Here is a 41,396-nt window from a genome sequence, read left to right as displayed (position 1 = left end):
TGCTATATGTGCTTATATATACGAATAACCAAAGATACTTTAACATATAAAGGTAATTGATAAAAAATCCAATGCATAATCATTCAACCCGAAGAAAAATCTTATTTTTTATAGCCGTTTTTCAGCGGTTTCCCTGGCACCACAGTTTTGACCAATATATGGGAAATGCATCTCGGTTACTCTATTTTGTTTGGGTTGTTAAGAAGTTGCATAATGATATATGTAATCACACCGGAAACCATAATAATAACAATGTCGGCTGCGGAGAAGGGAATTGCCTCTATAGGTTCAAAGAAGAACCCATTGCCATATTTGAAAAGCACTCCACCCATCAGCACCAGCTCACCGATATACATGATGAGTGTTGTTAACGAGGCAGCTATCGCAGGTATGATCTTCGATAACAACTTGCTTTTTCCATAAAATATAGAGCCACTATAAATACCGACCGTAATGCCGAATACTATGAAAAATACAGACATAAGTATCGCTGATAATGTCGAAATATTGATTGTGCCGTTTCTATAAAAAGCGGAAAAACAAGCAAGTATGCAAAGGCCGATGAAAAGCACAACAGAAACAGCTTGAGCAATCAGCGGGCGCCTTTTTTCGAAGTCCTGCTCTCTGAGCATTTTTGAAAAACCATATATCATATTCAGTACAGCAAGTATGATGACAATAGCAATTATGTAAAAGTGAATTTTGAAAGCCGGATTATTCGCTGCATAGATGGGCTCGCCGATGGAGCGGAGAACCTCCGGAGTTGCCATGCACAAGCTTAATTGCCATGATTCAAGGGGCATTTCCACATATCCCTCAATCACCTTGATCTGTTCAAACCCGAATTCGGAAACAAAGAATATTACGGTTCCCAAAAATGAAACGACAGCTAGAGTGTACCGCTTGAATAGCTTAAAGATTAGCGGCATGAGTGCGGTCGAAATAATTAACGAAATACATATAGGTGTGTATGGTATGATGTATTTTTTATAATCAGCCACATCAATAGATCCATTTTGCAAATAACTGCCCAACGTTACAACGCCCATGTATATGGGATAAACAGATACTAAAATAATCGCAAGCAGCGACAGTAAATAAAAATTTTTATATTTCATGAATCTCTATCCTTTCATAATAGCCAAGATCAGCTAAATAAATTTTGAATAAGAGTTATCTAGCAATAAATATCATTCTGTTGGATTATAGAAATAACCACAAATGCTGTTTTCACTGGGATGTTCTACTGTCATTATATATTGCTTTTAAATGCTGATAATCAAATGAGCCGGAAGAAACCTTATAGCATTGCGTTTCACCGTCAAGCCAAAACACGCCGTTCTTATCAACCCAGAAGCTTTTAACACCGTTCCCATTATAGGAAAAATTCACATGAAAGGCACTTGTTAAATCCATTTCCTCTGTGGTTTTTTCAAAGCTGAGAGAGTTGAACTGGTTAAGCAAGTCATCAATGACCGATTGATCTGCACTAAACATAGCATAACTTGAAACGCCATAAAAAATTGTAATATTGTCTGCCTTTATCAGGTTGTTACTTTCCGGCTTTGCACATCCTGTCAGTAACAAGGCAACAGCCAGCATTATAAAAAATACTCTTTTCAAAAAAGCACCTCCTAAACAGTCGCATTCGTGATAATGATTACAGCAATTACCGCTACCAATGCAGCAAAGCAGAGTAACGATAAAAGCGTAAGCTTTTTATATGACAATATATTTTCAATTCGCACCTTTGTTTTTGCTCCGCCAAAAGCCGATGCAAAGAAAGTTTTGCCGGAGGCGCAGGTAAGAATGGTGCGAGCATACTCCTTGGTTTGTCTTTCGTTCAGGCACTTCAAAACCTTTGCATCACACGCAAGCTCCATGTCGGCAAAAAAGCATTTTAAGAATATCCACAAAAGAGGATTGAACCAATGAACGCACGCAGTTATCACGGCAACAACACGAAACAGATTGTCCCTGCGCTCTATATGCACTTGTTCGTGCAGGATGATATAATCTATATCCTTATCAGCTATAGCAGCAGGAATAATGATTTTGGGACTAATAACACCATATACAGCGGTCTCAGTGACTCTGTCAGATTTGTAGATGTTGCCTTTTATAGGCTCCGCCGACTTCAACTCCGATTTTGTAAAGATGTATAACAACAATGAGGTCAGAATGGCAGCACAGCAAACTATAATCCAAACTACCGATGCGACATTAAACACATTTTCAAGCAGGTCAGTTTTGTATTCAATAGGGAAATAGCTGTTTGCCACCATTATACTGTTGGTGGTTGTGAGCTGCGGCAGCTCTTCCCAGATAACCACTGTTTTTGTGGTGAATCTTGAAATCAGGCTTAGCAGGCTGTATTCATTGGCAATTCCAAAAGGCAGCCACAACCTGATGAGAGGAAGAGCCCATAAGACATATACCGCAAAACGCGGCAGAGCTTTGATTTTGCGCAGTGACAAAACAACCAATCCGGCAACACTGCCGATGATACCCATATTAAGTACCCAGTAGAATATTTCGCATAGCATAGACTACCTCTTTTCTATCAGCTTTTTCAACACCTCAAGTTCATCATCAGAAATATCATCTTCAATGAATGCGGCAAAAAAAACTTTCTTAGAGCCGTTATAAAGCTTGTTGATAAGGCTTTGGGTTTCAGCCTTCTGTACATCTTCTTTTTTGACAAGCGAAGTGCAGATAAAGTTCGGTTCAGTCCGTTCAATTGCTTTTTTTTCGATAAGTTTTTTGATAATGGTATAAGTTGTATTCTTATTCCAGCCGATTGTTTCGGCGGCTATAAGGGTAATTTCCTTTGCCGATACAGGCTCTTTATCCCACACAATGTCCATAATTTTAAGTTCGCTGTCAAATAATTTTACTGTTTCCAAAATAAAACCTCCAGACTACTGCGGTAGTATATTTATATACTACCGCAGTAGTCTACATTTGTAAAGACTATTTCGATAGTCTTTACAAATATTTATGTAAGTTAAATCCGCAACTAATCGGATTAAATTCGGAGAGTATAGAGAAAAACGTCAATCAAAAGATCAAGATCTTCCTATAAAAGATACCTCCCAAATGGATTATTTCCATTTGGGAGGTATCCCATAGACAAAATATTAAATACTACCTGCAATACTAATATAAAATTTCGTAATTCGCTACTAGTGTTTTTCTCACATTTCGAACATGTTTACGCATTGCAGCTTCTGCGGCGTCCGAATCACGGAGCATTAAAGCTTCATAAATCATTTCATGTTCTTTACAGGAAGTATCACCTCGGCCAGTAATGAGGATGGTTCTTTTCTTGTATCTTCTCAGCTGCAAATTGATACTTTTCAGTAGCCTAACGGCTTCTTTATTAGTGCAACCTTCGTACAGAACTTTGTGAAATTTATCATTTGTATTAGAGTATTCAACTAATTGACTCTGGCTCAGATACTGTTTCATCTCAGTAATGTAATTTTTAAGTGCGTTAAGATCCTCATCTGTCAAATCTACCGCATCAAAATATGTGATCAAGCCCTCAAGGCGCTCCCTTATCTCAAAGAGGTGGATGACTTCTTTCTTGGTAGGATATTTTACAATGGCACTTCTATTTTCTTGCATTTCAATAAGCTTATCTCCTTCGAGATGCAATAATGCTTGCCTGATTGTATTGCGGCCAACACCTAACTCTTCAGCTAGTGTTGATTCCACTAAGGGTTCATTTGGTGCATAAGTTTCATCAAGAATTCTTTCTTTAATTATCTCATATGCTTTCTTGCCTGTTCGAGACAATGAGTTCACCTCGCAATCTATTCTAATATATTGTGTTATAATATTCCAATTGTACCAAAATTCAAGCAGACATTCAATATGTCGAATATAATATAACCATAAAGAACCATCTCAAGATGCCCTGATATAGTTACATCTATGACGGTTTCAAATGGGAATGGGGGAAATCTAAATGACACCTTTTTCTTTTAAGGTTTTATCAATATCAGGTTTTGTAATGACCCCATTCAAAATCTCCTTCATTCTGTTTTGATCGCCGGCCAGCTTCTTTTCAGCAGCTGTCAACACTTCTTCCGCTTCATCTTGGTGGATAACCACGACACCGTTAGCATCTCCCAGTATTATATCGCCTGGTTGAACAGCAACATTACCACAGCAGATAAGACCATTAATGATACCGGGTCCGTCTTTATCACCGACTGCCGGTGTGACACATCTAGCAAATACAGGATAGTGGTGTTCCTTTAGCTCTCTAATATCTCGGATGGCTCCATCAACTATTATTGCTTCAACACCGCTTTTGAAAGCTGACATAGCCATCAGCTCACCCATGACACTGTTGGTCTCTGACCCGCAAGTGTCTACAACTATAACATCACCTGGTTGAGCCAGTCCGATGGCTTTATGGAGCATGAGGTTATCACCCGGTCTCATTTTTACTGTAAGTGCATTGCCGCAGATGACAGCGTCATCAATGATTGGCTTAATTGAATGATGCATGGTATTGAATTTATTCAAGCCGTCGCTGACTGCACAAGTTCCGATCTTCTTAAATCTATCTAGAACCTGCTTGTCGGATCTTTGAAAGTCCTTTTTAATTCTAAATCCTATTTTTCCTTCCATATTCACAATTCTCCTTATGATTCCATTGTTGCTCTCATACGCTTTTTTTTGGTATAGAACGCAACCCCGACAACCAAAGCTCCGGTCAAAAGGCCGATTGATGATTCCACAGGCGTTGCAAGCATTACCAGAGTACCTGCTACCAGTAATAAAATTCTGGATATTATATTGATATTGGTACCAAACCAACCAATAATACCGCCTGCTAGTATAATACAGCCGATGATACCCATTATAATTGTTATTGCAATTGACACAACTGTACCGCTCAATAAGTAATTGCCATTAAGAACGAACATAAACGGTAGGATAATTCCGCCTAATGCGTAGAACATTGACAGCCATCCTGATTTCATGTTATCGGAATTGGCAATACCTGAAGCTGTAAATACAGTTATGGCAACTGGAGGTGATATGGAGGATAATGCCGCAAAGTATATCAAGAACAAATGCGCTGACAATACTGAAGCACCCATATCAATCAAAGCTGGACCTACTAATACTGCAAGAATTAAATAGGATGCTGATGTCGGTAATCCAAGACCCAGAATCAGGCTGGCAAACATAGCCAGAATCAGTCCAAGAACCAGATTTCCATTTGCCAAGGTAACAATGATACCGCTGAGCTTAATACCCAAACCGGTTATATTCAGCACTCCAATAACTATTCCCGCCAGAAGACATGAAGCAGCAATGCTTCTGATTCCATTTGCAGAGTCAACACATATTCTTTTAAAAGACTCCAGACTCAAGGATTTCCTGTTGAGGAAGAAGCCGATAATCAAAGTAACTATGATACCAACAAGAGCGGCGCGCTGTGGACTGTATCCATTTAACAAAAGATAAGCCAAGAGGAAAATTGGTATAAGATACAGCCAGCCTTTCTTGAAGACTTCCCATGGGCGCATAATTTCACTTTCTGGAATCAGCTCCATGTTGTTTTTTCTTGCACTGAAATATACGATGAAAGACAAGGCTATATAGTAAAGTGCACCTGGTACAAATGCTGCCAGAGCAATTGTACCGTATTCTATTCCTGTAATTTCACTCATCAGGAATGCGACCGCACCCATTACCGGTGGCATTACTTGTCCGCCAGAGGCCGCAACAGAAGCGATGGCTGCTGCATCATCAGGCTTATAGCCTACTCTCTTCATCAGAGGGATTGTAAATGGTCCGGTTGCTGCAACGTTGGCTGCACCTGAACCACTGATTGTTCCCATCAACATGCTGGCATAAACAGATGCCTGAGCAGGGCCGCCTCTGAATTTGCCTGTAAAGGACAGCGTGAGGTCAACGAAGAATTGACCGGCACCTGTAATCTCCAGAACAGAGCCAAAGATCAGGAAGATGAAGATAAATCTTGCTGAAACCAGCAAAGTCTCGCCATAAAGTCCATCTGTTGATGTGTATAAATAAGTTGCAATACGGCTTACAGAAAATTTAACAGTATGGAACATGCCGGCAATATAGTTTCCGAAAAGCGCGTATGCAATAAATGCAACACTTAGGATTGACAAGGATTTTTCAAGAACACGTCCTGAAATTGCCAGAGCGCTTATAATTGCAATGATTGACAAGAAGACTTCAAAGTCCGTGTATATACCAGATCTGAAAACCATTTCTTCTTGTAAATTTAGAAGATATATACTGATATAGATATTTACAGCCATCAGCAGCATATCAAGGATTTTACCATATTTAAATTTCAGGGGTTTTGTGAAAACGATATAAGTACCAACCAAAGCCCAATGGATTGCCGAAAGGGCATATCCGGGTAAAATTCCGATGGATGCTGTGTAGGTATGGAATGCACATAGTGAAATAGCTATAAACAGAGGAATTTTGTCCGTCAACTTGTTTGACTTGTTAAAAGTTGAAGTGGTATCTCCCATACTGAACCTCCCTAATTTGATGAACTATTCTGATTTATTTAATAGCGCCCTTCTCTTTGAAGTACTTTTCTGCTCCCGGATGAAGTGGTATAGCCATTTGGGCTGCAGTCTCAGGTGTTATTTCTGAAACAACTGCATGGGCATTTTTATAGGTGTCGATGTTTTCAAGAGAGTTCTTTACAAAATCGTATATAGCTTCTTCTGATGCCTTTGAATTTGTAAAAATTGTTGTCATGATTTTTAATGTATTTACATCATAATCTATACCTTTATAAGTGTTAGCAGGAATCACATATGGCTTATAGTAAGGCTGTTTTTCAGCTATAGAGTTTAGTAAGCTTTGATCAGCATTAACCAATGCCATAGGAGTTGTTGAAGCAGCATTCATAAGAGCTGCAGTTGGTGTTCCGGCTACATAGAATGTAGCGTCTAATTCTCCGTCTACAACTTTAGTAATACCTTCATCAAAAGATAAGTAGAAAGGAGTGATATCCTTCTCAGGATCTATGCCATATTCCCTAAGTATTGCTTTTGACATTTCTATAATAGTTGTGCTAGGTGGCCCTAAACAAACTTTTTTACCCTTGAGATCCGCATAAGTCTTTATGTTTGAGTCTGCTTTTGTAACCATTTGGCCGGCACTCTGATATAGGGACATGACACCCAAAATGTCTTGCTTTCCAGTTTTCTCATAAGGGCCTGTTGCGTTATAGGCAAAATAGATGCCGTCCTCATTGGAGAATCCCAGCTGCATTTCATTTGTATTAGTCAAATTAATATTTTCCATTGAACCGAGTGAAGATTGAACAACAATGTTGTTAATGCTTGAATGTTCTGAAACAGCCTGGCCCATAGCAACACCAACAATATAGTAAGTGCCTGCGGTGCCGCCTGTCCCCATAATAAGATCTTGTTTTTTACCTTGTGAAGCGTCAGGTGCGGGGGAACTTCCTGAATCGGTTGTGTTTCCACCTGCCGAGCATCCGCTCAGCACCAGGATGATAGCGGTTAAGATACTAATCAGTCTAATCATTTTTTTCATTTTTCTTTCTCTCCTTCATTATTCATTAATTTTGAATATTTACCAAACTGTTTAGAATTCGGGTGCGACACGTGGGAAAAAGTTTGAAAAACACTCTGCGTACTTATAATCCTTAACACCTGACAATCGTCTTGCATGATTGCCTCTTAAAAATGCCCTTTGCGTATAGTATTCAATCAGGTGATTTTGAGCTTTAAAGCAATTCATTGCCGCAATCTTTGCATCATAACTTTCAGTAATATCAATGAAAGTTCCTGGTTTAAAGTCGCTAAGCTCTGTCTGGTGTGGCTCAAAACCAAATATCATCATCTGCTTTGTGACTGGAAGCCCAGGGATTTGAACACCCGCTGAATTAGACATTATACTTGCCTGAAAAACAAGCTGTCTGACCGCATCATGATCCGGGTTAATAACATCTTTTGCATCATGTGTGAGTATGATATCCGGTTGGACAGCCCTGATCTTCTGTGTGATTCGGTCAAGTACATCTCTTCCGGTATTAATTGGATAATCCTCAAGATCCCAGAATTCAATATTCTTGACACCTAATTTCTGTGATGCGTTAAAGGACTCTTCATGGCGGATTGCTTTTACATTGTCAGCTGTCTGATTAGCTCCCTTCCATAAATCATTTGATTCACCCCTTACGCCATAACTCATAACAACAATGGTCACGTCAGCTCCATGATTAATGTACTTGGCTATTGTTCCACCAGCACGCCATACAAAATCTGCTGCATGTGCGCTGAAGACCAGCATTTTTTTACCTTCCATAATTGGCCTCCTGTCTTTTCTATTTAAGAAGAGTAAGGTTATTTCTAACGGTCATTTTAACAACTTCCTGCTCTGGAATACCTGCTTCAACCAGTCTGGTCGCGAATGCAAGAAGACCTTCGTCCGGATAGACAGCTGTTGGCTGTCCCAAATCTGTTGACAATACAATATGATCGCAACCAATAGCTTTTATTTGCTCCAGCGTTGTTTTGAATTCTACTTTGCCTGTTGCCCATGTTGTGTAACAATGCTCGATAAACGCTCCCATTGACACCAGTTCGCGCTGTTCTTCAATTGTGTAGAAGGTTGTTGGAAAATCCGCGTGTGTAATGATTACTTTCTCAAGATTGCGTGACTTCGCTTCTCTTACTAGGGCGAAAGTCTCTTCGTGTGAAAGATGCGATGTCGCTAAAATCATATTGTATTTTTTTATGATCTCAAGAACTTGAATTGTATTATCTGTGAGCCTTCCACTTTCATCAAATACTGAAATTGGAGAGGAAACGACTCCATCATTTTTCATTTGAATCACAATTTGTGCCCAATAAGGAAGTTTCTTACCGGGATTTGTTTCGTCAAAAACACATTCTTGCTCATATTTTCCGTCACATGTTGGAAACCAGACTAGTCTTGCACCGGATCTTGCGGCCATTTCTACCGCGGAGGGATTAATCCCCCCTACAGAGTTATTAAGGGTAATTGTTCCGATAAGGTCACACTCCGGATATAATTTGTTCACCAATGCAGCTCTTTCTGATGTCACAAAGTAATGTGATTTGATTGCGTAGCCTTTCATGCCTGCCTTGATAATCCTTTGCGCCATTTCTAAATCATCCATTCTCCTGGGTAATACATCTGGGGCAGAATGGATGTGTAGGTCATATGCACCATCAATTAATGATTTCATGCTTGCTCCTTTCTGTTTGACAATACTGTAAAACAATATTGTATTACAATTTTGTTTTACAACATTATTATACAATTGAGCAAAAATGAAAGTCAAGTTAAATATGGTACATATAAAAAACATTAATTTTAGGGACGCTGTATGGAATGGGAATATGGTGCTAGGTACAAAAATTGTTGTAAGATACAATAATCAACAGACTAGGAATTGGGATTCTCAGTCTGTTTTTGTTTGTTTAATATTCGATAATTTGTGAATGTAGGCAGCCAAAAAGTTGAGCGCATAGCGTCCTACGAATACCTGAAAAAGTAGAGATAAGGCTTGTAGTTGAACATTCTCCTAAGGCAGAAGTCAATTTGACGCATTATGAAGCTACTAACACTGTAAGCCTGTTAGTGGGAATGCCCCTACGAGCCAGCCGAAGGGGTTCGATTCCCCTCGCCTCCACCAAATACATAAATCAACAGACTTAGAATTTTGATTCTTAGTCTGTTTTTTTGTTTTAGAAGATTTTTTATTGCTAATGAAACCTATTTTGTTTAAAACTATTTTAATAACTAAATCGTCTATATAATATAAACTAAAAAAGATATATATCTAAAAAGGAGTTTATTGCGCAAAATGATGAAAAATAGAATGTACACAATACTAGAAAACTATATTCTGCAAAATAAAGAATCCCATTACAGACTGGCTTACAGTTATGTAAAAAATAAGGATGATGCATTGGATATTGTCCAGGAGAGCATATTGAAAGCTTTAAACTCTATAGACAGTTTGACAAATGCGGAGCATATAAAAACTTGGTTCTATAGGATCCTTGTTAATACTTCCTTGGATGTATTAAGAAAAAAAGGAAAGCTAAACTATGTTGAAGATATTGTCTTGGATTTGAATTCTGAAGCAAAAGATGACATATATGAAAACTTAGATTTACAAAATGCCATGGACAATTTGCCGCATAACTACAGACTGATTATTAGCTTAAGATATTTTGAGGATTTAAAGCTTGAAGAGATTGCAGCTATTCTTGGCGAAAACCTAAATACAGTAAAAACCCGATTATATGCAGGCTTGAAAAGGCTTCTCATTGAGATGGAAGTTTAAATTAAGGAGGCTAATTATGGAGAAGATGAAAGAATTGAAAAAAAATTATGAAGACGTACAAATACCTGAAGAATTAGATTTTGTGGTTAGAAAAGCAATTAATACACATAAGAGTAAGTTGAAAAAGAGGAGTAAAAAGGGATTGAAATGGACTTCTGGAGTGGCTGCTGCGGTGATTGTCCTATTTGCAGCAGTTAACATGAATAGCTCTATAGCATATGCTATGTCCGAGGTGCCTGTAGTCGGCAAGCTTGTAAAAGTTCTATTGATTAAAGAATATAAGATCAATGAAGATACGTATAATGCGGAAGTAAAAGTTCCAGCTGTGGAGGGATTGGAAAACCAGGAATTGCAAAACAAATTGAATGAGAAATATCTTGCAGAGAATGAAAAGCTATATGCAGAATTCAGTAAAGAAATAGAAGAATTAAAGGCGGCAGGCGGTGGGCATCTGGGTGTTAACAGTGGGTATGTGATAAAGACCGATACCGACAAAATACTATCTATAGGACGATATGTTGTAAATACTGTAGGATCTTCTTCCACAACATTTAAATATGATACTGTAGATAAGCAAAATCAAATTCTAATCACACTGCCAAGCTTGTTTAAGGACGACAGTTATGTTGAGATAATAAGCCAAAAGGTAAAAGAGCAAATGAGACAACAGATGAAAGATGATGAACAAAAATTCTACTGGGTTGAAGAGGGAGATATCTCACCCTTTGAAAAGATCAAAGCGGACCAGAGCTTTTATATAAGCAGCAACAATAAGCTGGTTATATCCTTCGATAAGTATGAAGTTGCGCCAGGGTATATGGGTGTAATTGAATTTGAGATTCCTACAGAAACGATATCAAATGTCCTGGTAAGTAGTGAATATATAAAATAGAAAGGATGATAAGTATGAAGAAGCCAATCAGTATAATATGTGTAGGGCTATTGATGATTACACTAGCCGGATGCAGCAATCAAATTGCAGAGGTGAAAGCAAACACAGCAAGCAATAATGATCAACAAAAAATAGAAACAAAGGACTCAAGTCAGGATTATGGCACAACTCGACAGCTATTAGAGGTATCCTCCAAAAACACGAAGATATATTACCCAAAGCTGCAAGGCTATAAAGGGGAACTTTCAATGGATTATATGAACCAGAGTATTAAGCAGCTTGCAGAATCTTTTGCCAAAGCGGCAGATTATACAGATGTCCAATTGGATTATGAAGTCAAAAGGATTGATGACAAAGTAGTTAGTATATTATTCAAAGGTACCGGTAAACTCAGTGGTTCGAGAGAAATAAACATTCAAAAAAGCGTTAATTTGGATGTGAAATCCACAAATCCCATTGCATATGAAAACTTTATTAAGAAGGATGAAAGAAGTCGTGCAGAGGTGATAAAGCTGCTTAATGTCAAAGCTAAAAATTCAGGGATTGCGAAGGGTTTCCAAGCAGAAGGGGTATTTTTATACTTCGAAGGAGATTATGTTGTATTTTTCTATATGCCTTTAGATGATGATGCTAAAGCTTGGGTAGAGCTAAGTGTACCTTTAAGTGAGCTTGATGGACTTATAAACACTGAATTTGGTGAACATCCTGCAAGTTAAGAGGTTGTATAAAACTATCGTACCAGGTACAGAACATAAGAACATATTGTTTCAATTGCGATAGATAAGTTCTTAAGTGCTGTACTTGACACTAGTTTTCATAGTGTCAGGGGAACCGTTGAAAGTCTAACTTTATAGTTGTGTATCGTAACATAAAAGCAGACGGCAATACCGAGGGGTATGAGGAGTAATCCACCAGCCCTGTATCGACTTATAGGCAGCCAACTTGGTTGTACTAAGATAGAAGCTTACCAACTATAATACAGCTTCTATAATACGCCAGAGGACTTCCGCATGGAAGTTCATGATATAGTCAGCACCATTGGAGACAATGGAATAAGGTGTCCCCTCGCCTCCACCAAATACATAAATAAAAACAGCCTGAGAATTCAATTCTCGGACTGTTTTTATTTTGTTTTATTATCAGATTATATCATATAATCTAATAATATCACTAAATAAAAAGTAAAAAAAAGAAAAAGAAAGTAAAAGCAAAATTTAAGATTGACAATCTATTGTAAAATTTATATAATATTAACAGAATAATCCGAAGGGAGAGAAAATTATGAAAAGGAAAATTTCATTCGCTCTTGTAATGTTGCTTAGCCTTATACTGGTGTTTAGTGGATGCAGCAGCCCGGCACCACAAACAACTACGGGGGATGCAGCAGCGGAACAAACTCCATCAAGTGATGGCAAAATAACAATTGCAAACGTACCAAAGATGATCGGAATTGCATGGTGGGACAGATTTAATGAGGGGAACAAAAAGTTTGTTGAAGACAATAAAGGGGTCGAAATCTTCCAGACTGGTGCAACACAGCCTGACGCATCCCAACAAGTTCGCGTACTTGAGGACGTCATAGCACAAAAAGTTACTGGAATTTCCGTTATCCCGGTTGATCCAAAATCTCTTGAGCCTGTGTTAAAAAAGGCAAGGGATCAAGGAATAATCGTAGTTAGTCATGAGGCCTCAAACCTAGAGAACGTTGACTTTGACCTTGAAGCTTTCAAGAATGCGGACTATGGTGCGCACCTTATGGATTCGCTAGCCGAACTTATGGGAGGCAAGGGTGAATACGCTATTATGGTTGGTGGTCTTACAATGCAGACACACCTTGAGTGGGCAGATGGAGCGGTAGCCAGGCAAAAAGAGAAATATCCAGAAATGAAGCTTGTAACATCTTATGTTGAGTCAGGTACAGCTGGTCAACAAGGTGCCTATGCTAAAGCAAAAGAACTTATTACAGCATATTCAAACCTTGGTGGAGTTATCGGAATGGATGCTGTTAATCCGCCAGGAATTGCACTTGCACTTGAAGAGACTGGAAACGCAGGCAAGATTAAATGTGTTGGTACTTCACTGGTATCAATGTCCAAACAATACCTTGAAAGCGGTTCAATCAGCAGAATTACTTTCTGGGATCCAGGTCTTGCAGCACAAGCAATGGCTAAAATAATAACTCTTGTTAAAGAAAACAAGCCAATTACAGATGGCATGGATCTCGGTGTACCAGGATACAACAAGGTACTTGTTGAAGGTAAGCTGATATTCGGAGCAGCTTGGGTCGACGTTACAAAAGACAATATGGGAGACTATAACTTCTAAACAGACTGACATACATGGAGATTATTTGCATTTGGATGAAATAAGAATGATGCTTATTTCATCCAAATGTCTTATATGTATGGAAAAAGATTTAATGCAAACATTTAGCAAAATGTCATGAAAGTAGGAATGGGAATGGGTATAAAACTACTTGAGCTAAAGGGTATTAACAAAGCGTTTTATGGTGTGAAAGCTCTAAATGATGTTGATTTTTCCATTGAAGCTGGTGAGTCTCGTTGTTTGATTGGTGAAAATGGGTGCGGTAAATCAACGCTTATAAAAATTATTTCAGGCTTTTATACACATGATAGCGGAGATATTTTCATTAATGGTAAGCATTGCAAAAAAATTAGTCCGATGGAATCAATCAAAGAAGGTATACAGATAATCTATCAAGATTTTTCTCTCTTTCCAAACATGACAGTCGCCGAGAATATTACTATGAATTCATTTCTTTCACAAAATCGGAAGATGGTCAATTGGAAGGAAATGAAGGACATGGCGCAAAAATCACTAGACAACCTGAGGATTACTATAGACTTAAATGCCCTGGTTGGCGATTTGAATGTAGCACAGAAGCAACTTGTAGCAATAGCTAGAGCCATACTTCAGGATGCAAAACTAATCATTATGGATGAGCCAACAACTGCACTTACCTATAAAGAGATCATATCTCTCTATAATATTGTTGAGGAGCTGCATAAAAAAGGAATTGCAGTGCTGTTTGTAAGCCATAAGTTGGATGAGGTGCTAACAATTTCGCAGAAGATTACAGTTTTACGAAATGGAATGAACGTTTTTGATGGAGATGCAAAGGACTTAAGCAAGAGAGAACTCATTTATTATATTACAGGTAAGGAAATTGAAGCGGAGCCATACATCTTTGAACTAAAAGATGAAAAGTCGCTTATGGAGGTTAAGAACTTAAGCTTAACCAATCATTTTTCTAATGTAAGCTTTAATCTGATGCCTGGGGAGATTCTTGGAATCACAGGTCTTCTCGGCTGTGGGAGAACCGAACTTGCGAAATCGCTTTTCGGACTTATGCCAGCTAGTAGTGGCGAGATTTTTGTGAATGGGGTACGAACAAGAATGGAGAGTGTCCAAGATGCTATAAAAAGCAATATTGGATATGTACCGGAGGACCGACTCACTGAAGGGCTTCATATGGAACAGACTATAGGTGAAAACTCAGTGATTTGCATTATTGACAAACTCTTAGGAAAAATAAAGAACCTCGACAAAAATAAGATGAAATTACAGATGGAGAAAGGCTTAAATAGCATAAAGATTGAGGGGATGGCATATGACAAGCAAGCAAAATCCCTATCTGGAGGCAACCAGCAAAAGGTAGTTCTTGTTAAATGGCTTGCAGCAAACCCCAAAATACTTATACTAAACTGCCCGACTGTTGGAGTGGATGTAGGCTCCAAAAGCGAAATACATGAAGTAATCAAAAATCTAGCTAAAACAGGTATAGGCATAATAGTGATATCGGATGATATTCCTGAGATATTGATGATTTGTAACCGAATAATGGTAATGAACCAGGGTAATGTGGTGTCGGAGGTATTAAGCACGGAGACAACCATAGAAGAGCTTGAGCGTAAGTTGATTGAAGAGTATATTTACGCATAGCAGCAGGTTGTGATTCACAACCCCGGTCATACCTTCGTAATGAAACTAACACGGGGGAAAGCAAATGTTTAAAAAACTTCTAAAATCAAACGAAATTTTACTTATGATTTTAATTATCGGACTATCAATTCTGTTTGGATTTATAAATCCAAGTTTTTTAACAATTGGCAACTGCTTTAATATATTAAGGGCGTGTCTTGTACTAAGCATATTTGGTATTGGCGTGCTATTTGTCACAATATCGGGGGGGATAGACGTTTCCTTTATGGCTATTGCTGCCTTTTCAATGTATGTGACAACAAAGGTATTTATTGCTCTGCAGTGGACCGGCTCAATTACGATTATGTTTATAGTATCTACATTGATAGGAATCCTTCTTGGTCTTGTCAATGCATTTTTCATAACAAGATTCAAGTTGCCTTCTTTTATTGTCACCTTAGGTACACAGAATCTTTTTCGTGGGGTGCTGCTTGCCTTGGTAGGAACAATGTTTTTAGTGAATGTTCCGAAGTCAATGATAACCTTCTCGCAGGCGCAGCTTTTCATCATTAAGAATAGTGATGGTTCAACAAGTGGCCTGCATATTGGCGTACTGATTGTCATTGTATTATACATACTTGCCACTATGCTATTAAAGTATACTATGCTTGGACGCTGCATGTACGCAATCGGCGGTGACATTGTCGCAGCCAAAAGGGTAGGCATAAACGTAAATCTTATCTTGGGCTTTGTATATGGTGCTACTGGTGCGCTTGCTGGCTTTGCAGGGCTTATGCATACGGCTCTTTTTCGAATGTCAGTACCATCAGATCTTGTGGGCAATGAACTTACAGTAATTGCAGCAGTTGTACTCGGTGGTGCAAACATGGCAGAGGGAAAGGGAACGACTTTCGGAGCTTTACTTGGGATACTGCTGATAACAATTATTAGTAACAGCTTGACGCTCCTAAAAATACCTTCATATTGGCAACAGGTAGTCATGGGCGTAATAATAATCGTAGGCACGTCCATCCAGTCATATAATCAGAAGAAAAAAATCAAGGGTATTGCATTATAGTGGTTAATTTCTTGATGAAAATGTTCTACGATACGCAAATTTTCATATGAGGTGATTACGTATGTACAAAAAAGTCCTAGACTATGTGGACAGGTGCAAATCTATAAGTCTATTAAAGGATAAGAATATAAATAAACTCTTTTTGATAACAATATTTGTCTTTATACTTATGTCCTCGCTTAGGCCAAATCTATTTTTGTCTAAAGCAAACTTTATGTCAATGGCATATCAATTCCCGGAACTGGGATTTTTAGCAATTGCAACGACCTTTGTTATTATATCTGGTGGCATAGACCTTTCCATTGTTAGTATTGCAAATCTTTCTGCCATAGTCTGTTCATTTATTCTAGTAAGTGCCAGGGAACAAACAGGAGCAGGGCTTATATTCACAATTTTACTTGTCTTCTTTATAAGTACAGCAATTGGATGTGTATGTGGATTGATAAATGGCTTTTTCATAGCTAAGTTCAACATTCCTCCTATTCTAGTCACTCTGGGCACGATGAACTTATTCACTGGTATAGGAATTGTGCTTACGAAGGGTCTGGCAATATCAAATTTCCCACCGGCATTCTTAGTGATAGGGAATGGACATATCTTAGGAATCCCAATCGTGCTAATAATGTTCATCATAGCACTGTCAATATCTGCTTTTATATTGAACAATACATCCTATGGGTTTAAATTACGATTCTATGGCTCTAATTCCATCGCATCGTGGTTTTCTGGAATTGAAAATTTGCCAGTGGTACTCAAAACCTATATATTTTCAGGTGTCCTATCCTCTTTTGTAGGGATAATATTTCTAGCTAGAATGAATTCAGCAAAAGCAGACTATGGAAATTCATATTTGTTGCATGCTATACTTTGTGCATTGCTTGGAGGGGTAGATCCTAAAGGAGGTTACGGGAAGATAAGTGGAATGCTGCTTGCGCTTGTATCGCTGCAATTTTTAACAAGTGGGTTTAATATGCTGCGATTTAACGCATTTTATAAGGACTTAGTTTGGGGTCTTCTATTACTTTTAGTAATGGCCATAAACTATACAACAAACCAGAAGGCACTTAAGGCAAAGAGCAGTGATAAGTAATTTCAATAAAGAATTAAAACTGAAATAGTAATCAAGGTAGGTGAAATTAAGTTGTTTCAAATTGAAAGAATTGAAAAAATCTTAGAGTATATAAATAGCCATAAAAAGGCAAAAATCGACGAACTTAGCGAGGTGTTTAACGCTTCAAAAGTTACTATACGAAGCGATATTAATGAGCTTGCTAAAGAGGGTCTTGTAATAAAAACCCATGGCGGTGCATTGTCTATTCAAAATCACATTACTATCGAAATACCATCAAAAAGTAAATTCGCCATTAATATAGAGGCAAAACGCAATATTGGTAATTGTGCAGCAAAGCTGATAAATAATGATGAGGTTATCATACTTGATGCAGGGTCAACTACCCTAGAGGTTGCTAGGCATATTAAGAGCAGCAACGTCACCATTATTACAAACGATTTAAAAATTGGAATGGAAGTAGCCCGTTATCCGAATAACAAGCTAATTATGACCGGAGGGATGTTGGAGCAATCAGTTTATACATTGCTCGGGGAGGAAACAGCAAATTTCTTTTCAAAGGTGCATGTAAATAAATTGTTTTTAGGTTGCGATGCTATGGATTTAGAGCTTGGAATAACTAACAGAACCTTTCGAGAGGTGAGTGTCAAGCAGGCTATGATGCGCGCTGCAGAAGAAGTCATTTTAGTCACAGACAGCACTAAGCTGCATAAAAAGGTATTTGCTCATGTCTGTGATTTATATGATGTACATAAGATTATCATTGATAAAATAGATGAGCCAACCCGACAGAAGCTTATTGAGGGTGGTCTTGAGGTGATTATTGCTTCTGCGAGTAAGGAATTGGAACAGAAAGAAAAAAGTAGATAGAATTACGTCATGTTTTCATTGGAAATAGAAATGGTTATCTTTACTGATTACCTAAAAAAAGAGAGGTGCGTTTATGAATAAAAAGTATCTTTTGGGGGTTGATGTCGGCACATATGAATCAAAGGGTGTGTTATGTGATGCCGATGGTAAAATACTCAACATGCAGACGTCTCCTCATCTTATTAAGATACCTAAGCCAGGTTGGGCAGAACATGACCCCATGGGTGATTGGTGGGCAGATTTTTGCAGTATTACCAAACGACTATTAGAAAATACAGGAATAAACCCACGGGATATAGCTGCTATTGGCTGTAGTGCCATATCGACAGCGTTGGTTCCTGTGGATGAAAACTGCAATCCACTGCGTAATGCCATTCTCTATGGCATTGACACAAGGTCAGTTCCTCAGATAAAAGAATTAAACAGCACTATAGGCGAAGAAAGGATTAAGGAGATCTGTGGCAATCCTCTTACTGTTGATTTCACAGGCCCAAAGATTCTATGGATAAAGCAAAATGAACCTGAAATTTATGAAAAGGCCGCGCATTTCACCATGACTCAGGGATTTTTGGTTGCTAGACTAACAGGGGAATATATTTTAGATAAGTATTCTGCCAGTGGAGCTGGACCCATGTATAACTGTAAGACGGGTACTTGGGATGACAGCTTAACATCCTATATCACAGAGAAGGAAAGATTGCCGCGAATAGTAGACTCAACTGAAATAGTTGGGTATGTTACTGGTAGAGCAGCAAAGGAAACAGGACTTGCTGAGGGTACACCCGTCGTTGGAGGGAGCACTGATGCGTCTGCTGAAGCAGTTAGCGTTGGCGTAGTAGAACCGGGAGACTTTATGATAATGTACGGCTCAACAGTATATATGATAAAAGTAATGAATGAACCACCACAAAACACAAATATGCGGAGTGCAACCTATGTGTTTCCAGAGTTTAGTTCTGTGGTTGGAGGTATGGCTACAACCGGCTCTCTTACACGGTGGGTTAGGGACAATTTTGCAAAGGAGTTAGTTGAAAGAGAACAGTTAGGCGGACCAAATGCTTATGATACATTGTTTGCTGAGATAGACAATATAGGCCCGGGGGCAGATGGAGTAATAGTTTTGCCATATTTTAGCGGTGAACGTCTTCCTATTAATGACCCAAGTGCAAAGGGAGTTATTTTCGGTTTGAACCTAACACATACGAGAAGCCATATATTTAAAGCTGTCCTAGAGGGTGTTGGATATGGCATTGACCAATGTTTGGAGTTAATCCGCAGCTCGGAATCTCCAATTAATCGCATTACAGCAGTTGGAGGAGGTACAAAAAGCCTTGGTTGGATGCAAATAATAAGCGATATTACTGGCTGCATTCAGTCAATCCCTGAAATAACAGTTGGTGCAGCCTATGGTGACGCAATATTCGCAGGGCTTGGTGTAGGGCTTATCAAGTCAAGACAAGAGGTTAAGGGATGGATCAGAGAAAAGTATGTAACGATTCCTGATGTACAAAAGATGGAAATCTATCGTGGTTACAAAGAGAAATATGCCCAAATTTACAATTGTACTAAAGAGATAATGCATAGTTATTAATATGAAAAATCAGTATTGGAGGTTATAGCATGAGAATGGAGACTCTACTGAGAGAAATGGCTCTTATCCCTGCGCTTGCGGGAGCAGAACAAAAAATGGCTGCGTATATGGAAAAAAGATTCAAAGAGATAGGTTATGAAACTACTATTGATACATTTGGCAACTGTATTGCCAAGGTGGGCGGAACGGATCCGAAAGCTCCGACTGTAATGGTGTTTGGGCATATGGATCAACTTGGCTTCATGGTACGTAGAATTGATCCTGATGGATTTTTGAGACTAGAACGGCTTGGTGGAATTCCTGAAAAGGTTCTACCTGCTACACCAGTACAGATTCAGACTGAAAATGGTGAAATGATTGATGGGATTATTGGCGTCAAGAGTCATCATGTAACTCCTGCAGAAGAGAAATACAAGGTGGACACTTATATGAACCTGTATATCGATATAGGAGCAACAAGCCGAGAACAAGTCGTAGCACTTGGAATTGAGATTGGCGCTCCGGTTGTTTACAAGCCGAATTTTGTAAAGCTTCAGGGAACACGTGCTTATGGCACATCATTTGATAATAGGGTGGCATGTGCAATTATCATGGATATGGCATATAGATTAAAGGAAAATCCTCCAGAAGCGAATGTTTATCTTGTGGGAAGTGTTCAAGAGGAATATAACTTACGTGGTGCAATGATGGCAGCAAGGACTATCAAGCCAGATATTGCAATTGCACTTGACGTAAATATCGATGGCCAAACACCGGATATGGTGGGTAAGAATGATGTCGTGATGGGAAATGGTCCGGTAATGAGCATGTATAACTTTCATGGAAGAGGGACTCTCAACGGAACGATTCCTCATCCGGGAATGGTAAAGCTTGTTAAGCGTGTTGCCGAGCGAGAAAAGATTAATCTGCAGCGCAGTGCGTCTATTGGTGGTCTTACCGACCTTGCATATGTACAGCTTGAGGGAACTGGTGTTGTAGGTATTGACATAGGAACACCGGCAAGATATACTCATTCACCAGTAGAGTTATGTGACATCAAGGATGTAGAATTAACTAGTGACTTGGTGATGGCGGTAGTATATGCTATCAAAGCAGGAGCTAAGTTCGAGAGATAGCATTGAAATATAATAATTACAGTAAATAAGCTATGGGCTAGGTTAATACCGTATGCCAAAAAAGGAGAAAGAATATGAGCTGGATTATAGATATACTAAAAACAAATAAACCTATTATTGCCATGTGTCATCTACAAGCAATGCCTGGAGACCCGGGTTATGATAAGGTTGGAGGAATGAAAAACGTAATGGAAAAAGCACGCCATGATTTGCACGCGCTTCAAAACGGTGGAGTAGATGCAGTTATGTTTTCAAATGAGTTCAGTATGCCATATATGACAACAGTACGTCCTGAGACCACAGCTTCGATGGCAAGAGTCATTGGAGAATTAATGAGTGAAATTTCAGTGCCTTTTGGTGTCAATGTTTTATGGGATCCTAAAGCATCTATTGATCTTGCTGCTGCGACGGGTGCAAGGTTTGTAAGAGAAATATTCACAGGGGTATATTCCAGTGACTTTGGACTCTGGAATACAAATTGTGGAGATGTTGTGCGCCATAGATCCCACATTGGGGCAGAAGACGTGAAGTTACTGTTTAACATCGTCCCAGAAGCTGCAAAATATATTGGCGATAGGTCAATTGCTGATATTGCTCGGGGCACAATCTTTAACTGCAAACCGGATGCATTGTGTGTTTCAGGCTTGACTGCAGGCACAGAAACCAATTCACAATCATTGGAAATCGTATCAAATGTAGCAGGAGACACGCCAGTTTTTGCCAATACAGGAATGCGATTAGATAACATTGAAAAGCAGCTTTCTATAGCATCAGGTGCAGTTGTTGGAACTACTTTCAAAATAGAGGGGAAGTTTGAAAACCTTGTGGATGAAAATAGGGTGAAGACATTTATGACTAAAGTAAAAGAGTTTAGACGTAATTTATCTTAGTCCTATCGGAATCTCTAAAGTAGTATCCATACTTGTGAAGATAGAGTAATGTTCTATATGAAGAAGTGTAAATTTTAATGATGTGAACGTTTTTGTCAAAGCTTTGAGGTAACTGACGCATTATGAAGCTGCTAACACTGTAAGCCTATCAGTGTGCGTATGGCAGAGGGAATTTTAAATCACTGACTGCGCTGGCCAAAGGGGCTCGATTCCCCTCGCCTCCACCAAAAAATATGTGAATTTACATAAAAAGCGCTGCATTTTTGATGCAGTGCTTTTGTATATATGCGGTTATTTCGCCAAATACTAGACAAGGATTAATGCTTTAGTGAGGAGAAGTGATACTATCAGTATAAAAAAGGAATTCAAAAGAGTTGGGACACATGATGGTCGGTTTCATGCCGATGAAGTAATGGCAACAGCTATACTTAAGGAGCTTTATGATTTAGAAGTTGTCAGAACAAGGGATATGGGCATACTAGGCAGCCTTGATATAGTTTATGATGTGGGAGACGGTGAATACGACCACCATAATATTGAGAAGAAATATCGTGAAAACGGAACACCTTATGCAGCCTGTGGTTTAATCTGGAGGCGGTTTGGAACAGAAGTCATACATTCAAAATGTCAGGAGTTGTCTTTGGAAGAGTCAGTAACAATTTTTCAACATATTGATCTAGGCATAATACAGGGCATTGATGCTATTGATAATGGGGTTAGGACGGTTATAAACATAATTCCTACAATGAATATTTCAACTATTATTTCTGGGTTTAATCCGCCATGGGATGTCAGTATATCAGAAAATAATCAGTACTTTAGTGAAGCAGTCAAAATTGGGTCCTCAGTGCTTGATAATGCATTAAATGAGCAAATTGCTGTAATGAAAGCGAAAGCGCAGATAATCGAAGCATATGGAAAACGCATAAGGCAAGAAGTTCTTGTATTGGATAAGCCTTACCCATGGACATCCATATTAAATGAGATTGACATTAGGAAAGAGATATTGTTTGTAATCTTCCCGAGGGATGGAGAATTTCTAATTCAGACAGTACGAGGCAGCGGTGGGTCTTACAGGAATAGGAAAAGCCTTCCCAAGTCCTGGGCAGGCAAGCGGGAGCATGAGCTTAACGAAGTGATTGGTATTCAGGATGCGATTTTTTGCCATCCGGCAAGGTTTATTGCTGGAGCTAAGTCTTTTGAGAGTATCTTAAAGATGGCTGATATAGCAATCAGAGAGCCTGTTGCAGCAGTTAAAAGAGGATTCCTGCACAACCTAAGAAGATTGACATTCCGTGAACGCCCATAAGGTAAGTAGTAATGAGCAATCTTAACATTAATATAGGACGGTGTAAGCCGTCCTAAAACTTTCATTTGCTATAAATTTTTATAGAAGTTCAGTGTCTCGATCATTTCTTCATCAAGAATGATCCCTTTTCGAGTATATCTTGCATATCTGTTTTCAAGATCTTTAGCTTGTTTAGCCCTCAGATTTCTAAATTGATTTGCTGCTGCAGCGAAGCTGGGGTGATTGAGCAGCTTTTCTCTTATCTCCTTGGGGAAGGGACAATATTTGAGAAAAATGTCTCTTGTGAGCTTATTAAGCCGTGTATTTCCATTAGACTCATAATTTAACCAGGTTATATAATCTGAAGCAAAAATATGCCTTGAAATATTCTTGTATTTCTTTATCTGCAGCTTTAACTTTTCTTTACTCTCTTCAGAAATATCCTTATTTTTCTTATAAAACTGGAGGTAATCCATATATTCTGATGTTAAAGATTTTATACTGATATCATTCCAAGACACACCCATCATAGTTTTACACAATTCCCAACGGAATTCTCCTATTAATCTTTGAATCATATCATCGATATTTCCATCAGTGAAAATCGGTATTATGAAGCGACCTGGAGTATTTCTTACTCTACCGCTTATTTCCTGCCACATTGTTGAATTGGTTCCGTAAGCAGGCATCAGAATTATATCGGGCCTAACGGATTGCATGATGAATTCTTTTTCAATTCCTTTTTTCATATTAAAATATGAAAGCTCACGATGAAAAGCCGAAAAGTCAATAGCAAGAACCTTCTGAATGGCATTATTTACTTTTTCGGGAGTCACCAAAGCCTTATCCATATCCCTTACAATAACTTCGTCATAAAGTATAGGAAAGTAAGTGCTTATATTCCTATTGCACAGCCTATGATTTTGCTTGAACATATTGCTTATTTCAAAGCTCAGACGGGCATCTGCATTATTTTCATATTCTGCTTTATCCTCATCTTTAACTTCGCCTTGCTTTTTTAACTCTCTGAACATGTCAAAATAGTCCATTGAAAAATCATTGACTGAAGGATTCTTCTTTTTATTATATATTAATTGAAGCCAGCTTTTCATACTGAATACCGCGGTTTGTTCTTTGGCGGTTTCTTCACTGATTTCATAAAGCGCCCATAAATTCTTAGGGCTTAGCAGCTTTTCATCCATATAGGAATATGTCAGAAACATATGGAACAGCTTATCCTGTTTTTTTTCGATAGTAACCCTCTTAAGAACTGCTTCGTATACTTCAAAAAAGACTGATGTCAAATCCCTTCTTAAGCTTTTTATCTGTTCATCATCTGACAGCTTTTCCTTGAGTCCACGAAATACACTTAAAGAGGACATAAACAGATCATAACGTTCTTTTGAAATGTTAGAATACTCTAGTATTTTCTCAGCACTGTTTTTAAGCTCCTCAGGTATATCTTCATTAATTGCATGGGATTCAGATAATAATGAAGTATTTGTAACCTTACGCTTTAAACCAGTTATTGAATGCTCTACCTTATGCTCTAATGATTTAGTATTGACTGCAAGCACGTGGTCATAGTCACTCTTAAACATTGCTGCTATATCCTTTATTATATATACTATATAATTCTGTACTTCAATCATATCTATCGGGTCATGTATACTCTTTTCCAGCTGAGCTCCTGCCTTAAGATATTCCCCCAAAATGCTTGTTTGATTTTCAGAATATAACAATTCTACATATTTTTCAGCAATGTTGAAGGCTTCTTTGATTTTATGCAAGATACTTTCTAAAAGGAGTGAACTATCAGTACAATTATATTGTGATATAATAAAGCTTTCATTTAAGAACTGCTTTTTCAAATCTACATTAAGGCCGCATATGTATTTATAGTAGTTCATTTTTAATGTGTCAATTTCCTCACATGGAAAATAATCATATTCAAAATGACTGCACCCTAGGAATTCAATATCAAAAGAACAGGGCAAAAGCATTTTTTCTTCTTTCATTTCTTGAAGCTTAAACGTACTGTCTCTAAAAGCTGAATGAACAGGTTCGTATGCAAAACCATGCTTGTCCTTTAGCATCCAAAAGAAAAGGCATAGATTATCAGCTGTTATACTAAGAAATTTGATAAGCTGCTCCAGCTTTTGCAGTGACGCATAGGAATATTCTATTAATTCGGAGATAGAATTCATAATATAGGTCGAGTAGTCATTCTTTTGCATGAATAATTCTTCTATTCCACTAACGTTGTCTACAAAATAGGAAAAAATTATTGAGTCCTCTGAAGCACGATAGCTGAAAGTATGCTTGTTTGACAAGAATAAGTCATTGGCTCCAATGAATATATTCTGGTCGATGCTGAAAAGCTTATAACTTTTAGCTATCAGTTGATTTTCATCTATGTTTTGCAGGTCCTCAAGTGGAGATATATATACATCTACCTTGCCCTTTGCAAGTATATTTACAGAATTAGCACTTTGACCCTGTAAGAAAATGGGCTTGCCTGCTTTAAATGTGCAGCTGCCATTTGAGCCGGATACTATGCTCACACCAAACCACCGCCTTAAACTGAAAATGTCAATCATTAATATAATACCATATTTACCAATTGGAACAAACATAATATAAACACTATTAAGGAGTAATCAAGAAAAACAGATTATTCAAGGAGAGGATACAAAAAAATAACTAATAGCTTTAGTATTATAGAGAAAGCAAAATAAAGCTAAACTATTCTTGACAAACAATCAAACAAAAGTGTAGAATGTTAGATGGTAAGAAGGTTTGAAGGAGGCAAAATGGAAACTCAAGATAAGAGGACGGATATAGTAAAGGCTGCAAGTTCATGCTTTGCCAGGTATGGGTACGAAAAAACCACACTTGATGATATAGGAAAATTGGTGGGTTTGAACAAAGCGTCTTTGTATTATTACTTTAAGAACAAGGAAAGCATCTATACAGAAGTCATTTATTCAGAAACGAATACATTTTTGAGCAGTGTTTTTGCTGAAGTGGATAAGGTTCAAGGGTGTAAGGAAAAAATACTCACCTATCTGACGGAGCGGCTCAAATTTATAAAAGATGCATTGAATCTGAATCAGCTGAGTATTGACAGTGCCCAGAAAATAGCACCCTTATTTAATGAAATGTACAGTAGAATCATCGAAAAAGAAATAGCACATTTATCTGGAATTTTGGGATGCTGCATCAAAGACGAAGAAATTATTTCTTGTGAGACTGACAGAATTGCAAAAAGTATTATTATTGTTGCTGAGGCTATCAGAAGCAGGATAGACTGCCATTTATCATCGGATGAGACATATAATGAGACTTTAAAGGAAATAAAATTTACAGTTTCATTAATACTCGATGGTTTAATGAAGAAATAGTGTAAGACAAGGCATATTAAATGGAAAGGTGGTTTCTCATAATGGCAAATATAATATTCTACTTTACTGGTACTGGAAACAGCTTGGCGGTAGCGAGAGATATCGCTGATAAAATCGGAGATACCAAAGTTGTGTCGATTGCGGAGGCAATGAAAGAAAACAGTGTAGACCTGTCATTTGAAAGGATCGGCTTTGTTTTTCCAGTATATTATTCCAGTGTTCCTGCTATTGTAAGGCGGTTCATTAAAAAGCTGAGCTTCAACAAGTCTCAGTATATCTTCGGTGTTGTAACTTTCGGAGGGACTCATGGGTTGGCCTTCTCGCAATTAAGCCAATTGATTGCAGAACGTGGTGGATTTTTAAATGCAAATTTTCGGGTGCCTATGCCGGGAAACTATATCGTTAAATATGGTGCATTTCCCCATGTAATCCAGAGGACACTTCTAAAAAAAGAAAAGAAAAGAGCCGGCAGTATTTCAATAACAGTGAAGGAAAGAAAATCTACTCGTATAATGAAAGGGGATTTATTATCCCGGCTTACTATTGGCCCTGTGAACAAAATATTGACTGGAATCGGCAGTATGGCAGAAAATTTCCACACTACTGAAAAATGTAACGGATGCGGAACATGTGAACGGGTATGTCCAGTCGGCAATATTAAAATGGAGGGTGTGCAGCCCAAATGGGGCAATGCCTGCGAGCAATGTGTCGCCTGTATACAGTGGTGCCCTATGCAAGCTATTGAATATGCTGATAGAACAGCAAAAAGGAAGCGTTATCAGAATCCGGAGGTTAGGCTGTCGGATTTGTTTTCAAACTCAAAGATATAAAAAGTAAAAGATAAGCTGTACTTGTCGTATTGACTAATACAGCTTATCTTTTTATTTCATGCTGCTGGGAAATGTAATTTTAAAGGTTGTACCCTATTGGAAGCAAATTCAGTACTCTGTTTGTTCGGACATAATAAATACATTTTTTGAATAGTTTCTCAAAAATGTATATTTCTTAGGAGGAATTTTTAAGTCAATATAGAATTTAACTTATATTCGTTTATGCTCGATTGTATACAAACTGTATACAATATGAGTACAATTGAGTAGACATAATGAAGTGCAAGATTCAACATGAAACAAATTATAAGGATTACGTTGCAAAATGACAATTTGAAAAGCACTTAAGATTCTAGAAATTGTTGCATTATAGGGAGGAGATATTTTATGAACTCAATTAGCAGAAACAGATTTCAAAACTTTTTTAGCCTGGTATTGGTTTTATGGACGCCTATTTTGATCTATTACATTATTCAAAGCATATTGCAAAGTGTTATTAACAATTCAGTTGTATTTCTTCTAATTACCCTGGCTGTGGTTATGCTCCTAGCTCCGGTAATTTATCATTTATGGTTCAAGTCTTTTATTGGCATTTCAAAACACTTGGCTGAAGCTGAAGATGGCGATATAGCTGCATATCTGAAAAAATCAAAAGGTATAAAAATCAAAGACAAAATCCTACTTCAAGTTGTTAAGTCAGTCGAACAGATTTTAGAAGGTTTTTTAAGAATGATTGGGAAGATGCAAAGAACATCGGATCAACTGAATTTTTATGTGGATAATCTTGCAAAGGAAACAGAAAATGCAAATACTGCAGCTCAGCAAATTGCAGTATCAATAGAGGAAATTGCTAAAGGGGCAAGTGAACAGGCTCTGGCAGCCCAGGAAACATCAGAAAATATAACCAGTCTGGTAGGCATGGCAGAGGAGATTGATCATGAAACGGGTAAAGGCGAGGCTATTATAAAGAACATAGTATTAAAGGTTGAGGATACAAAAAAAGTTTTGGAAGGTCTGTTGGAACACTTAAAATTATCAGCAGAAGATAGCAGCAACTCAGTGGAAAGCATGAAAAATCTGAAGGATAAGACATCAAAAATAACTGATTTTGTCAATATAGTTACAGAAATCGCTGAAAGGACTAACTTGTTAGCTCTAAATGCAGCAATAGAAGCTGCAAGGTCTGGAGAACATGGTAGAGGTTTTTCGGTGGTGGCAGAAGAGGTAAGGAAATTGGCCGAGCAATCTTCCAGGGAAGCGGAAAAGATCAGAATTATTGCCATGGAAATTCAGGCTGAAGCCAATAAAGCAGCAGAGGTAATCATAAGAGGTCAGGATAAGGCAAAGGAGAATATCAATAGAGGCGAAAGCTCAAGCGTATTTTTTGATGAGATGGTAAATGGGATTAATGAACTGGACGGCTCAATGGGAAGTATTAAACATTTGTCATTAAATCAGGTATCCAATGTTCGAATAGTATTGGATGCAGCTGAAAAAATGGCAGCTGTGTCGGAGGAGACGGCAGCAGGTGCCCAGGAGGTTGCGGCTTCAAGTGAGCAGCAGATGGAGTCCTTTGAAGGTATAAGAGATAATGCAGAAACGTTATATTCCATATCGAATGATTTACATAATATATCCACTGGGATAATTGCTAAATATCAAATTCCTGAGGAGGTCAAGGCGGATATAGAAAAGGCCAAGGTTGAATTGATAAAGCTTTCGAAGGAAGAGTTTGTGAGAAAAGGTAATATTGAAATGCAAAGAAAGGTTTTTAAGGAGCAAGCAAATAAATTCGGTTTTTTATTCATTGGATCAAGAGATATGAATGGAGAATGTATATATATAACAAGCGAGAAAAAAACTGAAACTGTCATATACCGCCCTTGGTTCCAAGAGGCTTCACAGGGTAGACCAAATGTATCCGTACCATTTGTATCCAGCCAATCCAATAGATTAGGTGTAAATGTAGCAGCACCCATAATGGATGAGATGAATCAGGTAATAGGGGTATTGTCAGCAGGTATGGAGATATAGTAGAGGATATCACAGGTATTAGCAATCGTCTAAGAAGAGACTGAAGCCTTCTTTGAAGGACAAAAGACAGCCGAGGACACGGTAAAGACTATCCAGGATAGAGTGAATACTTATATAAATGAATAAAGCAGAGATAATAACTGTTCAACACTGACTTCCAGCACTACATTCTATATAGAATGTAGTGCTTTAAATTTTTTGTATTCTGATTGAGCAAAATTAAAAATTCACTTAAGCATAAATTCGAGAAATGTATAGTAGTAATTATTGAGTTGGTACATCTTCTATGTAAAGGTTTTATTAAATTTTGAATATATAAATTGTGTTGATTATCTATACAATAATTGACTTTATTAGAGCAAATTCGACACTAAATAAATTATTAAAACTTAGAAAAATATGGAGGAATAGTAAATAATTTAAAGAACTTTAATTGTACACTCTCAAATTATAATGCATCTAAAAAATTGCTATAGTTTACCAACGATTATTACCATTATTCAATAAAATTTGGTAAAAAGTATCAACGAAGTTTCTAAATGCTATAAAATATTGAGAATAATAGTGCTTTTAAGTTCTGGCATGGATATTGCTATAATAAATTAAATTAGGGAGGTATTTTGATGTCAAATGAATTTTATACTATGATTTATAAAAACCCGATTATTGCTGCTATAAATGATCTCAACAATATTGACCTTGCAATTAAATCACCATGCAATGTAGTTTTTCTGTTGAAGGGTGACATTTCCAATATAAAAAGTATCGTTGAAAAGTTTAAAGATGCAGGAAAGTGTGTACTTGTACATATTGACTTGATAGAGGGATTTTCAAAGGATGCCGTAACGTTAAAATATTTCCACGACAATATAAAGCCTGATGGGATAATAACGACAAAAAGCAGTCTTATAAAGATAGCGAAGAATAACAGCATATTCATCATACAAAGGCTCTTTGCGCTGGACTCGTTATCTTTAGCAAGTGGGATAGAATCATTGCACTCAACGAAGCCGGATGCTGTTGAAATTTTACCCGGTATAATACCCAAGGTTATTAGAGAGGTTCATAGCAAAACCAGAATTCCAGTTATAGCGGGCGGCCTGATAAGGGATAAAGAGGATGTGATTGGGAGTCTGAATGCCGGTGCTATAGGCATATCCACCAGCATAAAGGAAATCTGGTATATGTAGAAATGCAATTTTCCCTTCATGTTACTGGTGGGAAAACTATAAAAGAGAAAGGGGGGGCGGGAAGCAAAAAAACTATAGGTTACGCTATTATATCGACATTGTAGAAACAGCTTAGAAAATCCAAAATTATAAGGAGGTAAACATTATGTCACCGTTTTTAAATGAACTCATAGGCGCAATGGTACTTATTATATTTGGTGGAGGCGTATGTGCGGCAGTTACGCTAAACAAGTCAAAATCACAGGCATCAGGCTGGATTGTGATAGCTGTAGGATGGGGTCTTGCAGTTGGTATGGGTGCTTTGGCAGCACCGGGAGCTTCATTTAACCCGGCTCTTACTATAGCAAGCGCAGTAGTTGGATCTTTAGCATGGGCTTTGGTACCTGGAATTATAGCCGGACAGATGATTGGAGCTATAATAGGTGCTACAATAGTATGGTTGGTTTATTTGCCCCACTGGGCGATAACCGAGGATAAATCTGCAAAGTTGGGTGTATTCTGTACAGCTCCTGCTGTCAGAGATTATGGAAAAAACTTCCTTACTGAAATGATTGTTACTGCTGTTCTGGCATTTATGGCCCTGGCCATCGGAGCCAACAAAATGGTTGACGGCCTTGGACCAATGATGAGTGTTGCAATGATAACAGCAATAGGTTGCTCACTCGGCGGACCGACAGGGTATGCAATCAATCCTTGTCGTGACCTTGGCCCGCGTATTGCCCATGCCATACTCCCTATAGCAGGGAAAGGCGGTGCGGATTGGGGTTATTCCTGGGTTCCAGTATTTGGTCCGATAGTCGGCGCAATATTAGGTTCATTCCTCTATTTGGGATTATTCTAGATCAAGACACAGAAAATAATTAAAAGGGGGAACACATATGGCTAAGTACATACTGGCATTAGACCAGGGTACCACAAGTTCAAGAGCTATTGTTTTTGGCCACGATGGCAAGATAGTCAGCGTAGCTCAGAAGGAATTTACACAGATCTATCCAAAAGCAGGCTGGGTAGAGCATGATCCAATTGAGATTTGGGCAACCCAAATTGGTGTGGCAAATGAAGCAATTGCAAAAGCGGGCATAACCGGTCAAGATATAGCTGCTATAGGTATCACTAACCAGAGGGAAACCACCGTAGTCTGGGATAAAAATACCGGAGAACCTGTATATAATGCTATAGTTTGGCAGTGCAGAAGAACAGCACCTATATGTGACGATTTGAAGGCAAAGGGACTTGCTGAAACAATCAGAAGCAAGACCGGTCTTGTAGTGGACGCCTATTTCTCAGGCACAAAGGTAAAATGGATACTTGACAATGTTCCTGGTGCAAGAGAAAGAGCTGAAAAGGGTGATCTGTATTTTGGAAATATTGATACATGGTTGATATGGAATCTGACTAAGGGTAAGGTTCATGTGACTGATTACTCCAACGCTTCAAGAACTATGCTGTTTAACATTCATGATCTTGCTTGGGATAAAGATATACTGAAAGAGCTTAATATACCTGAATCAGTACTTCCGGAAGCAAAACCATCAAGCTGTGTTTATGGGAATTCAGACCCGGGATTGTTCGGAGTGGAAATTCCTATAGCCGGTGCAGCAGGAGATCAGCAGGCTGCATTATTCGGGCAGGCATGCTACAAACCAGGTATGGCGAAAAACACTTATGGAACTGGCTGCTTCATGCTTATGAATACAGGGGAGAAGGCTGTTGCATCAAATAACGGCCTACTTACAACCATAGCATGGGGATTGGATGGTAAAGTAGAATATGCTCTGGAAGGAAGTATCTTTATCGCCGGTGCATCAGTTCAATGGTTGAGGGATGAATTAAAGATAATAGATAATGCTGCAGCAACTGAAGAGATGGCTGCTTCAGTTGAAGATACTAATGGAGTTTATGTAGTACCTGCCTTTGTCGGAATGGGCGCTCCGTATTGGGATATGTATGCGAGAGGCAGCATACTCGGCCTTACCCGTGGAGCCAACAAAAACCACTTAGTAAGGGCAACCCTGGAATCAATAGCTTATCAGACCAGGGACGTACTTGAAGCAATGCAGGAAGATTCAAAGATAACCCTCCAGGCATTAAAGGTTGATGGTGGCGCTGTTGCCAATAACTTCCTGATGCAGTTCCAGTCAGATATACTCGGCGTTCCGATTTACAGACCTGAAGTAACTGAAACTACAGCTCTTGGTGCCGCATATCTCGCAGGCCTTGCAGTCGGCTTCTGGTCAAATAAGGATGAGATAGCTGAAAAGTGGAATGTTGACAAGGTATTTAACCCATCGATGGATAAGAGCGTTAGTGAAAAGAAATATTCAGGATGGAGAAAGGCTGTCAGCAGAGCATTAAAGTGGGAGGACTAAACACTATTTACAAAGCTTAATCTGTATGATAAGCTTTACTTAGAAATGAATATTGAGGGCTTTTGAATTGGAGAGCCGCACAAGTTGACCTATGGAATGATAGGTTTGAACTAGTGCGGCTTTATTTTTTTAATAAAAATAAGATTTCTCTAAAAGAGGAGGAATATAAATGTTTGATATAGCAATTATCGGTGCTGGAATTGTCGGGTGTTCTATTGCAAGGGAGTTTTCAAGGTATGATTTTAAGACTGTATTGATTGAAAAAAACAGTGATGTGGCTGATGGTACAACAAAGGCCAACAGTGCAATAGTCCATGCTGGATATGATGCAAAACCGGGTACTTTAAAGGCAAAATTCAATGCTCCAGGCAGTATGATGTTTGAAAAGATATGCGGGGAGCTTGATGTTCCTTATAAAAAGACAGGATCGCTTGTTCTGACTTTCAGACCTGAAGAAATGAAGACAATACAAAAATTATATGATCAAGGCATTTCTAACGGTGTAACTGATTTAGAGATTATAGGCAAAGAAAGAGTACATGAAATAGATAAAAATTTGAGCAATGTAGTAGTTGGAGCGTTGTACGCAAGAAACGCAGGTATAGTTTCACCATGGGAGATGGCAATAGCTTTAGCAGAGAATGCCGTAGAGAATGGTGTGGAGATTCTGCTTGACAGTGAGGTAATCAATATTGAGAAAACTGCAGCAGGTTACAGAGTGTACATGCCAGATAAACATATAGATGCAAAATATGTTATAAATTGTGCGGGTTTATATTCTGATAAGATCAATAACATGGTGGCAGCTCCGAGTTTTAAAATATTGCCAAGAAGAGGTCAGTACAACATATTTGATAAAAGTATAGGCAACTTTGTAAACACTGTTGTATTCCAGTGTCCTTCGGATGTTGGCAAAGGGGTTCTAATATCTCCTACGGTCCATGGTAATATTCTCATCGGCCCTGACGCAGAGGATGTAGAAGAGAAGGACGCAGTACAGACTACACTGGAAGGTATCTCATATATATGGAATGCGTCATCCAGATCAGCAGAAGGATTACTGCCCGGGGCAGTGATTACAGCTTTTGCGGGTATCAGAGCAAGATCAGATACAGATGATTTTGTTATAGGTGAATCAAAAGAGGCAAGCGGGTTCATAAATGTCGCAGGGATTGAATCGCCAGGTCTTTCATCTGCCCCAGCAATAGCAGTGTATGTAGCGGACATATTAAAAGAGTTAATGGGTAGAGCTGATGAGAACATGAATTTCAATCCTATTAGGAGAAAAGTTATGAGATTCATGGAGCTTCCGGAAGAGGTGAAAAACAAGCTTATAAAACAGGACCCAAGGTACGGTAGGATCATATGCAGGTGTGAGAGCATAACGGAAGGAGAAATAGTTGATGCAATCCATAGAAAGGTTGGAGCCAGGACTGTAGACGGCGTAAAGAAAAGGGTAAGGCCTGGTACAGGGCGGTGTCAGGGAGGCTTTTGCGGACCGAGGGTTATGGAAATACTGGCAAGAGAATTGAAAATTGATATTAAAGATGTAGTAAAAAACAGTCGGAAATCTTATATTCTGACAGGGGAAACCAAAGACCACTGTTTATATGAAGTTATCAATGAGTTTGCTGCAGCATCAAAAGAAATTTGAGGAGGTGATATAATGCATGAATATGATATTGCAGTCATTGGAGGAGGACCGGCTGGATTGGCAGCTGCCATAGAGGCTAAAAAGAATGGAGCAGACGAAGTATTAATCATTGACAGGGACATAGAACTCGGAGGTATTCTGCAGCAATGCGTACACAATGGTTTTGGGCTTCATATATTCCAGGAAGAATTGACAGGACCGGAATATGCGGAAAGGTTTATCAATGAGCTAAAGGATCTTGGAATAGACTACAAACTTGACACCATGGTATTGGGCATAACTGAAGATAGGATTGTCAGCACAGTCAGCAGCTCGGACGGACTTGTCAGTATCAAGGCAAAGGCAATTGTGATGTCTATGGGATGCAGGGAAAGGTCAAGGGGAGCAATAAATATACCGGGTTCAAGACCAAGCGGTATATTTACCGCTGGTACGGCACAGCGGTTTGTCAACAAAGAAGGCTATATGGTCGGCAGAAAGGTAGTAATACTAGGTTCAGGGGACATTGGCATGATAATGGCCAGGCGGCTCATTCTGGAAGGGGCACAGGTTCAGGTAGTAGCGGAAGTCCTTCCTTATCCGGGTGGACTTATAAGAAATATTGTACAATGTCTCGACGATTATGATATTCCGCTGCTCCTCAGTCATACAATTGTAGATATTAAGGGAAAGGACAGAATTGAGGGAGTCACAATAGCAGAGGTTGATGAAAAGAGAAAACCGGTTAAAGGGACAGAACAGTATTATGAATGTGATACCCTCCTCTTATCAGTGGGTTTGATCCCGGAGAATGAGCTGTCCAAAGGCTTCGGTGTAAAAATAGATCCGGTTACCGGTGGGCCTGTTGTAAATGAATCCATGGAAACAACAGTTGAGGGCGTGTTTGCCTGTGGTAATGTAGTGCATGTCCATGACCTTGTTGATAATGTGACGGAAGAAAGCCGGAAGGCAGGAAGAAATGCTGCCAGGTTTATAAAAGATAAAACAAGTGTTTATGGTCATGTAATAAATACAAAGCCGGGTAAAGGCATTAGATATATAGTGCCACAGATTATAAGAGAGAACAACGTAGAGCACTCAATTGACTTGTATATGCGAGTGGATAGAATATTTAAGAATGAGAAGCTGGTAGTAAGGATCGGTGAAACTGTCATAAAGAAAATAAACAAAGCATACATGCGGCCTGGAGAAATGGAGCACATAAATATTACTGCTGAGGATTTAAAGGCAGGAGATCATTCATTATTAACTGTTGACGTTGAGTGAAAGGGGGTATGAATATGGGTAAGACGGCTATAACATGCACTATCTGCCCGATCGGCTGCACTATGGAAGTAAGCGAGGATAAAAGCAGTACTTCGGGTTATCTTGTTAGGGGCAACAGCTGCAAGAGAGGTGAAGGGTATGGGATTACAGAGGTTACTAATCCCACCAGAATATTAACTTCAACAGTAAAGCTGAAAAATACCAACTTAAAAAGACTGCCAGTCAGGACAGATAAACCAATACCCAAAAAACTGATATTTGCTTGCATGAAAGAAATTAACTCTATAGAAATAGATGCACCCGTTAAGCTCGGAGCTATATTGATTGAAAATATTTTTTCCACAGGGGCAAATGTAATTTCTTCAAGAACCGTTTAGTACGTGAAATGGAGGGTTAAAGGTGAAGAATAATGGTGTTACTAGCTTGAATATTAAATCCAGCATACCAACAAACAAGGACTTCTCAGGATTTGAGAGCTATCACCTGTTTGACAATTTACCTGATGGAGTATGCATAATAAATGAGCGCGGATATATTAAGTATTTCAACAGCAGCTATGAAAGGATAATGAAGGTTGGAAGCCACATCGAAGTTGGGACTAATATATTCATGACTAAAAATGATGATGTAATTTTGACTGCATTTAGAAAGAAAAAATGTATACGCGGCAATCTTGCTTTAAAAAAGGGCGTTGACCCTGTAAGCGTAAGTGCATCTCCAATATATTTTGATGCTGAATTCAAGGGAGTAATAGCAATTTACAGGGAAGAGGATACAAAGGAAAAGCATAGAAAAAGAGAAATTATCGAGCTCAATTTATCTTCTTATAACAATGATTTTGATGGTAGAGGGATGTTTGATGAGGTAGTCGGTGAAAGCAGCTCAATCAAAAAAGTACTTATGATAGCATACAAAGCAGCACAAACTCGTTCCAATGTGCTGATCACGGGAGAAAGCGGCACAGGGAAGGGGTTGATAGCCAAGGGCATACACAATAACAGCAGCAGGGCAAAAGGTCCATATTCAATAGTGAATTGCGGAGCTATACCATCGACGCTTTTGGAATCGGAGCTATTCGGATATGAGCAGGGTGCCTTTACAGGGGCTAATAGAAGGAAGATAGGAAAATTCGAGCAGGCAAATGGCGGAACAATCTTCCTGGATGAGATTGGCGATATGCCGGTGGATATGCAGGTAAAGATTTTGAGAGTCATACAGGATAAAGAATTTGAAAGGATTGGCGGCAATGAAACGATAAAATGTGATGTAAGGATTATCGCTGCAACTCACTGCAACCTTGAAGCACTGATGGAGAAAGGAGCTTTCAGAGAGGACCTGTATTATAGGCTTAATGTCGTGCCTATCTATGTACCGACCTTGAAGGAACGAAGAGAGGATATTTCCATGCTGCTTCAGTATTTTGTAAAAGAAATAAGTTCAAATATGGGAAGGGAAATTAAAGGTATCTCCAAAGAGGCAAACAGCTGTCTGCATAACTACGATTGGCCTGGCAATATAAGAGAATTGGAAAATCTAGTAGAAAGAGTCATTGCCCTGGCTGATGGCGATGAGATAGAAATCAGCAATCTTCCTTCATACATATCTTCACTTTATCAAGTAAACGTATGTACAGACTGCAATGCAACGCTTATTAATATGAATAACGCAGGGAATATAGCTACTTTGGAAGAGTATGAGAAGGAGATAATAAAACAGGCCTTGGTGAAGTATGGGAGTTTCAACGCTGCGGGGAAGGCTTTGGGGATTACGCATAAGACGGTGGCGCTGAAAGCCCGGAGATATGATATTGTTAAATAGAATGTATCGTATTAATCAATTGCAGACACCCTCCGGTTTCAGATTGCAGATTTAAACCGAAGGGTGTTTCATATAGATAGTATACCCCACCCTATAAGTACTATTGAGTTAAAGTTATTTTTATAAGAGAGCATAATAGTAACACTTTTAAGAATAATAGTATAGGGAGGGATATAATTGAAATATAACAATGATATTGTATTGCATAATGGAAACAGGAATATGGTTGAATGTCTTAAAATATCAGCACTATCGACTTACATTGGGGTGCCGGTACATGTACATGCCACAGGGCTGAGAGGGATCGGCAAGACGACGATAATCAGGGCATTTAAGAATGTACTTCCTTACATAGAAAGGATAAAAGACTGTTCTTTTAACTGCAGCCCGGAACATCCGGTATGTAATATGCACCGTGGAATGAGCAAAGAAGGAATAGAATCGCTGGGTAGAGAATATATACCTATGCCTTTTTTGGAAATATCCCATTCAGCAAAACCGGGGACCGTAGCTGGGGGTATAGATCTTAAAAAGCTGATAGACAAGGACAGCCCGGAAGCTGCTTTTTTACTGGGGACAATCCCACGAGCAAACCGGGGTATTATATTTATTGACGAAATCAATCGCCTGGCAGAAACATCAGCTCAGATCACAGATATACTGCTTGATGTAATGGGGACAAAACCGGGAAGGATACAGATTGAAGAGACAGGACTTTCTGATATTGAACTTCCTGTAAGTATATCAATCTGGGCAGCTTCAAATCCTGATGAGGAACCAGGACATATTAAGGATATAAGGAAACAGTTGAGCGATAGGTTTGACTTTGAGGTTAATGTGAAAAGGCCTGAATCGATTGAAGAGATAAAAGAAGTTATCTGTGGACCCGGCCGGTTTTATCTTGATGATCTGGAGCACACTCTGAAAATATTCAGTGAAGAAAAGGTAGGGGAACCGGAAGTCCCTGATGAAATATATTTGCTAATGGCAAAGCTCTATAAAAATTTCAGTATGGAAAGCATAAGACCTATAAAGTCAATTCTGCAAGGAGCAAAAATACTTTCAATGCTTGAGCATAGGAATCGCGTTACGAAAGAAAATGTTGTGAAGGTAATAAGCTATATGTCAAATATAGAGAGTGAATATAAGGAAAAGGCTATTCAATATTTGAAGACCGATTCTGACAACATAAACAATAATCCGGACGGTCTGGATTTACCGCGTGAGGGTTTTATGTCCAGACTGGCAAGTATGTCTAAAAAGAATGCGAAGGGAAAAAGCAGTTCAAACAGCGAATCCCTGGAGGATGCAAGGCCCCTTATAGATATTGATGAAGATAATTGGGTGGTTACAGGAAAGGACATAAGGAAAATTGATACACAATGAGATTTTCTTCAAGAATAAGATAATATCCGAATTAAACAGCCATCGGGGTGTGCGCATTGGGGAAAGCAGCATTGTGAGCACAAAACTCCATCTTTTCAATGTCGGTAAAGGTGAGGTTATAATCATAAAGTCAAAGGATTTGGGGAATAGCCTTTACGGACAGGAAAGCGCAGGCTCATATGTTCATATTGATACTTTTCACAGCGGCGGAAATGTTAATTGCAGTGAAATATTGAAAAGATTGAAAGAATTATTCATTCAAGGTGTGGAAATTGTTGTACAGGATAAAGAGAGTAATGGTGCTATCGCAGGAAACGGCAAGGATCTGTTTTTGCGTAACAGCTTTACAAACAGATCTCATGTTCATATTGCCATAAAGATACGGTCTGACATGTATGGAAAGATAATTCCTGCGGTTTGTACTATAGAAGAGTGTATATTGTCAGAGGGATTAAGTCTTAAAAAAATAAAGAAGTTCAGATGCCGAAGATATCGAATTTTCAGCAGTTTTCTCATATTCAAAAGTCCAAGGGATAAGTTTAGCGGTGAATACTCCGATACTCCAATACGAATGAAAAGAGGAGGCATGGATATCAGCGCTTTGGTCGGAGGAGGCTTATTCAGTAAAAATAATGGTATCGACAAGATAGAAAACACTGATAAAATCCAGAAGGTTATCAGATATCTGAAAAAGAATTCTTGTCTCATAAAAGAAGAAACAGAAGGAGATAAAGATGAGAATAGTAAAATATACATTCCTTATCATAAAGATGACTGGATTGAAAATATAGATATTAGCGGGACAGTAGTTTCTCTGCTCAAAAAGAGATATTGGATAAATCAGGACAGTGAAATTGAGGATAGAGATATAAAAGTATATAGAGGAGCTGTAAAAGATTATAGGAATACCATATTTATAATAGATAACAGCCAGAGTATGAGGGGGGATAATATAGAATCAGTCAAAAGAATGGTGATTGAAATATGCCGTAAGCTGAAAGGAGGGGCTGCAATAGTTACGTTTTCAAGTAAAAATGCATATCTGTACTCAAAGTTTACAAATAACAAAGAGTCTATCAGGAAATTGATAGACAAGATTGAGATTCAGGAGGTTACCCCTCTTGCCCATGGGTTAAATGTTGCGTATGAATATGCAGCCAGAAGCTTAAAGAAGAATATAAATATTGTATTGCTTACTGACGGTGAACCGAATGTACCCTTTAAGAGTGATTGCCCACTGACAGATTGTATTGAGGTTTCCGCTCTTATTAAGAAAAAGGGTTTTAATCTGTGCTGCATTTGCACGACAGATGAAACATCAGCCGTTGATAAGATTATAGAAGCTGCAAAGGGGAAGACATTTAACATCAACAGTTTTAAAATGTGACATTAAAGTGCTTACATGTTCTTTGCATTAAACAAAAGGAGCAGCAGCTTGCTGTATATATCCAATAAGAAGAGAACGTATTAGGTAAGACAAGCTAAATAACTGCTATCTAATATAAATGGGGAGGAATAATAATGATTAGTATGGTCAACATTGTTGTTATAATCATTCTCAGTTACCTTATTGGTTCCATACCTACCAGCATAATTGTATGTAAGATTATAAAAGGAATTGATATTAGAAACTATGGAAGTGGAAATGCTGGAGGCACAAATTCTTTCAGGGTTATGGGCTGGAAGGCCGGAATTTTGGTTGTAGCTGTGGATATTTTTAAAGGCTTTGCTGCAGCAGCATGGGTATCAAGATTAAATATATCCGGAGTTCCTACTGAAAACGGTATACTTGTTCCCATACTTGCGGGTGCTGCTGCTGTATTAGGGCATTGTTTCACTATATTTGCGCATTTTAAAGGCGGAAAAGGAATAGCTACTTCAACAGGGGTGCTGCTTGCATTATTCCCAATCGCACTTTTGGTTTCGGCTGCAGCATTTGCTGCAGTGCTGACCAGCAGTGGCTATGTGTCTCTAAGCTCATTGACGGCAGCTGTTGCCTTTCCCATCGCAATGATTACACTTTATTTATTAAATATGGATAATATCGGACTGGTGGCACTTGTGTTCAGTTTTATTATAGCGGCATTTATATTTTATACACATAGGAGCAATATAAAAAGGCTCATTGCAGGGAAGGAAAGCAGATTTGAAAGAGTTCGTGTCTTTGCTAGAAAGAGTTAATAGAAAGCACTGCATTTACTTGAATAGAACCCTAAAAAACGGACAGTGAAACTAAAAGCCTCCTATTGTAGAATAAAACTATGATAGGAGGTTTTGCTATGGCAGGGAAAAAAGGTATGAAACATTATCCTGGGTGGATGAAATACGAAGCATTCCGCAT

36 protein-coding genes are annotated in these 41,396 nt (G+C 38.5%); 25 read left to right on the top strand and 11 right to left on the bottom strand.

The features are described from left to right. Positions 1-176 precede the first annotated feature (176 nt). The 10 genes from VEB00_04740 to VEB00_04695 all read right to left on the bottom strand — a co-directional run bounded on the left by VEB00_04740 (position 177) and on the right by VEB00_04695 (position 9,262). On the bottom strand, positions 177-1,118 hold the full coding sequence (locus tag VEB00_04740; protein ID HYF82319.1) for a hypothetical protein: 942 nt from the start codon (positions 1,116-1,118) through the stop codon (positions 177-179). Between the two features lie 112 nt (positions 1,119-1,230). Continuing rightward, a complete protein-coding gene (locus VEB00_04735; GenBank protein HYF82318.1) occupies positions 1,231-1,623 on the bottom strand; it encodes a hypothetical protein in 393 nt (130 codons plus the stop codon). Positions 1,624-1,634: 11 nt separating this feature from the next. Next, on the bottom strand, positions 1,635-2,546 hold the full coding sequence (locus VEB00_04730) for a M56 family metallopeptidase (GenBank protein HYF82317.1): 912 nt from the start codon (positions 2,544-2,546) through the stop codon (positions 1,635-1,637). A gap of 3 nt (positions 2,547-2,549) precedes the next feature. Continuing rightward, entirely contained in the window at positions 2,550-2,906 is a 357-nt protein-coding gene (locus tag VEB00_04725; protein HYF82316.1) for a BlaI/MecI/CopY family transcriptional regulator, read from the bottom strand. A gap of 253 nt (positions 2,907-3,159) precedes the next feature. Then, positions 3,160-3,801 carry a GntR family transcriptional regulator gene (locus tag VEB00_04720; protein ID HYF82315.1) on the bottom strand — a complete coding sequence of 214 codons (642 nt, stop codon included), beginning with the start codon at positions 3,799-3,801 and terminating at the stop codon, positions 3,160-3,162. A 168-nt stretch (positions 3,802-3,969) separates the two neighbouring features. Next, positions 3,970-4,644, bottom strand: a complete 675-nt coding sequence (locus VEB00_04715; GenBank protein HYF82314.1) for an RraA family protein — start codon at positions 4,642-4,644, stop codon at positions 3,970-3,972. A gap of 14 nt (positions 4,645-4,658) precedes the next feature. After that, positions 4,659-6,539 carry a TRAP transporter fused permease subunit gene (locus VEB00_04710; protein HYF82313.1) on the bottom strand — a complete coding sequence of 627 codons (1,881 nt, stop codon included), beginning with the start codon at positions 6,537-6,539 and terminating at the stop codon, positions 4,659-4,661. Between the two features lie 34 nt (positions 6,540-6,573). Then, positions 6,574-7,581: a TAXI family TRAP transporter solute-binding subunit gene (locus tag VEB00_04705; GenBank protein ID HYF82312.1), complete on the bottom strand. Its 1,008-nt coding sequence runs from the start codon at positions 7,579-7,581 to the stop codon at positions 6,574-6,576. Positions 7,582-7,632: 51 nt separating this feature from the next. Then, a complete protein-coding gene (locus VEB00_04700; protein HYF82311.1) occupies positions 7,633-8,355 on the bottom strand; it encodes a PIG-L deacetylase family protein in 723 nt (240 codons plus the stop codon). Between the two features lie 19 nt (positions 8,356-8,374). Further along, positions 8,375-9,262, bottom strand: a complete 888-nt coding sequence (locus tag VEB00_04695) for a DUF6282 family protein (protein ID HYF82310.1) — start codon at positions 9,260-9,262, stop codon at positions 8,375-8,377. A gap of 621 nt (positions 9,263-9,883) precedes the next feature. On the opposite strand from VEB00_04695, the gene VEB00_04690 reads away from it, so the two are divergent. The 12 genes from VEB00_04690 (at position 9,884) to VEB00_04635 (ending at position 23,125) form a co-directional block, all read left to right on the top strand. Next, positions 9,884-10,369: a sigma-70 family RNA polymerase sigma factor gene (locus VEB00_04690; protein ID HYF82309.1), complete on the top strand. Its 486-nt coding sequence runs from the start codon at positions 9,884-9,886 to the stop codon at positions 10,367-10,369. A 25-nt stretch (positions 10,370-10,394) separates the two neighbouring features. Continuing rightward, positions 10,395-11,261 (top strand): RsiV family protein, encoded by an 867-nt coding sequence (locus VEB00_04685; GenBank protein ID HYF82308.1) that lies wholly within the window; start codon positions 10,395-10,397, stop codon positions 11,259-11,261. A gap of 14 nt (positions 11,262-11,275) precedes the next feature. Further along, positions 11,276-11,977, top strand: coding sequence for a hypothetical protein (locus VEB00_04680; GenBank protein ID HYF82307.1), 702 nt, complete (start codon positions 11,276-11,278; stop codon positions 11,975-11,977). A gap of 565 nt (positions 11,978-12,542) precedes the next feature. Further along, positions 12,543-13,586, top strand: coding sequence for an autoinducer 2 ABC transporter substrate-binding protein (locus VEB00_04675; protein HYF82306.1), 1,044 nt, complete (start codon positions 12,543-12,545; stop codon positions 13,584-13,586). 135 nt (positions 13,587-13,721) lie between these two features. Continuing rightward, on the top strand, positions 13,722-15,224 hold the full coding sequence (locus tag VEB00_04670) for a sugar ABC transporter ATP-binding protein (protein HYF82305.1): 1,503 nt from the start codon (positions 13,722-13,724) through the stop codon (positions 15,222-15,224). Positions 15,225-15,288: 64 nt separating this feature from the next. Then, on the top strand, positions 15,289-16,281 hold the full coding sequence (locus VEB00_04665) for an ABC transporter permease (GenBank protein HYF82304.1): 993 nt from the start codon (positions 15,289-15,291) through the stop codon (positions 16,279-16,281). A 61-nt stretch (positions 16,282-16,342) separates the two neighbouring features. Further along, positions 16,343-17,371: an ABC transporter permease gene (locus VEB00_04660; GenBank protein ID HYF82303.1), complete on the top strand. Its 1,029-nt coding sequence runs from the start codon at positions 16,343-16,345 to the stop codon at positions 17,369-17,371. A gap of 51 nt (positions 17,372-17,422) precedes the next feature. Continuing rightward, positions 17,423-18,220, top strand: coding sequence for a DeoR/GlpR family DNA-binding transcription regulator (locus VEB00_04655; protein ID HYF82302.1), 798 nt, complete (start codon positions 17,423-17,425; stop codon positions 18,218-18,220). Positions 18,221-18,293: 73 nt separating this feature from the next. After that, the gene (locus VEB00_04650) at positions 18,294-19,811 is read left to right on the top strand and encodes an FGGY-family carbohydrate kinase (protein ID HYF82301.1); all 1,518 of its coding nucleotides are present in this window, start codon (positions 18,294-18,296) and stop codon (positions 19,809-19,811) included. A 29-nt stretch (positions 19,812-19,840) separates the two neighbouring features. Then, on the top strand, positions 19,841-20,926 hold the full coding sequence (locus VEB00_04645; GenBank protein ID HYF82300.1) for a M42 family peptidase: 1,086 nt from the start codon (positions 19,841-19,843) through the stop codon (positions 20,924-20,926). A gap of 74 nt (positions 20,927-21,000) precedes the next feature. Then, a complete protein-coding gene (locus VEB00_04640; GenBank protein ID HYF82299.1) occupies positions 21,001-21,816 on the top strand; it encodes a BtpA/SgcQ family protein in 816 nt (271 codons plus the stop codon). A gap of 328 nt (positions 21,817-22,144) precedes the next feature. Next, a complete protein-coding gene (locus VEB00_04635) occupies positions 22,145-23,125 on the top strand; it encodes an MYG1 family protein (protein HYF82298.1) in 981 nt (326 codons plus the stop codon). A 68-nt stretch (positions 23,126-23,193) separates the two neighbouring features. Here VEB00_04635 and VEB00_04630 read toward each other — a convergent pair whose 3' ends face one another. Then, positions 23,194-25,668, bottom strand: coding sequence for a hypothetical protein (locus VEB00_04630; GenBank protein HYF82297.1), 2,475 nt, complete (start codon positions 25,666-25,668; stop codon positions 23,194-23,196). Positions 25,669-25,917: 249 nt separating this feature from the next. On the opposite strand from VEB00_04630, the gene VEB00_04625 reads away from it, so the two are divergent. The 13 genes from VEB00_04625 (at position 25,918) to plsY (ending at position 41,236) form a co-directional block, all read left to right on the top strand. Next, positions 25,918-26,508, top strand: coding sequence for a TetR/AcrR family transcriptional regulator (locus VEB00_04625; GenBank protein ID HYF82296.1), 591 nt, complete (start codon positions 25,918-25,920; stop codon positions 26,506-26,508). 41 nt (positions 26,509-26,549) lie between these two features. Then, positions 26,550-27,338 carry an EFR1 family ferrodoxin gene (locus tag VEB00_04620; protein ID HYF82295.1) on the top strand — a complete coding sequence of 263 codons (789 nt, stop codon included), beginning with the start codon at positions 26,550-26,552 and terminating at the stop codon, positions 27,336-27,338. A gap of 387 nt (positions 27,339-27,725) precedes the next feature. Continuing rightward, complete coding sequence (locus VEB00_04615; GenBank protein ID HYF82294.1) at positions 27,726-29,372, top strand: methyl-accepting chemotaxis protein; 1,647 nt, start codon at positions 27,726-27,728, stop codon at positions 29,370-29,372. 623 nt (positions 29,373-29,995) lie between these two features. After that, a complete protein-coding gene (locus VEB00_04610; protein HYF82293.1) occupies positions 29,996-30,562 on the top strand; it encodes a glycerol-3-phosphate responsive antiterminator in 567 nt (188 codons plus the stop codon). 142 nt (positions 30,563-30,704) lie between these two features. After that, positions 30,705-31,403 carry an MIP/aquaporin family protein gene (locus tag VEB00_04605; protein ID HYF82292.1) on the top strand — a complete coding sequence of 233 codons (699 nt, stop codon included), beginning with the start codon at positions 30,705-30,707 and terminating at the stop codon, positions 31,401-31,403. Positions 31,404-31,440: 37 nt separating this feature from the next. Continuing rightward, positions 31,441-32,931 (top strand): glycerol kinase GlpK, encoded by a 1,491-nt coding sequence (glpK, locus tag VEB00_04600; GenBank protein ID HYF82291.1) that lies wholly within the window; start codon positions 31,441-31,443, stop codon positions 32,929-32,931. Positions 32,932-33,100: 169 nt separating this feature from the next. After that, positions 33,101-34,585 carry an NAD(P)/FAD-dependent oxidoreductase gene (locus VEB00_04595; protein HYF82290.1) on the top strand — a complete coding sequence of 495 codons (1,485 nt, stop codon included), beginning with the start codon at positions 33,101-33,103 and terminating at the stop codon, positions 34,583-34,585. A 9-nt stretch (positions 34,586-34,594) separates the two neighbouring features. Continuing rightward, the gene (locus VEB00_04590) at positions 34,595-35,851 is read left to right on the top strand and encodes an FAD-dependent oxidoreductase (protein ID HYF82289.1); all 1,257 of its coding nucleotides are present in this window, start codon (positions 34,595-34,597) and stop codon (positions 35,849-35,851) included. Positions 35,852-35,865: 14 nt separating this feature from the next. Then, positions 35,866-36,228, top strand: coding sequence for a DUF1667 domain-containing protein (locus VEB00_04585; protein ID HYF82288.1), 363 nt, complete (start codon positions 35,866-35,868; stop codon positions 36,226-36,228). A 22-nt stretch (positions 36,229-36,250) separates the two neighbouring features. After that, a complete protein-coding gene (locus tag VEB00_04580) occupies positions 36,251-37,669 on the top strand; it encodes a sigma 54-interacting transcriptional regulator (protein ID HYF82287.1) in 1,419 nt (472 codons plus the stop codon). A gap of 177 nt (positions 37,670-37,846) precedes the next feature. Then, positions 37,847-39,055: a magnesium chelatase gene (locus VEB00_04575; GenBank protein ID HYF82286.1), complete on the top strand. Its 1,209-nt coding sequence runs from the start codon at positions 37,847-37,849 to the stop codon at positions 39,053-39,055. 73 nt (positions 39,056-39,128) lie between these two features. Then, positions 39,129-40,442, top strand: coding sequence for a vWA domain-containing protein (locus VEB00_04570; GenBank protein HYF82285.1), 1,314 nt, complete (start codon positions 39,129-39,131; stop codon positions 40,440-40,442). Between the two features lie 134 nt (positions 40,443-40,576). Then, the gene (plsY, locus tag VEB00_04565) at positions 40,577-41,236 is read left to right on the top strand and encodes a glycerol-3-phosphate 1-O-acyltransferase PlsY (GenBank protein HYF82284.1); all 660 of its coding nucleotides are present in this window, start codon (positions 40,577-40,579) and stop codon (positions 41,234-41,236) included. Positions 41,237-41,396: the final 160 nt, after the last annotated feature.

The organism is Clostridia bacterium (genome assembly GCA_035628995.1).
GTDB lineage: Bacteria > Bacillota > Clostridia > Lutisporales > Lutisporaceae > BRH-c25.
The sequence above is the reverse complement of the archived record's forward strand: the minus strand, read 5'-3'. Positions and strand labels throughout refer to the sequence as shown.

Bases quoted from the DNA above. Each gene is read 5' to 3' on its own strand.
- VEB00_04740 (HYF82319.1), bottom strand. From the start codon at position 1,118: ATGAAATATAAAAATTTTTATTTACTGTCGCTGCTTGCGATTATTTTA.
- VEB00_04730 (HYF82317.1), bottom strand. From the start codon at position 2,546: ATGCTATGCGAAATATTCTACTGGGTACTTAATATGGGTATCATCGGC.
- VEB00_04715 (HYF82314.1), bottom strand. From the start codon at position 4,644: ATGGAAGGAAAAATAGGATTTAGAATTAAAAAGGACTTTCAAAGATCC.
- VEB00_04710 (HYF82313.1), bottom strand. From the start codon at position 6,539: ATGGGAGATACCACTTCAACTTTTAACAAGTCAAACAAGTTGACGGAC.
- VEB00_04705 (HYF82312.1), bottom strand. From the start codon at position 7,581: ATGAAAAAAATGATTAGACTGATTAGTATCTTAACCGCTATCATCCTG.
- VEB00_04700 (HYF82311.1), bottom strand. From the start codon at position 8,355: ATGGAAGGTAAAAAAATGCTGGTCTTCAGCGCACATGCAGCAGATTTT.
- VEB00_04695 (HYF82310.1), bottom strand. From the start codon at position 9,262: ATGAAATCATTAATTGATGGTGCATATGACCTACACATCCATTCTGCC.
- VEB00_04690 (HYF82309.1), top strand. From the start codon at position 9,884: ATGATGAAAAATAGAATGTACACAATACTAGAAAACTATATTCTGCAA.
- VEB00_04685 (HYF82308.1), top strand. From the start codon at position 10,395: ATGAAAGAATTGAAAAAAAATTATGAAGACGTACAAATACCTGAAGAA.
- VEB00_04680 (HYF82307.1), top strand. From the start codon at position 11,276: ATGAAGAAGCCAATCAGTATAATATGTGTAGGGCTATTGATGATTACA.
- VEB00_04675 (HYF82306.1), top strand. From the start codon at position 12,543: ATGAAAAGGAAAATTTCATTCGCTCTTGTAATGTTGCTTAGCCTTATA.
- VEB00_04670 (HYF82305.1), top strand. From the start codon at position 13,722: ATGGGTATAAAACTACTTGAGCTAAAGGGTATTAACAAAGCGTTTTAT.
- VEB00_04665 (HYF82304.1), top strand. From the start codon at position 15,289: ATGTTTAAAAAACTTCTAAAATCAAACGAAATTTTACTTATGATTTTA.
- VEB00_04660 (HYF82303.1), top strand. From the start codon at position 16,343: ATGTACAAAAAAGTCCTAGACTATGTGGACAGGTGCAAATCTATAAGT.
- VEB00_04650 (HYF82301.1), top strand. From the start codon at position 18,294: ATGAATAAAAAGTATCTTTTGGGGGTTGATGTCGGCACATATGAATCA.
- VEB00_04645 (HYF82300.1), top strand. From the start codon at position 19,841: ATGAGAATGGAGACTCTACTGAGAGAAATGGCTCTTATCCCTGCGCTT.
- VEB00_04640 (HYF82299.1), top strand. From the start codon at position 21,001: ATGAGCTGGATTATAGATATACTAAAAACAAATAAACCTATTATTGCC.
- VEB00_04625 (HYF82296.1), top strand. From the start codon at position 25,918: ATGGAAACTCAAGATAAGAGGACGGATATAGTAAAGGCTGCAAGTTCA.
- VEB00_04620 (HYF82295.1), top strand. From the start codon at position 26,550: ATGGCAAATATAATATTCTACTTTACTGGTACTGGAAACAGCTTGGCG.
- VEB00_04615 (HYF82294.1), top strand. From the start codon at position 27,726: ATGAACTCAATTAGCAGAAACAGATTTCAAAACTTTTTTAGCCTGGTA.
- VEB00_04610 (HYF82293.1), top strand. From the start codon at position 29,996: ATGTCAAATGAATTTTATACTATGATTTATAAAAACCCGATTATTGCT.
- glpK (HYF82291.1), top strand. From the start codon at position 31,441: ATGGCTAAGTACATACTGGCATTAGACCAGGGTACCACAAGTTCAAGA.
- VEB00_04595 (HYF82290.1), top strand. From the start codon at position 33,101: ATGTTTGATATAGCAATTATCGGTGCTGGAATTGTCGGGTGTTCTATT.
- VEB00_04585 (HYF82288.1), top strand. From the start codon at position 35,866: ATGGGTAAGACGGCTATAACATGCACTATCTGCCCGATCGGCTGCACT.
- plsY (HYF82284.1), top strand. From the start codon at position 40,577: ATGATTAGTATGGTCAACATTGTTGTTATAATCATTCTCAGTTACCTT.